51 protein-coding genes, 3 tRNA genes and 2 pseudogenes (1 of these 56 cut by a window edge) are annotated in these 55407 nt (G+C 72.1%); 37 read left to right on the top strand and 19 right to left on the bottom strand.

The genetic code is table 11. The features are described from left to right. The coding region (locus tag ACIRG9_RS24280) for an ExeM/NucH family extracellular endonuclease (RefSeq protein WP_402860060.1) at nucleotides 1-2532 on the bottom strand (2532 nt) is incomplete at its 3' end. A gap of 815 nt (nucleotides 2533-3347) precedes the next feature. On the opposite strand from ACIRG9_RS24280, the gene ACIRG9_RS24275 reads away from it, so the two are divergent. Beyond that, a complete protein-coding gene (locus ACIRG9_RS24275) occupies nucleotides 3348-3821 on the top strand; it encodes a hypothetical protein (protein WP_402860057.1) in 474 nt (157 codons plus the stop codon). A 109-nt stretch (nucleotides 3822-3930) separates the two neighbouring features. Here the strand turns inward: ACIRG9_RS24275 and ACIRG9_RS24270 are convergent. Both ACIRG9_RS24270 and ACIRG9_RS24265 read right to left on the bottom strand, forming a co-directional pair. Next, nucleotides 3931-4003: transfer RNA gene (locus tag ACIRG9_RS24270), tRNA-Arg, on the bottom strand. Between the two features lie 36 nt (nucleotides 4004-4039). Next, nucleotides 4040-4130, bottom strand: a tRNA-Ser gene (locus ACIRG9_RS24265). Nucleotides 4131-4263: 133 nt separating this feature from the next. On the opposite strand from ACIRG9_RS24265, the gene ACIRG9_RS24260 reads away from it, so the two are divergent. Then, nucleotides 4264-5871 carry a hypothetical protein gene (locus tag ACIRG9_RS24260; protein WP_402860054.1) on the top strand — a complete coding sequence of 536 codons (1608 nt, stop codon included), beginning with the start codon at nucleotides 4264-4266 and terminating at the stop codon, nucleotides 5869-5871. Nucleotides 5872-5952: 81 nt separating this feature from the next. On the opposite strand, the gene ACIRG9_RS24255 is transcribed toward ACIRG9_RS24260, so the two are convergent. Then, nucleotides 5953-6726, bottom strand: coding sequence for a CPBP family intramembrane glutamic endopeptidase (locus ACIRG9_RS24255; RefSeq protein WP_402860051.1), 774 nt, complete (start codon nucleotides 6724-6726; stop codon nucleotides 5953-5955). Between the two features lie 147 nt (nucleotides 6727-6873). Between ACIRG9_RS24255 and ACIRG9_RS24250 the strand changes: the two genes are divergently transcribed. Next, entirely contained in the window at nucleotides 6874-7995 is a 1122-nt protein-coding gene (locus ACIRG9_RS24250) for a globin domain-containing protein (protein ID WP_402860048.1), read from the top strand. Between the two features lie 118 nt (nucleotides 7996-8113). On the opposite strand, the gene ACIRG9_RS24245 is transcribed toward ACIRG9_RS24250, so the two are convergent. Beyond that, a complete protein-coding gene (locus tag ACIRG9_RS24245) occupies nucleotides 8114-9643 on the bottom strand; it encodes a peptide deformylase (RefSeq protein WP_402860045.1) in 1530 nt (509 codons plus the stop codon). Nucleotides 9644-9973: 330 nt separating this feature from the next. Between ACIRG9_RS24245 and ACIRG9_RS24240 the strand changes: the two genes are divergently transcribed. Next, a complete protein-coding gene (locus ACIRG9_RS24240; protein ID WP_402860114.1) occupies nucleotides 9974-10756 on the top strand; it encodes a hypothetical protein in 783 nt (260 codons plus the stop codon). 54 nt (nucleotides 10757-10810) lie between these two features. On the opposite strand, the gene ACIRG9_RS24235 is transcribed toward ACIRG9_RS24240, so the two are convergent. Next, nucleotides 10811-12622, bottom strand: a complete 1812-nt coding sequence (locus ACIRG9_RS24235) for a hypothetical protein (protein ID WP_402860042.1) — start codon at nucleotides 12620-12622, stop codon at nucleotides 10811-10813. A gap of 209 nt (nucleotides 12623-12831) precedes the next feature. On the opposite strand from ACIRG9_RS24235, the gene ACIRG9_RS24230 reads away from it, so the two are divergent. Next, complete coding sequence (locus ACIRG9_RS24230; RefSeq protein WP_402860039.1) at nucleotides 12832-13542, top strand: class I SAM-dependent methyltransferase; 711 nt, start codon at nucleotides 12832-12834, stop codon at nucleotides 13540-13542. 64 nt (nucleotides 13543-13606) lie between these two features. Here ACIRG9_RS24230 and ACIRG9_RS24225 read toward each other — a convergent pair whose 3' ends face one another. Further along, nucleotides 13607-14140 (bottom strand): YbhB/YbcL family Raf kinase inhibitor-like protein, encoded by a 534-nt coding sequence (locus tag ACIRG9_RS24225; RefSeq protein ID WP_402860036.1) that lies wholly within the window; start codon nucleotides 14138-14140, stop codon nucleotides 13607-13609. A gap of 92 nt (nucleotides 14141-14232) precedes the next feature. On the opposite strand from ACIRG9_RS24225, the gene ACIRG9_RS24220 reads away from it, so the two are divergent. Beyond that, nucleotides 14233-14355 (top strand): hypothetical protein, encoded by a 123-nt coding sequence (locus ACIRG9_RS24220; protein ID WP_402860033.1) that lies wholly within the window; start codon nucleotides 14233-14235, stop codon nucleotides 14353-14355. 93 nt (nucleotides 14356-14448) lie between these two features. Here ACIRG9_RS24220 and ACIRG9_RS24215 read toward each other — a convergent pair. Next, a tRNA-Ser gene (locus tag ACIRG9_RS24215) sits at nucleotides 14449-14535 on the bottom strand. A gap of 95 nt (nucleotides 14536-14630) precedes the next feature. Between ACIRG9_RS24215 and ACIRG9_RS24210 the strand changes: the two genes are divergently transcribed. Together ACIRG9_RS24210 and ACIRG9_RS24205 are read left to right on the top strand one after the other, a co-directional pair. After that, nucleotides 14631-15170, top strand: a complete 540-nt coding sequence (locus tag ACIRG9_RS24210; protein WP_402860030.1) for an AAA family ATPase — start codon at nucleotides 14631-14633, stop codon at nucleotides 15168-15170. Between the two features lie 9 nt (nucleotides 15171-15179). Then, nucleotides 15180-16154 carry an NAD(P)H-quinone oxidoreductase gene (locus ACIRG9_RS24205; RefSeq protein WP_402860028.1) on the top strand — a complete coding sequence of 325 codons (975 nt, stop codon included), beginning with the start codon at nucleotides 15180-15182 and terminating at the stop codon, nucleotides 16152-16154. 4 nt (nucleotides 16155-16158) lie between these two features. On the opposite strand, the gene soxR is transcribed toward ACIRG9_RS24205, so the two are convergent. After that, nucleotides 16159-16620 (bottom strand): redox-sensitive transcriptional activator SoxR, encoded by a 462-nt coding sequence (gene soxR / locus ACIRG9_RS24200; protein ID WP_402860025.1) that lies wholly within the window; start codon nucleotides 16618-16620, stop codon nucleotides 16159-16161. 46 nt (nucleotides 16621-16666) lie between these two features. Here soxR and ACIRG9_RS24195 point away from each other — a divergent pair, with 46 nt between their 5' ends. Beyond that, complete coding sequence (locus tag ACIRG9_RS24195; protein ID WP_402860023.1) at nucleotides 16667-17359, top strand: transketolase; 693 nt, start codon at nucleotides 16667-16669, stop codon at nucleotides 17357-17359. Nucleotides 17360-17361: 2 nt separating this feature from the next. Beyond that, complete coding sequence (locus ACIRG9_RS24190; RefSeq protein ID WP_402860020.1) at nucleotides 17362-18255, top strand: transketolase family protein; 894 nt, start codon at nucleotides 17362-17364, stop codon at nucleotides 18253-18255. Between the two features lie 63 nt (nucleotides 18256-18318). On the opposite strand, the gene ACIRG9_RS24185 is transcribed toward ACIRG9_RS24190, so the two are convergent. Continuing rightward, nucleotides 18319-19026 carry a glycosyltransferase family 2 protein gene (locus ACIRG9_RS24185; RefSeq protein ID WP_402860017.1) on the bottom strand — a complete coding sequence of 236 codons (708 nt, stop codon included), beginning with the start codon at nucleotides 19024-19026 and terminating at the stop codon, nucleotides 18319-18321. A 218-nt stretch (nucleotides 19027-19244) separates the two neighbouring features. On the opposite strand from ACIRG9_RS24185, the gene ACIRG9_RS24180 reads away from it, so the two are divergent. Continuing rightward, the gene (locus ACIRG9_RS24180; RefSeq protein ID WP_402860014.1) at nucleotides 19245-20837 is read left to right on the top strand and encodes a ricin-type beta-trefoil lectin domain protein; all 1593 of its coding nucleotides are present in this window, start codon (nucleotides 19245-19247) and stop codon (nucleotides 20835-20837) included. Between the two features lie 48 nt (nucleotides 20838-20885). Here ACIRG9_RS24180 and ACIRG9_RS24175 read toward each other — a convergent pair whose 3' ends face one another. From ACIRG9_RS24175 to ACIRG9_RS24165, 3 genes are all read right to left on the bottom strand, one after another. Then, nucleotides 20886-21326 carry an ASCH domain-containing protein gene (locus ACIRG9_RS24175; RefSeq protein ID WP_402860011.1) on the bottom strand — a complete coding sequence of 147 codons (441 nt, stop codon included), beginning with the start codon at nucleotides 21324-21326 and terminating at the stop codon, nucleotides 20886-20888. A gap of 79 nt (nucleotides 21327-21405) precedes the next feature. Continuing rightward, on the bottom strand, nucleotides 21406-21918 hold the full coding sequence (locus tag ACIRG9_RS24170) for a hypothetical protein (protein WP_402860111.1): 513 nt from the start codon (nucleotides 21916-21918) through the stop codon (nucleotides 21406-21408). Nucleotides 21919-22036: 118 nt separating this feature from the next. Next, nucleotides 22037-23209 carry a thiolase family protein gene (locus ACIRG9_RS24165; RefSeq protein ID WP_402860008.1) on the bottom strand — a complete coding sequence of 391 codons (1173 nt, stop codon included), beginning with the start codon at nucleotides 23207-23209 and terminating at the stop codon, nucleotides 22037-22039. 161 nt (nucleotides 23210-23370) lie between these two features. Here ACIRG9_RS24165 and ACIRG9_RS24160 point away from each other — a divergent pair, with 161 nt between their 5' ends. Further along, nucleotides 23371-23805, top strand: coding sequence for a PH domain-containing protein (locus ACIRG9_RS24160; protein WP_402860005.1), 435 nt, complete (start codon nucleotides 23371-23373; stop codon nucleotides 23803-23805). 39 nt (nucleotides 23806-23844) lie between these two features. On the opposite strand, the gene ACIRG9_RS24155 is transcribed toward ACIRG9_RS24160, so the two are convergent. Together ACIRG9_RS24155 and ACIRG9_RS24150 are read right to left on the bottom strand one after the other, a co-directional pair. Then, on the bottom strand, nucleotides 23845-24789 hold the full coding sequence (locus ACIRG9_RS24155; RefSeq protein WP_402860002.1) for a rhomboid family intramembrane serine protease: 945 nt from the start codon (nucleotides 24787-24789) through the stop codon (nucleotides 23845-23847). An 89-nt stretch (nucleotides 24790-24878) separates the two neighbouring features. Continuing rightward, nucleotides 24879-25409 (bottom strand): peptidylprolyl isomerase, encoded by a 531-nt coding sequence (locus ACIRG9_RS24150; RefSeq protein WP_402859999.1) that lies wholly within the window; start codon nucleotides 25407-25409, stop codon nucleotides 24879-24881. 118 nt (nucleotides 25410-25527) lie between these two features. Between ACIRG9_RS24150 and ACIRG9_RS24145 the strand changes: the two genes are divergently transcribed. After that, nucleotides 25528-26292 carry a hypothetical protein gene (locus ACIRG9_RS24145; RefSeq protein WP_402859996.1) on the top strand — a complete coding sequence of 255 codons (765 nt, stop codon included), beginning with the start codon at nucleotides 25528-25530 and terminating at the stop codon, nucleotides 26290-26292. Nucleotides 26293-26396: 104 nt separating this feature from the next. On the opposite strand, the gene corA is transcribed toward ACIRG9_RS24145, so the two are convergent. Beyond that, nucleotides 26397-27545, bottom strand: a complete 1149-nt coding sequence (gene corA, locus ACIRG9_RS24140; RefSeq protein ID WP_402859993.1) for a magnesium/cobalt transporter CorA — start codon at nucleotides 27543-27545, stop codon at nucleotides 26397-26399. A gap of 450 nt (nucleotides 27546-27995) precedes the next feature. After that, nucleotides 27996-29090, bottom strand: a complete 1095-nt coding sequence (locus ACIRG9_RS24135; protein WP_402859990.1) for a PLP-dependent aminotransferase family protein — start codon at nucleotides 29088-29090, stop codon at nucleotides 27996-27998. A gap of 229 nt (nucleotides 29091-29319) precedes the next feature. Here ACIRG9_RS24135 and ACIRG9_RS24130 point away from each other — a divergent pair, with 229 nt between their 5' ends. The 6 genes from ACIRG9_RS24130 (at nucleotide 29320) to ACIRG9_RS24105 (ending at nucleotide 34064) form a co-directional block, all read left to right on the top strand. Beyond that, nucleotides 29320-30180 carry a 3'(2'),5'-bisphosphate nucleotidase CysQ gene (locus ACIRG9_RS24130; protein ID WP_402859987.1) on the top strand — a complete coding sequence of 287 codons (861 nt, stop codon included), beginning with the start codon at nucleotides 29320-29322 and terminating at the stop codon, nucleotides 30178-30180. A 58-nt stretch (nucleotides 30181-30238) separates the two neighbouring features. Next, a complete protein-coding gene (locus ACIRG9_RS24125; RefSeq protein WP_402859984.1) occupies nucleotides 30239-30688 on the top strand; it encodes an NUDIX hydrolase in 450 nt (149 codons plus the stop codon). Further along, a complete protein-coding gene (locus ACIRG9_RS24120) occupies nucleotides 30685-31497 on the top strand; it encodes a hypothetical protein (protein ID WP_402859981.1) in 813 nt (270 codons plus the stop codon). The genes ACIRG9_RS24125 and ACIRG9_RS24120 overlap by 4 nt, the downstream gene beginning before the upstream one ends. Before the next feature lie 80 nt (nucleotides 31498-31577). Beyond that, on the top strand, nucleotides 31578-32309 hold the full coding sequence (locus ACIRG9_RS24115; protein ID WP_402859978.1) for a sugar phosphate nucleotidyltransferase: 732 nt from the start codon (nucleotides 31578-31580) through the stop codon (nucleotides 32307-32309). Beyond that, nucleotides 32297-33364: an iron-containing alcohol dehydrogenase family protein gene (locus ACIRG9_RS24110; RefSeq protein ID WP_402859974.1), complete on the top strand. Its 1068-nt coding sequence runs from the start codon at nucleotides 32297-32299 to the stop codon at nucleotides 33362-33364. The genes ACIRG9_RS24115 and ACIRG9_RS24110 overlap by 13 nt, the downstream gene beginning before the upstream one ends. Further along, a complete protein-coding gene (locus tag ACIRG9_RS24105) occupies nucleotides 33339-34064 on the top strand; it encodes a CDP-alcohol phosphatidyltransferase family protein (RefSeq protein WP_402859971.1) in 726 nt (241 codons plus the stop codon). Before ACIRG9_RS24110 ends, ACIRG9_RS24105 begins: the two co-directional genes overlap by 26 nt. Before the next feature lie 68 nt (nucleotides 34065-34132). On the opposite strand, the gene ACIRG9_RS24100 is transcribed toward ACIRG9_RS24105, so the two are convergent. Continuing rightward, complete coding sequence (locus ACIRG9_RS24100) at nucleotides 34133-35419, bottom strand: glycosyltransferase family 4 protein (protein WP_402859968.1); 1287 nt, start codon at nucleotides 35417-35419, stop codon at nucleotides 34133-34135. A gap of 24 nt (nucleotides 35420-35443) precedes the next feature. On the opposite strand from ACIRG9_RS24100, the gene ACIRG9_RS24095 reads away from it, so the two are divergent. From ACIRG9_RS24095 to ACIRG9_RS24055, 9 genes are all read left to right on the top strand, one after another. After that, nucleotides 35444-36304, top strand: a complete 861-nt coding sequence (locus ACIRG9_RS24095; RefSeq protein ID WP_402859965.1) for an Fpg/Nei family DNA glycosylase — start codon at nucleotides 35444-35446, stop codon at nucleotides 36302-36304. A gap of 325 nt (nucleotides 36305-36629) precedes the next feature. Beyond that, nucleotides 36630-38138 (top strand): sugar transferase, encoded by a 1509-nt coding sequence (locus ACIRG9_RS24090; RefSeq protein ID WP_402860107.1) that lies wholly within the window; start codon nucleotides 36630-36632, stop codon nucleotides 38136-38138. Between the two features lie 39 nt (nucleotides 38139-38177). Further along, on the top strand, nucleotides 38178-39395 hold the full coding sequence (locus ACIRG9_RS24085; protein WP_402859962.1) for a sensor histidine kinase: 1218 nt from the start codon (nucleotides 38178-38180) through the stop codon (nucleotides 39393-39395). A gap of 34 nt (nucleotides 39396-39429) precedes the next feature. Next, nucleotides 39430-40191, top strand: a complete 762-nt coding sequence (locus ACIRG9_RS24080) for a LytR/AlgR family response regulator transcription factor (protein ID WP_402859959.1) — start codon at nucleotides 39430-39432, stop codon at nucleotides 40189-40191. Between the two features lie 345 nt (nucleotides 40192-40536). Beyond that, complete coding sequence (locus ACIRG9_RS24075) at nucleotides 40537-41214, top strand: response regulator transcription factor (RefSeq protein ID WP_402859956.1); 678 nt, start codon at nucleotides 40537-40539, stop codon at nucleotides 41212-41214. Next, nucleotides 41211-42284 carry an ATP-binding protein gene (locus ACIRG9_RS24070; RefSeq protein WP_402859953.1) on the top strand — a complete coding sequence of 358 codons (1074 nt, stop codon included), beginning with the start codon at nucleotides 41211-41213 and terminating at the stop codon, nucleotides 42282-42284. Before ACIRG9_RS24075 ends, ACIRG9_RS24070 begins: the two co-directional genes overlap by 4 nt. Then, nucleotides 42281-44026 (top strand): DUF4153 domain-containing protein, encoded by a 1746-nt coding sequence (locus ACIRG9_RS24065; protein ID WP_402859950.1) that lies wholly within the window; start codon nucleotides 42281-42283, stop codon nucleotides 44024-44026. The genes ACIRG9_RS24070 and ACIRG9_RS24065 overlap by 4 nt, the downstream gene beginning before the upstream one ends. Before the next feature lie 31 nt (nucleotides 44027-44057). Beyond that, the gene (locus tag ACIRG9_RS24060; RefSeq protein WP_402859947.1) at nucleotides 44058-44504 is read left to right on the top strand and encodes a hypothetical protein; all 447 of its coding nucleotides are present in this window, start codon (nucleotides 44058-44060) and stop codon (nucleotides 44502-44504) included. Nucleotide 44505: 1 nt separating this feature from the next. After that, the gene (locus tag ACIRG9_RS24055; protein ID WP_402859944.1) at nucleotides 44506-46146 is read left to right on the top strand and encodes a cation acetate symporter; all 1641 of its coding nucleotides are present in this window, start codon (nucleotides 44506-44508) and stop codon (nucleotides 46144-46146) included. 211 nt (nucleotides 46147-46357) lie between these two features. Here the strand turns inward: ACIRG9_RS24055 and ACIRG9_RS24050 are convergent. After that, nucleotides 46358-46555 (bottom strand): annotated as a pseudogene (locus ACIRG9_RS24050) (sigma factor); the annotation flags it as partial. Nucleotides 46556-46735: 180 nt separating this feature from the next. Between ACIRG9_RS24050 and ACIRG9_RS24045 the strand changes: the two are divergent. From ACIRG9_RS24045 to ACIRG9_RS24005, 9 genes and pseudogenes are all read left to right on the top strand, one after another. Then, the gene (locus tag ACIRG9_RS24045) at nucleotides 46736-47500 is read left to right on the top strand and encodes an ABC transporter ATP-binding protein (protein WP_402859941.1); all 765 of its coding nucleotides are present in this window, start codon (nucleotides 46736-46738) and stop codon (nucleotides 47498-47500) included. Continuing rightward, complete coding sequence (locus ACIRG9_RS24040) at nucleotides 47485-49182, top strand: ABC transporter permease (protein ID WP_402859938.1); 1698 nt, start codon at nucleotides 47485-47487, stop codon at nucleotides 49180-49182. Before ACIRG9_RS24045 ends, ACIRG9_RS24040 begins: the two co-directional genes overlap by 16 nt. Nucleotides 49183-49299: 117 nt before the next feature. Continuing rightward, entirely contained in the window at nucleotides 49300-49857 is a 558-nt protein-coding gene (locus tag ACIRG9_RS24035) for a TetR/AcrR family transcriptional regulator (RefSeq protein ID WP_402859935.1), read from the top strand. A gap of 14 nt (nucleotides 49858-49871) precedes the next feature. Beyond that, the gene (locus ACIRG9_RS24030; RefSeq protein WP_402859932.1) at nucleotides 49872-50516 is read left to right on the top strand and encodes a hypothetical protein; all 645 of its coding nucleotides are present in this window, start codon (nucleotides 49872-49874) and stop codon (nucleotides 50514-50516) included. Between the two features lie 227 nt (nucleotides 50517-50743). Then, nucleotides 50744-51283, top strand: a pseudogene (locus ACIRG9_RS24025) (flavin reductase family protein); the annotation flags it as partial. Between the two features lie 160 nt (nucleotides 51284-51443). Further along, nucleotides 51444-51794, top strand: a complete 351-nt coding sequence (locus ACIRG9_RS24020; protein WP_402859929.1) for a DUF485 domain-containing protein — start codon at nucleotides 51444-51446, stop codon at nucleotides 51792-51794. Next, nucleotides 51791-53464 (top strand): cation acetate symporter, encoded by a 1674-nt coding sequence (locus ACIRG9_RS24015; RefSeq protein ID WP_402859926.1) that lies wholly within the window; start codon nucleotides 51791-51793, stop codon nucleotides 53462-53464. The genes ACIRG9_RS24020 and ACIRG9_RS24015 overlap by 4 nt, the downstream gene beginning before the upstream one ends. A 69-nt stretch (nucleotides 53465-53533) precedes the next feature. Beyond that, a complete protein-coding gene (locus ACIRG9_RS24010) occupies nucleotides 53534-54514 on the top strand; it encodes a UDP-glucuronic acid decarboxylase family protein (RefSeq protein ID WP_402859923.1) in 981 nt (326 codons plus the stop codon). 74 nt (nucleotides 54515-54588) lie between these two features. Then, nucleotides 54589-55407: the 5' portion of an LCP family protein gene (locus ACIRG9_RS24005; RefSeq protein WP_402859920.1), read on the top strand. Its footprint extends 423 nt past the window's final position; 819 of the gene's 1242 nt are visible here — the first part of the coding sequence; the start codon lies at nucleotides 54589-54591; the stop codon falls past the right edge of the window.

The raw sequence follows: 55407 nt of genomic DNA, 5'->3' as shown, positions 1-55407 counted from the left end.
CGCCGAGACGAACGTCGACGCGCCGATGTTGTCACCGGCGGAGATGAACGCCGTGTTCGGGTTCTGCGCCCGCAACTGACCGACCAGACCAGCCAACTGAGCAGCGCCACCGGCCGGCTGACCACCCACGGTCGCCGGAGACTCCAACCGACCATGGAAGTCGTTGATACCCAGCAGCTGCAGGTTGACGGGCTTTGCACCGGTGCTGACGCCGACGACGATCGGGTTGTGGTCGCTGGCCCGGTAGGGGTTCGCCTCGTAGAAGGCACCGAGGCCGTCGTACTGGAAGGCGAACGACTCGACCGCGTTGATCTGCCACACGTCGACCCCGGTGACCTTCGACGCCATCGACGGGGAGGCGAGAGCGTGGTCGAGCGAGCCGGACTCGCCACCGAAGACGTAGGTGGCCTTACCGGTGTTGTTCAGGTCCTGGTACTGCTTGTCGTAGAGGACCTGCATCGGGTCCTCCTGGCTGTACGCGTTGATGTCGCCGAGTACCAGCACGTTGTCGGTGCCGCTGTCGACCTTCAACCGGTCGAGGAACGCGGTCAGCGACTTGGCCTGCTTGACCCGGTCCGCGTTCCAACTGCCCTGACCGGTGTCGGCGTTGTCGCCGGTCCCGGTGCCGCTCTTGGACTTGAGGTGGTTGACCACCGCGATGAAGGTGAGCTGTCCGGCGGTGAACGCCTGCGCGATCGGCTCGCGGGCGTTCGACCACACGGTCTCGTCGTTGATCGAGCGCGACGCACCCTTGGGCTGGACCTTCGCCGGCTTGAAGATGATCGCCGTGGTGATGAAGTCCTGCTGGGTCGGGCCGGGCAGCTCGGCCGGGCTACGCACGTAGTCCCAGGTCCCGGCGCCGTCCTTGGCGTTGAGCGCGGTCACCAGGCGCTTCAGCGCCTGCTGCGGGTCGCTCGCGTTGAACCGGACCGAGTTCTCGATCTCTTCGAGCGCCACCACGTCGGCGTCCAGGGCGCTGATCGCGGAAACGATCTTCGCCTCCTGCTTGGCCAGCCCGGCCTCGTTCGCCGCACCGCGAGCGTTGCCGCCGAAGTGCACGAAGTAGTTGAGGACGTTGAAGGTCGCGACCCGGATGTCGCCGCCGACGTTCACCGGGGCGGCGGTACGGGGGTTGGTGGCCTTGAAGGTCGTCCGAGCGGCAGTCGGGGTGTCCGCGCTGACCGGGGTGGTCGGCTGGAAACGCCACTCGTCGAAGCTGTACGACAGCACGACCGGACCGAACGCCTCGACCGAGTCGCCCACCCGCAGCGGGTTCTCCTTCGAGATGTACGGCGGCAGCAGACCAGCGGTCGACAGGTTCGTGGTCTGGCCGTCATCGAGGACGATCCGCCGAGCCTTGTTGTCGGCGATCACCTGCTTCGCGGCGTCCGTACCTGGACGGGCCACATCAGTCGCCGTGAAGGCCACCTTGTCACCGGCGGCGAGCACGACCTCGCCGTACCGGTTGGTGTTGTACACCTCGGAGACGGTGTACTGGCCGACCGGCGCCACCAGCATCGACTCGACCGACTCGCGGGCATCCTCGGACAGCGGCAGGCTCACCGGAACCGGGGCCGGCAGGGCCACATCGCGCTCACAGATCTGCACGTCGGCCTTGGCGGCGGTGTTCAACTCCGTGAGACTGTAGTACTCACTCACCGTGCCGGTGACCCGCACCCGGTCGCCGATCGCGACCGGCTGGTGGTTCGCCGTGTTCGTGCCCATGTAGACGAAGATGCCGTCCGACGCGACACCCGCGGCGACCGGACGGTCGCCACCGCTGCCGGCGGTCTGCACGAAGACGCCGTTGTAGCCACCGGTGCGGTGGTTGGCGGTCACGATGCCCTCGACGGTGACCCGGCTGTCCGCCAGCGGCGTGGCGCTGCCGGTGCCCTGGACCTCCGCGATGGTGTGGTCAACGGTGACCGTGCAGCCGATCTCCGGGTCCGGCTCCGGCTCCGGATCGGGATCGGGCTCCGGAGCGGTGTTGATGGCGCCGAAGCTGTTCGGCGCCGGGGGGTTCCAGGTGCCGTCGATCTTCTGCAGCGAGTGACCGACGGGGGTGGCGGCAGTCTCCTGGACCCCGATGTCGGTGCCGGACATCCCGTTGGCCGGCCCGCCGACCGCGGTGAAAGTGCCCTCGTAGGTGAGGAACTCCGCAACCGTGCCGGTCGGAGAAACCAGCGCGACACCGTCCGGGGACCCGTTCTGGATGCCGTCGGTCGGGTAGTTCGCGACCATCACACCGGCCGCCGGCACCGTGCCGCTCAACGTCCGAGTGTTGTACGCCGCACCGTTCGCGCCGTTGTAGAGAACGATCTGCCAGCCGCTCAGGTCGAAACCGACCGGCGCCTCGATCTCGATCGCCTCACCGGTGTCGGTGCCGACGTTGTCGTAGTGGATCTCACTGATAAAGGGAACCGATGCCGCCGATTCGGCCAGCGCGGGCACCCCGCTGGTCAAGAGGAGGGCACCGCTTGCGAGGAAGACGCCGAACACGCTTTGTGTTCGCTTGCGCCCGTTCCAGTCCATCAGATTAGCCTCCTGTGGGGGAGTCGAGCGGCTGGAGACTAGAGGATCTTTCTGACCAGGCAAGAGCCGCCAGGTGTACAGCACGAGATCGACCGCCTCCTGCTTCCTGGAATAGATCCAGAACGTCGACCGGTGTCGACAAGCGCATCGGCCGTATGGCCATGGGCGACAGACCCACCGGAGGAACGCACACCACTACCAGCGGATAAATCGCCGGTCGAGTCAGGTCCGGATCGGGCGATTCCGGCATCCCGCGAACAACGTTGCGGCCAGCTGATTCTTTGGTGAACTTGATTGATGCGACAGTCCACACCGCAGTCGTGGACGCCGCCGAGATCGGGACGAAGCCAGAACGGACCGCCTGCCGGATCTGATGGATCTGTTAACTTCCGCCGCCCTGCCAACCGACGCCCAATCTGGACGGTCGATCGCCGCGCGCGGGCAGCCCCAGCCCTCCGAGCTCGGGGCCGCCCGCCGCTCCCCCTGTCCATCCCCAGGAAGGAAGAGCGCCACCGATCGTGCTCGATTCCGAGGACTCAATCCAGATAGGTGTGTCAACGGGAGCGTGACATGGATGTGGCGAGTCCGTGACGTAACGAGCGTGGCCCCCGAGCGATGCCTCTAGCCCGATTGCCCTGGTCGTCGTTTGGCCAGGAGAGCCGATGCCTGAGCGCCCCGCTCCACGCCGGTCGCGGTCCCCACCGCAGCCGTCGGGCTCCAGCCAGCGTATTGGCGCGTCGTGCTGGGTCAGGCTGGGTCAGGGACTGCCAGCTGCGCGGCTACTGGACTGGCTACCTGGGCCTACGATCCTGCGCATGAACGCGTCGCGGGTTCGCCTGCTTACCTGCATGGTCATCCCGCTCCTGACGGCCTGCGGTCCTGCGCCCTCCGAGGCCATGCCAATGACTTACACCTGCTGTGAGGCCCTGGACGTCGACAAGCCGTACCAGCCTGGCCAGACCTTGACCGTCGATTGGACCGTCGAGTCCCCGGAGGAGCCGGCCGGAACCCCACCGCAGGTCGAGTTGGCCGCACTCCTGACAGGCCCGTTCGCCACCGTAGGTGACCTCAAAGCCGCGACAGAAGGCGGCGCCCCAACCGTTCCGGGGCTGGTCACCTTCGCGGCCGCACCGTTCCGACCATCCGGCATGCCCGACGAACGACCCGTCAGCACCATCGTGATCGGTCCCGACGCCAAGCCGGGTTACTACAACCTGGTCACCTCCGTGGTCGGCGACGGCAACACGACGAGCGGGGCCAGCATCATCCGGGTAGTGCCCATGCCCTGAGCGTCCGGGCTCGCGTCCTGGTCAGCCCGTCACCCAGCCCGCACCGCAGGGATGCGAAAAAGCCCCCGACCTCGCCATTCCGGCTGGTCGGGGGCTTTTCCCTGTCTTGTGCGCCCGAAGGGACTCGAACCCCTAACCTTCTGATCCGTAGTCAGATGCTCTATCCGTTGAGCTACGGGCGCTCGGTGCTCGGCCAGTCTACACACCTGGCTTTCGCGCGGAGACTCCGGGATTCGAACCCGGGAGGGGCTTTAAAACCCCAACCGCATTAGCAGTGCGGCGCCATAGACCAGACTAGGCGAAGTCTCCCCGGTGGCCCGGAGACCACCGCGCCCGAGGATACAGGTCTTCCCCCACCCGGAGCAAAGCGACTACCGGGAAGAGGTCGACGACCGCGTTTCCCCCGTGTGCGGCGTCCCGCTCGGGGCTAGGCTTCGTCGATATGCAGGAGCAGCCGCCGAGCGATCCACCCCATCGCGAGCCCGCCGCCGATGCCCGGCGGAGCCGCTCCACGAAGCCGACCTTCACTCCGCCACCGACCCCCGAACCGCGCACCCCGCTGGCGGGCCGCGCCGACGCTGACAGTGAGACCCCGACCCGGCCCCGGCGGGCCGGGGCCGCCCCCAGCGTGCTCTTCCAGCCGCCCGACCCGGCGACGGTAGCGCCCCGCCCGGCCGTGATTGGTGAGCGGCAGGCCGTATCCGCCGCCGGACCCGAGCTGCCACCGGATGCGCCACCCGCCGGCATTGAACCGCCGCCGGGCCCGTCCGCCGCCGCGCCCCGCCCCCGCCCGCCCGCGGCGGCCATCCAGCCGGCGGAGGCCGTCCCGACTCCCGGGAAGGTCGATGCGCCCGGGGCCGCCACGCCGGACAGCGCCGCCTCTGCCAGGCCGGACGGCCCGCCCCGCCAACCGAGGGCCCACGCGGCCGACGCCGTACAGGCGGAGGAGACCACCCCGGAGCCGGCTGGCCGCGCCATGGCCATCAAAAAGGCGGCCCCAGCGAAGAAGGCCACGCCGGCGACGGAGAATGCGGCGCCGGCGAGGAACGCCACCGCCACGAAATCGGCAACTACGCCGAAATCGGCAACCGCGCCGAAATCGGCAACCGCATCGAAGACCACCCAGGCCAAGAAGGCTGCTCCGGCGAAGAAGGCCGCTCCGGCCAAGACCACCACAGCGACAGAGCCCGCTGCGGCCAAGAAGACCACCTCGGCGAAGAAGGCCACGTCGGCCAGGAAGACCACCGCGGCGACACGGACCGCCCTGACGGACCCGAACCCCACCGCCGCGACTCCCGAGCCTGCGACGCTGCCGGCCGCCACCATGGCGACGGCCGGCCCGCTCGCGCCCGCCGGCCAGGAACGGGAGTCGGGGCGTACCCCTGGGAAGGGCTGGCGGGCGGCGGCCGCGCGCCTGCTCGACCACCCGGGGTACGCGCCGGAGCTGCTGGCCCTCGCCGCCGTGGACGCGCTCGGGCCGAGTGCCCGGGACTGGGTCGAACGAACCCGGGGCGAGTACCCCAAGGCGGATGCCGACGGGCTGGCCCGGCTGGTGACCCGGCGGTTCGTCCGGCTGACCGGTGCGGGTGGGGCGTTCGCGGCGGGTGCCGGCCTCCTCGCGCCGGTGACGGAGCTGGCGGCGATGTTGTGGACGCAGGCCAGCCTGGTGCTGCACCTGGCGGCAATCTACGGCCGGGATCCCGCTCATCCGGACCGGGCGGCGGAGCTGCTGGTGCTGACCCAGGCGCATCCGGACACCGTGACAGCCCGCGCGGCGCTGGACGCGGTCGGCTCGGCGGGCGCGCCGGTGGACGGGCTGTGGGCCCGGGCGGCCGAGGCGGCCTGGCGGTTGGCGATGCCGTTGACCGCGCAGGCCGGTGGCTGGCTGGGGCTGCGGGTGGTGTCGCGGCTGCTGCCGGGCGCGGCGGTGCTCGCCGCCGCGGCAGCCGACTCGGCGGCCACGGAACGGCTGGCCGCCCGGGCCGTCGCCCGCTACCGGCCGGCGCGGGTCCGCCCGACGGGCGACGGACGCCGGACCCCGCCCGCATGATCCACATCGGGTACGGCAGGTCACGCTGTCCCTGAGCGGCGACAGCACGACCTGCCGCAACTCGGGTGGGTCAGTTGCCGGTCAGAGCCAGCCGAACCACGACTTCGGCAGCAGCGCGTAGCCGACGAAGGCGACCACGTCGAGCAGGGTGTGCGCGACGATCAGCGGAGCCACCCGCCGGGTGCGCAGGAAGACGAGGCTGAACACCACACCCATCACCGCGTTGCCGACGAAGGCGCCGAAGCCCTGATAGAGGTGGTAGGAGCCGCGGAGCACGGCGCTGGCGGCGATCACCGCGCCGAGCCGCCAGCCGAGCTGCCGCAGCCGGGTGACCAGGTAGCCGACCACGATCACCTCCTCCAGCACGGCGTTCTGGACGGCGGCCAGGATCAGCACCGGTACCGCCCACCAGAGGTCCGGAAGGGCGGCCGGGACCAGGGTGGCGTTGGCGCCGAGCTGCGCCGCCGCCCAGACCAGCGCCAGCCCGGGCAGCCCGATCAGCGCCGCCAGGCCCGCACCCCGGGCCAGGTCCGACCCGGGCCGAGTCAGGTCCACCCCGAGGGTCCGCGCCGGGTGGCCGGGGTCGCGCGCAAGCAGGTGCACGGCGAGCAGCACCGGCACCAGCGCGAAGAAGATGCCGAGGAGCTGGTACGCCAGGTCGAGGTACGGCCGGGCCGACGCGGAGGTGTTCAGCGCGGCGGTCTGCTTCGCGAGTCCGCCCGTGGCGGTCAGCTTGGCGACCAGCGAGACCAGCGCGTACGCCGCCGACTGGCCGAGGGAGAGGCCGAGCACCAGCAGCGTCTCGGTGCCCAGGGTCCGGCGGGACACCGGCCGGGTGAGCTCGTCAACCGTCACCGGACCACTGTGCCGTACGCGGCGGCCGGCCGGCACCACTCCGGTGGCCCAGGCGAGCCGGTCGCACATTCTGTGCGATTCGCCAGCACGCTCTGTGGCGATTCTGGATGGGCACCGATCCGCCGTCAGGAAAGGAGCGTGCCCCCTGTGGAGAACTTCGCGCGGTTGCTGAAGGAGAGCTGGGCCCTGGTCGAAGTGCACCGGGAGCGGCTGAGCAGTCACTTCTACGCCCGGCTGTTCGTCCTCGACCCGGAGCTGCGCAAGCTCTTCCCGGTGCAGATGAGCGGGCAGGGCGACCGGATCCTGGAGGCGATCGTCACCGCCACCCAGACGGTGGGCGATCCGGAGAGCTTCGACGAGTACCTCAGTGGGCTGGGCCGGGACCACCGGAAGTACCACGTCGACGCCGCCCACTACGAGACGATGGGCGTCGCCCTGTTGGACGCGCTGCGCAGCATCGCCGGGGACGGCTGGAACCTGGAGTACGACCAGGCGTGGCGGGAGGCGTACGCGAGCATCTGCGCGCGGATGCTCGCGGGGGCGGCGGCCGACGGGAATCCGCCGTACTGGCACGCGGAGGTGCTCACCCACGAGCGGTACGGCCCGGACACCGCCGTGCTGACCGTGCGTGCGCTCCAGCACCCGCTGCCCTGGCAGGCCGGCCAGTACGTCAGCATCGAGGCCCCCCGCCACCACCCGCGGGTGTGGCGGACGTACTCGGTGGCGAACGCCCCGAACGACGACAACGTGCTGGAGTTCCACGTGCGTACGCCGGCCGGGGCGGCGGGCTGGGTGTCCGGGGCGCTGGTCCGCCGCACGAAGCCGGGGGACCTGCTGCGCGTCGCCGCGCCGATGGGCTCGATGACGCTGGACCGTTCCTCGACCCGGGACGTCCTCTGCGTGGCCGGCGGGGTCGGGCTGGCCCCGATCAAGGCACTGGTGGAGGAGCTGGCCCAGATCAACCGGACCCGCTGGGTGCACCTCTTCTACGGGGTCCGCCGGCCCGAGGAGCTGTACGGCCTGCCGGGCCTGGAGGAGCTGGTGGCCGCGCACCCGTGGCTGTCGGTGACCCCGGCGTGCAGCGAGGACCCGGCCTTCGACGGCGAAGTGGGCGACATCTCCGAGGTGGTCACCCGGTACGGCCCGTGGACGACCCACGACTGCTACGTCTCCGGCTCGGCGCCGATGGTCCGGGCCACCCTGCGCGTGCTGGCCGCCGACAACGTCCCGCCGGATCACATCAGGTACGACACCTTCGGCAACCTGTAGACCTTCCTCTCCCGAGCCGGGTCGCGTGCCCCGCCCACTGGGGCACGTGACCCGGCATTCCGGACGCCGGTGCGCGGGCCGGGCCGGCAACCGGCCCGCGCACCGGAACCCCGGCGGCTCAGTAGCGCCACGGGTTGCCGATCTCCCGGTATTCCTCGACCGGCACGAGCGGCACGGCGGGGGCCATCCGGTCGACGTAGAGCCGCCCTTCCAGGTGGTCGATCTCGTGGGCGACCAGCCTGGCCATCGCGTACTCGAAGGACGTGATGATCCGGCTGCCGTCCCACTGGGCGTGTTCCACGTCGATGCGCAGCGGCCGGGGCACCAGCCCGCGGTGGTCGAAGAAGGAGAGGCAGCCCTCGTACTGCTCGTCCGTCTCGGGCGCGGTGTCGACCACCCGGGGGTTGAGCAGCACGACCGGTTCGGCCGACCGGTCGGCGGGGCGGACCAGGGCGGCGGCCCAGCCGAGCCCTAGCTGCGGGGCGGCGATGCCGACGCCCTTGCTGAACGGGTGCAGCTCGTCGAGGCGGGCCAGGATGGCGGAGAGCCGGTCGACGACGTCCCGGGCGACGGGTTCGTCGTGGGGCAGGTCGAACTGGCGGGCGGGCTGCCGGAGCAGGTCGTCGCCGCGTTGCACGATGCCGATGGCGCGCATCCGGTCGCTGGCCCGTACCCGGCCGCGCGAGCCGGGACCGTCGGGCTCGGCATCCGGGGGCTGGGTGCGGAACCGCCACTGCATCCGGTAGCGGGCGTTCAGCGGCGGATCGTCGGTGGCCCAGTCGAAGATCGAACGGTCGCCCTGGTCGCGCCGTTGGATCGGGGTACGCAGCGGGCCCTCCTCGGCCGAGAGGGAGGTCTCCAGCCCCCACACCTTCGGGTCGAGGTCGGCGGGCAGGTCGAGCCGGACGGCCAGGTGCCGGGTGGGCAGGCGTACGGCGCGCTGGAACCAGGGGCCCCACTTGTCCTGTCCGACCCGGTACGCGTACTCGATGGTGACCCGGTCACCCGGGTAGAGCGGGAAGCGGCTCTCGTCGTTCTCGAAGAGCAGCCAGATCTCCTTGAACGCGTCCCGGTCGTGCTTGGCCCGCCAGTGCATCGGCTCTCGTGCGGCCCCGTCGTCCCGGTACGCCGCCAGCCTCAGTTCGGCGAAGGTGAGCGGGTGTTCCCGGTGGTGCCGGTTGGACCGGCCCGGGTCGGTGGGGTAGCGGTCGACGGCGACCCGGACCAGGTAGCGGGTGACCGGTTCGGTGCCGGCGTTGTAGAGCTCGCGCCGGATCGCGCAGTGGTAGCCCTCGCCGGTGTGGGTGAGGGTGGCGGTCTCCTGCTCGACCACCAGGCCGGTGCCGGGCGGCAGCCACTGGCTGGGGACGGGTGCTTCCCGGTGCGTCCCGCCGGGGCGGCTGTGCCGCAGCTCGTCGTACTCCCGGAAACGGTGCCAGATCGCGCCGCCGGCCTCCAGGACGGCCTCGGCCCGGCGGGCGAAGTCCTCGGTGGGGCGGTGCCGACGTCCCTCGACGTGGCTGACGTACGACGGGTCGAAGCCCATCAGGGTGGCCAGTTGCTTCTTGGACAGCCCGCGGCTGGTCCGGTGCCGGGCCAGTTCGGCGGCGAAGGAGTCGGCGGCGCGCTCGACGGGTGAGGTCGTCATCGGCTTCCTCGTACGCGGGAAGTTCATTTTCACGCTGAGTGGCCGAATGCGTACGGATACTGCCTCATACTCGACACTCGCCTTGACAATTCAGCGGCGCTCGTCGATGCTTGCGCGGCCCGCCGTCGGACCGGCCGGCGTTTTCCGCCCACCCCGGCGGGTAGACCGCAGCACGCGCCGCAGGCCGGCGGAGTGACCGGGACCTCCCCCTCCACCCCTCGACGCGACTTCCCCCGAACCGGCAGCTGTGGTTAGGCTAGCCTTAGTTCGGACCGACGAGACGCGCCGGCCGGTACCCGACCAGACAGGGGCGGATCAGTGACAGCGGTGATGCCGAGGCGGGACGTCGCCACGCCACTCGCCCCGGTGACCGCGACCCTGCGCGCCATGTTCGGCACCGACGACCTGCCCGGACTCGCGCCCGGCCTGCTGGTCGCCGGCGACGACACCCGCTGGACCCCGGCCACCCGGCTGGTCGACGGCACCCTGCTGCCCGAATTCCTGCACGCCGCGGCCCGGCGCTGGGGCGGTACCCCGCACGCCTGCGCCGCGCTGGCCTGGAAGTCGTACAGCTACTGGACCGCGCTGCCGGCGGTGCTCGGCTGGGCCTCGGCCCGGCGGGTGCCACTCCTCGACCCGGCCGACGTGCTGATCCACTTCGAGGACCGCGACCAGTTGCTCACCCTGGGCCTGCGCGGCTCGACCACGGTCGCGGTGTTGCCCGGTGACCCGCTGGCGCTGACCGGCGGCCCGGGCGTACGGGTGGTGGCCGGCGAGGCCGCGCTGCTCGACGCGCTGCGCGCCACGCTGCTCGACGCCCATTTCGCCCCGCTGATCGCCGCCATCCAGGCCGAGGTCCGCGTCGGCACGCGTACGCTGCTGGGCTCGGTGGCCTCCGGCATCGCGCACGGCATCCTGCGCGCCTCGGACGGGCTGCCCGGCTCCTCGACGGAGAGCATCGGCACGCTGCTCGACGCGCTCGACCTCGGCGACCTGGTGGAGCTGGTGCCCGGCCCGACCGGTGAGCCGACCGTGCGACGGCGTACCTGCTGCCTGGCCTTCACCCTGCCGCGGCCGAAGGTCTGCCAGGGCTGCTGCGTGCGCCCGTCCTGACCCGCTCGCCGGCGACCCGCCTGTCCCGACCCGCAGGCGACGGCCCGGCGCCGGTCAGTCGACCAGTGGGCGGACGTCCCAGAGCCACACCCCGCCGGTGGACACCGGCTCGATCCCGGTCAGCGCGGTCATGCCCAGGCGCAGGGCGTCGGCCTGCCGCAGCCGGGGATCGAGGATCACCGCCCCGGCCCGCCAGTAGCGCAGGTCGCTCACCGCGGCCACCCGGTCCTGCGGCTTGATCGGCGGCACTCCGTCGGTACGCCGGATGGTGATGAAGAAGCTGCTGGTGGGGCGGGGCGGAGCGGTGAACAGCGCCACCCGGCCGGCGCCGGGCCGGGTGTCCGGGTAGAGGAAGTAGCCGCGGGCCAGCGGCATGCCCAACCGGGTCTCGGCGGCCCAGCGCAGCGGATCGGCGTAGTCGGTGTCCGGCAGCGGCAGGGTCACGATGCTGTGCCCACCGGCGACGTACGGCCGCCAGGCGCCCGAGGTGACGAACCCGGGTGTCTGGTCGAGGCGTACCGAGGGCAGCGGCGTGGGCAGCAGCGGCAGGAGCGCCATGGTCAGCACGGTGGCGGTGGCGAACCGGATCTGCCGGCGGGCGGCGGGATGGCGCCGGGCCAGCCTGCGGGTGTGCTCCACGCCGAGCGCGAGCAGCACGCCGACGATCGGGGTGAGCGCGAGCGACCAACGGGTGGGCACCACCGAGTGCAGCAGCGGCAGCTTCTCCAGCGCGGCCCACGGTCCCGGAACGCTGGTGTCCCGTCCGTCGAACCGGATCTCCCGGCCGAGGGAGAACACCGCGAAGACGACGCCGGCCGCGGCCAGGCCGAGGACGACGGCGTTGCGGCGCAGCCACCACACCAGCGCGACGACCAGAACGGCGAGCGGCCAGCCGAAGAAGGCGTTCTCCTCGGTGGGGTTCTTGACGAGGTGGGCGCTGGTGCGGGCGTCGCCGGCGAGCGATTCCCGGGACCAGGCCACGTACGAGGCGAGGTCGGTGCGGTAGCCCCGGATCAGCCGGGACAGTCCCTGGTAGGCGCCGGGCCCGAAGAGCTGCACGTACAGCGGGTACGCCAGCAGCGCCGCGGCCACGACGGCGGCCACCCCGAGCCCGGCGCCGAAGGGCCGGGCCGCCCGGCGCAGCTCCGGCCGCCCGATGGCGAGGGCCAGGATCACCACGCCGAGCCCGATCGCCGCCATCAGCAGGATCTCCAGGTTGAGGAACGCCTGCCAGACGACCACCAGCCCGAGCAGTACGCCGTTGCGCACCCAACGCCCCGGCTGAGTCAGGCGCAGCGTCCGCCAGATGATCAGTGGCACCACGAACTGGCTGACGATGTTCGGGTGCGCGTTGGCGTGCGAGACCATCGCCGGGGCGAAGGCGCAGAAGCCGGCCCCGAGCCAGGCCGGTCCCCGACTGTGGATCAGCACCCGGGACAGCAGGAAATACCAGGCCACGCCGGTGGCAATCATTCCGGCGGTGAGGAATACAAGAAATGCGGCACGTGGGCCGAACAGCACGGTGATCGGCGTCATCGGCAGAGAGATGGATAATACCGATGTATTTGCCATCAAATTAACGCCGTCGGGCACATTCATCCGGTCCGAGGCGAACGGATAGGCGAATTCGGTCACCACCCGCGCACCGTGCGCCATCATCCACTCGAACTGCGCCTGATCGGTGCGGTTGTCCCGTACGCCGTGCCCGGGGTGCAACCAGAACCGAGCGGTCACCCAGAACGCGAGCAGCACGAAACTGAGCACGGCGGCCGCGTCGACCCACCTTCCCCGCGCCGGCCGTGCACCCTCGACGGGCCGGGTCTCGGCGCCACCGCCACGAGCGGCGTCCGATTCAGGAGTAGTCATGACAATTCAGAGCGTAGTCAGGGTATGGCTGGGACGTGACATGTTTCTGGGGACTGGCGTACTATGTGCCGAGTTCGCCGAACGCCCATCACGCGCCCACCCCGGCTGCAATTCGGTCACCCCCGGTGCCCCGATTTCGACGGCATCCATGTGGATGGTTGACTCTGTCGGTCCAGGGACGGGTCAGTCATATCGTGAGGAATCGACGCATGCCACAAATCACTGGGGATCAGCGCGTCCAGTCGGAGGTGCTCGAAGGCCTGGCGACGGCAGTCAACCACCGCACCTGGTTCGTCGAACTGGCGGTGCCCTACCTCGGTGACAACCCGATCGAGATCGGCAGCGGCCTGGGGGACTACGCGCTGGCCTGGTCCGAGCGCCTGCCCCGGATCACCGCCACCGAGGCGGATCCGGACCGGTTGGTCCAGCTCAAGGAGCGACTTGCCGAGCGCCCCGCCATCGAGGTGCGGCAGATGATGCTGCCGCACTCCGAGCGCGGCGACTACAGCGCGGCCGTGTCGTACAACGTGCTGGAGCACATCGAGGACCATGTGGGCGCGCTGCGCAGCATGCGTGACCTGGTCCGGCCCGGCGGGGCGGTGGTCATCATCGTGCCGGCGTTCCAGTTCGCGATGAGCCCGGCGGACATCGCCACCGGGCACGTCCGGCGCTACACGAAGCGGAGCCTCGCCGCCGCGATGACCGGGGCCGGCCTCACCGTGGAGAAGATCCACTACGCCAACGCGCTGGGTCTGATCGGCTACTTCATGGCCACCAAGGTCTTCCGGCTGATGCCGAAGGAGGGCCCCATGGTCAAGATCTACGACACCCTGGTCCTGCCCGCCACCAAGGCGGCCGAGCAGCTGCTGCGCCCGCCGTTCGGCCAGTCCGTCTTCGCGGTCGCCCGCGTTCCCTCCTGAGCTGTAAGGAAGGGCCCCTTGTTGTCGCCTGGCGCGGTAACAAGGGGCCCTTCCTTACAGCAGGTCAGCCCTGCACCTGGTACGTCGGGCGGATGACCGCCCGGGCCAGGGTGTGGAACGCCAGGTTGAAACCGACGTAGGCCGGGCTGGCACCCGGACCGACGTCGAGGCGCTCCACGTCCAGCGCGTGCACGGCGAAGACATAGCGGTGCGGACGGTCGCCGGCCGGCGGCGCGGCACCGCCGTAGCCGGTGTCGCTGTAGTCGTTGCGAATGCTGAAGGCGTCGCCGAGGTCGGCTTCCTTCACCCCGCGAGGCAGCTCGGTCACCGGTGCGGGCAGGTTCACCAGCACCCAGTGCCAGAAGCCGCTGCCGGTCGGGGCGTCCGGGTCGAAGCAGGTCACCACGAAGCTCCTGGTCTCCTCCGGGAAGCCCGACCAGGACAGCTGCGGGGAGACGTTCTCGCCGCCGGCGCTGCCGTGCGCGTGCGGCGCGTCCATCGGCTCACCGTTGCGTACGTCGTCGCTGGTCAGCGTGAACGACGGCACCGTCGGCAGCAGCTCGTACGGGTCCGGGGCGATCGGTCGTTCCAGGGTCATCGAGAGGATCCTTCCGGGTGCGCGCGAATTTCCTGCGCCCCTTCATACCCCGCGGAAGCCCGCCACGCCCGTGGACGCGGCGAGGACGAATCGTGGCGGAACGTGTACCGGCCTGGCGGGCGGTGATGGGGACGGTCGAGGCAGTGCACGGCGAGGCAACTCGGGTCTGCCGCATCGACTCGGCCCCGCTGTGCAGGACCTACCTCCGCTGCTGACCCGAGGCAACCCGTCCGTCGTACTTGTGCCACCACCCATGGACACGCCCACTGACCGGCGTTCGCGCCGGTCGGTTTTTGCTGATCAGGGGGCGGAGGGTGTGGGATTCGAACCCACGAAGACATCGCTGCCTTACCGGTTTTCAAGACCAGCGCCATCGGCCACTAGGCGAACCCTCCCGGACGCGTCCCAGCGGGTACGCGACCGTGCCTAGTGTGCCACGGACCCGACAATGGGCGAGCCACCGTCCCACCCTCGCTGACAGGATGTCGGCGTGTGGGACACCCCGTCGGTGGTGCTGATCACCGGAATCATGGCGGCCGGCAAGTCCACTGTGGCCGAGCTGCTGGCCCGGCGACTGCCCCGGTCGGCGCACCTGCGCGGTGACGTGTTCCGGCGGATGATCGCCAGCGGGCGGGCCGCGATGACCGCGGAGCTCTCCGAGGAGGCCCGGCGGCAGCTCCGGCTCCGCTACGACCTGGCGGCCACGGTGGCCGACCGGTACGCCGCCGAGGGCTTCACCGTCGTGCTGCAGGACATCGTGATCGGCGCCGACCTGCCGGCCATGGTCGAGCGGATCCGGCACCGGCCGCTCGCGGTGGTGGTGCTCGCGCCCCGCGCCGAGGTGGTCGCCGCCCGCGAGCGGGACCGGCCCAAGCAGGGGTACGGGGACTGGCCGGTGGCCGACTTCGATGCCGAGTTCCGCGCCGGGACACCCCGGATCGGGCTCTGGCTGGACACCTCGGCACACACGCCCGAGGAGACGGTGGACGAGATCCTGAGCCGGGCGTGGACGGCGGGGCGGATCGGGTAAGACTGGGCCATGCGCGCGATCACGATCCCGGAACCCGGCGGACCCGAGGCCCTCGTCTGGGCGGAGGTGCCCGATCCTGAGCCCGGCCCCGACGAGGTGCTGATCGACGTGCGGGCCAGCGCGGTGAACCGGGCGGACCTGCTGCAACGGCAGGGGCACTATCCGCCGCCGCCGGGTGCGCCGGCGTACCCGGGGTTGGAGTGCTCCGGGGTGGTCGCCGCGGTCGGCGCCGAGGTGACCAGCTGGGCGGTCGGTCAGGAGGTCTGCGCGCTGCTGGCCGGCGGCGGGTACGCGGAGCGGGTGGCGGTGCCGGCCGGTCAGGTGCTGCCGGTGCCGGCCGGGGTGGCCGTGGTCGACGCGGCGGCGCTGCCGGAGGTGGCCTGCACGGTCTGGTCGAACGTGGTCCGGCTCGCCGGGCTGGCGAAGGGCGACACGCTGCTGGTGCACGGCGGGGGCAGCGGGATCGGCACGTTCGCCATCCAGCTCGGCGCGGCCCTCGACGCGACCGTCGTGGTGACCGCCCGGGCGGCGAAGCACGCACGGCTGCGCGAGCTGGGTGCCGCGCACACCATCGACTACCGGGAGCAGGACTTCGTCGAGGAGGTCCACCGGATCACCGGCGGCCGGGGCGCGGACGTCGTCCTGGACATCATGGGTGCCGCGTACCTGTCCCGGAACGTGGCGGCGCTGGCCACCGGTGGGCGGCTCGTGGTCATCGGCATGCAGGGCGGCCGGAAGGGTGAGCTGGACCTGGGCGCGCTGCTGGCGAAGCGGGCCAGCGTGCACGCCACGGCACTGCGCTCCCGACCGCCGCATGAGAAGGCGGAGATCGTCCGGGGCGTACGCGAGCAGGTGTGGCCGCTGGTCGAGGCGGGGAGGATCCAGCCGGTCGTGGACCGCCGGGTGCCGATGGCCGAGGCGGCCGAGGCACACCGCCTGGTGGAGACGAACCAGCACGTGGGCAAGGTGCTGCTGGTCCGGTGACCGGTCAGGCCGGCGCCGGGGCGTCGTCGGCGCGGGGGAGCACCAGCCGGGCACCGGGGCCCTCGGCCGAAAGCGAGTCGCCCGGGTTGTAGAGGTTGCAGCGCTGCAACGACAGGCAGCCGCAGCCGATGCAGCCGTCCAGGTCGTCGCGGAGCTTGCCGAGCAGCCGGATCTTCTCGTCCAGCCGGTGCCGCCAGGCACGGGAGAGCGCCGCCCAGTCCTCCGGGGTGGGCGTACGCGCGGACGGCAGCGAGTCCAGCGCCTCCCGGATCTCCTCCAGGGAGACACCGACCTGTTGGGAGATCCGGACGAACGCCACCCGGCGCAGCTCGGTGCGGGCGTACCGGCGCTGGTTGCCGCCGGTCCGGTGGGACCGGATCAGGCCGAGCCGCTCGTAGTAGCGCAGCGCGGAGGGGGCCACCCCGCTGCGCGCGGAGAGCTGCCCGATGGTCAGTGCCTCATGCATCACAGAGCCTTGAGTTGAAGTGCGCTTCAACTACCAGGCTAGCCGTATGACGACGACGACCGCCACCGACCCCGCCGTGCTGCGGGCGCTGCTTGACCGGGTACGCGCCGGGCGCGAGTTCGGCGCGAACGTGTACTCGACGCTGGACGTGCTCCAGGTGCTCTACGACCGGGTGCTCCGGATCACCCCGGCGACCGTGGACGACCCCGATCGGGACCGCTTCCTGCTCTCCAAGGGGCACGCCGTCGCCGGCTACTACGCCCTGCTCGCCGCCAGGGGCTTCGTCCCGGTGGAGTGGCTGGACGACCAGGGCGGTCCGGCGAGCCGCCTCGGCGACCACCCGGACCGCCTGCTGGTGCCCGGGGTGGAGATCGGCTCCGGGTCGCTCGGCCACGGCCTGGGTCTGGGCGTGGGCACCGCGCTCGGGCTGCGGGCCCAGGGCCGGTCCGACCCCAGGGTGTACGTGCTGCTCGGCGACGCCGAGCTGGACGAGGGCTCCAACCACGAGGCGATCGCGTACGCCGGGTCGACCGGACTGGCCAAGCTGACCGCGATCGTGCTGGACAACCGATCCGCCAGCCACGGCTGGCCGGGTGGCGTGGCCAGCCGGTTCACGGTCAACGGGTGGACCGCGGCGACCGTCGACGGCCGGGACCACGAGGCCCTGCACACCGCCCTCACCGGGCACGACAACCACCGGCCGCACGCCGTCGTCGCGGTCGTCACGGACGGAGAGTGAGCATGCGCGAGACCTTCGTGGCCGAGGCCGCCGCCTTCCTGGACGACCCCCGGACCACCATCGTCCTGGCCGACATCTCCGCCGCGGCGTTCGCCCCGGCCGCCGAGCGCCACCCGGGCCGGGTCATCAACGTCGGCATCCGGGAGCAGCTCATGGTGGGCGTGGCGGGTGGGCTCGCGCTGACCGGGCAGCGCCCGATCGTGCACAGTTACGCGCCGTTCCTCGTCGAGCGGGCGTACGAGCAGATCAAGCTGGACCTCGACCATCAGGGGGTCGGGGCGGTGCTGGTCAGCGTCGGCGCGTCGTACGACCGGGCGGCGGCGGGACGCACCCATCTCGGTCCGGCGGACGTGGCACTGATCGACACCCTGCTCGACTGGACGGTGCACGTGCCCGGCCACCGGGACGAACTGCCCGGGCTGCTGCGGAACGTGGTGTGCGGGCAGGGCTCGGCGTACGTGCGGTTGTCGGCGCGGAGCAACGCGCGGGCGTACCCGGACGCGGCTGACCTGCGGGTGGTACGCGACGCCGGGCCGGGGGCACCGCTGCTGGTGGCGGTCGGCCCGGTGTTGGACCAGGCGCTCGCGGCGGTCGCCGACCGGCCGGTCACCGTGGCGTACACGCATCGGCCGCGGCCGTTCGACGCGGCCGGCCTGCGGGCCGTCGCGGGGACCGAGGTGATCCTGGTCGAGCCGTATCTGGCGGGCACCTCTGCCCGGGTGGTCGGCGCGGCGCTGGCCGACCGGCCGCACCGGTTGCTCGCCCTCGGAGTAGGCCGGTCGGAGTTGCGCCGCTACGGCACGCCCGAGGACCACGACCGCTGGCACGGCCTGGACGCGGCCGGCCTGCGCCGCTCGATCGACGCGTTCCTCACCCCGGCCCCGGCCGCCGCCTGAGGCACGGAATGGCGGCATCCCACCCACGGGACGCCGCCATTTCCTGGTCGGGGCGGTCCGGCGTCAGTTCGCGGCGACGCCGGCCCGGCGGCGCCGGGCGCGCTCGCGGGCGAGGATCCAGATGGCCTCGACGCCGTCCTTCCAGGTGATCTTCTTGCCCTCTTCGCGGCCCCGGGCCCGGTAGCTGATCGGCACCTCGTAGGGGCGGATCCGCTGGCGGAGCAGCTTGCCGGTGACCTCGGCCTCCATGCCGAAGCCACGGGACCGGACCTGGAGCGACCGGTACAGCTCCAACGGCATCAGCTTGAAGCAGGTCTCCAGGTCGCCGATGTACGAGTTGAACAGCACGTTGGCCGTCATCGTGACGCCCTTGTTGCCCATCACGTACCAGAAGCTGTAGGCGCTGTGGCTGCCGAAGGTCCGGTTGCCGTAGACCACGGTCGCCCGCCCGTCGAGCACCGGTTCGAGCAGCCGCGGGATGTCCTGCGGGTCGTACTCGAGGTCGGCGTCGAGGATGACCATGTACTTGCCCTCGGCGTTGTCCACGGCGGTCTTGATCGCCGCGCCCTTGCCGGCGTTGCGCGGATGAGTGATCACCCGCAGCCGCGCGTCGTCCATCCGGCCGAGCACCTCGCTGGTGCCGTCCCGGCTGCCGTCGTCCACCACGACGAGCTCGATCTCGCACGGATAGTCCACCGCCAATGCCTCCTTGAGGGCATCCGCGATGCGTTCCTCCTCGTTGTAGACGGGCATGAGGATCGAGAGCTTCACGGGTTCTCCACGGTGGCTACGGCAAACTCGGTCCTAGCGTAACCCGCATCTTGCCCGGTCAGCCCCGGGATTCGGGTTATCCAACCTGTCCGATGTGCCGGAAGAGTTCCGTTCCGCAACGGCCGCAAGGCTTTCGAGACATATTCACACACCGCCTCCGCCCGGTTACCCTCGGGTAGTTCAATCGACGTTCGGCGATTGGATGGAAGGAGTGCGTCATGCTTGGCACCCCCACCAGGCGGACGACCCGGCGGCGGGCCGTGGCCGTCCTGTCCGCCGCCGCTCTCGCCCTACCGATGCTGGTCGGACCGGCCACCCCCGCGGCCGCCGCCGACCGGCCCGCCGTCCAGCCGCTCCCCGCGGCCCTCGAAACCGTCCGCGCCGCCGAAGCCACCGCCCTCTACGGCTCCCCCGACCTCCGGCCGCTGGAGCAGCGGCGGACCGCCCTGGTCACCATGGGCGACAGCGAGATCTCCGGCGAGGGAGTCGGCAACTATGTGCCCGGCACCCACCAGGACGGCAACTGGTGCGACCGCTCCTACGACCAGGCGGTCTTCCGTACCGGCATCCTGGCCGACGAGAAATACAACCTCGCCTGTTCGGGCGCCACCCCGTGGAACCTGGTCGCCGGCGGCCCCACCCAGCACAACGAGCTGAACCAGGGCGACTACCTGGCGATCAAGGCGCGCAACACACACGTCAAGCTGATCTGGGTGGTCGTCGGCGCAAACGGCGACGGCACCATCCAGTTCGGGCCCGTCGCCACCGACTGCGCGATCCGCCGGGTCTTCTTCCAGGGCGCCTGCTGGCCGACGTACACCGACCAGTGGACGATCCGCACCGACGGCAGCCGCGCCGCCGTCGAGGAGGCGCTCAACTCCATCCGGCAGACCATGACCGCCGCCGGCTACCTGCGCTCCGACTACGAGCTGGTGCTGATGTCGTACCCGAGCCCGGGCAGCCCCGACGTGGAGGACAACCCGAACTTCCCCGGCTGGTACTCCGGTGGCTGCCTGCTCTACCTGGCCGACGCGGCGTTCGCCCGGAACAAGGCCGTGCCGCGCTTCGAATCCGCGCTGCGCGCCGCAGCCGCCAACACCGGCACCCGCTACCTGGACGCCAGCCGGCTCTTCCACGGCCACGAGGTGTGCACCGACAACACCTCGGTCCGCGGTCTCTACCTCGAGATCGGCATCTGGGACGAGAACGCCGCCCGGCAGTCGTTCCACCCCAACTACCGGGGGCACGGCATGTTCGCCCAGTGCATGACCCAGTTCTGGAACGCGGGCCAGGCGCAGGCGACCTGCGTCGACCCGGCCAGCACCGGGCAGGGTGTGCTGGTCGACGGGCTGCTGGAGTTCAAGCAGCTACGCAACGTCGCCACCGGCAACTGCGTGGACGGCAAGGGGTACGACTCGCGCAACAACACGGTCCAGCAGTCGTACGGCTGCCACGGCGGACGCAACCAGGGCTTCTGGTACGACCCGGCACGGCAGTCGCTGCACTCCGAACTGTCCCACGACCGCTGCCTGGACGTGACGGGCGGCTCGCTGACCGCCAACACCACGGTCAACAGCTACGACTGCAACGGCGGGGCCAACCAGAAGTTCGTCTTCGCCGGCAACCAGCTCAAGCCGGCTGGCGCGACCAACCTCTGCGTCGCCTTCGACAGCCCGTTGCTGGGCACCCCGCGGCTGCGGCTGGCCACCTGCTCCACCAGCACCCGCCAGCAGTGGTCCTTCGAGTTCCGGTCGTACGCCAACCCGGTCGGCTACGGCCACTCCGACTTCATCGGCTCACGGGTCTACTGAGCAGCTCGCCGGGGCCGGCATCCACCGAGCCGGCCCCGGCGACCCGCCTCACCGCGTTACGGGCCGCGCCGGGTCGTCGGACTCGACCACCCGGAAGCGCTCGGCGACGACCAGGGTGTCATCGTCCATGACCGGGGTGTGACCCAGGAACTCACTCACCCCATCGCTCCGGAAGAACTCTTCGTGAGCTGTCCGCCACTCCGCCACGTCGGAATAGCCGCGCCCCTCGGCTCGCGCGAAGTCGTCGTCGATCTCCGCCATCGGAACGACGCGTACCTCGACGAGCTCGATCGTGACCGCCGGGTGACCCGCCGAATCAAGCACCGAGAACCGCTGACCGACCGCCGGTACCGCCTCTCCGGCATGCTCGAAGATCTCCAGGAGGCCGGTGAGCGCGGTCTTCTGACCACTCAGGATCGCCGCCACACCACGGTCACGCTCCGGACCGGGAAAGGCCAGTTCAAGAGTCGGCAGGTCGCCATGTCCCATCGGGCGAGGGTACGAACCCTGCGTTGCTCAAGGGTCACCACCCCGCTCGCTGCCGGCACGCACGGCAGGCGTCCAGGCCCTAACGCACCGGCGCGGGGCGGAACGCGAACGGCCGGGCACCGAGCGGCGACTCACCGATGGTGGCGACCAGCCGCTCCGCGGGCGTCCGGAGTCGGGTCCGGAAGGCGTGGTTGAGCAGGGTGTCGACCTGCCACACCTGCTTCGGGTGGTGGGTACGGATGAGGAACCGCTCGCGCACCCCGTCGATCGCGGTGGCCGCCAGCTCGACGCTCTGCGACCGGGGGTCGGGGCTCCAGGTGACGTTGCTCAGTTCGCGCAGTTCGGTGTTGAGGTGCAGGCGCAGCCGGTGCAGCACCCGGCTCTGCCGGGTGACCACCAGCCGGCGGTGGGTGAGGAGCATCAGGTAGTCGCCGCCGATCGGGTGTTCGGGGCGGCTGCAGCGGGTGACCAGGATCGTGGCGTCGCCGGTACCGACGCACCGGCGGAAGATCGGCATGTGTCGACTGACGGTCTGGGTCGCCAGGCCGGTCTCGGCGGCGGCCGGAAGGAACGTTCGCGAGAACACGTCCATGCAAGATGCAACGAGCATGTGCGCCGGGTGATATGGGTCACTCCCGATTTCTGGAACTTCCACCCCGGCAAGTCGCACCCGCTGTCCGACGTCGCGGGTGGGCGAGAGACCGACCGCCTCAGAGCAGCTCGAGGATGGTGGCGTTGGCCATGCCACCGCCCTCGCACATGGTCTGCAGGCCGTAACGGATCCCGTTGTCCCGCATGTGCTGGAGCATGGTGGTCATGATCCGGGCACCGGACCCGCCGAGCGGATGGCCCAGTGCGATCGCCCCGCCGCGCGGGTTGAGCCGCTCCGGGTCCGCCTCGGTCTCCGCCAGCCAGGCCAGCGGCACCGGGGCGAACGCCTCGTTCACCTCGTACACGCCGATCTCCTCGATGCCCAGCCCCGCGCGGCGCAGCGCCTTCGCGGTGGCCGGGATGGGGGCGGTGAGCATGGTGACCGGGTCGTCGGCGGCGACCACGGCGGTGTGTACGCGGGCCAGCGGGCGCAGGCCGTGCCGGCTGGCCCACTCGCTGGTGGTGACGGCGAGCGCCGCCGCGCCGTCGGAGATCTGTGACGCGGACCCGGCGGTGACCACACCGTCGGCCTTGAACGGGGTGGCCAGCTCGCCGAGCTTGGCCAGCGTGGTGTCCCGCCGGATGCCCTCGTCGGCGGTGAACTTGCCGCCGTCGGCCAGCGGCACCGGGGCCAACTCGGGGTCGAACGCGCCCGCGTCCTGCGCGGCGGCGGCCTTCTCGTGGCTGGCCAGCGCGAACTCGTCGAGCTGGGCCCGGGAGAAGCGCCACCGCTGGGCGATCAGCTCGGCGCCGACGCCCTGGTTGAAGGGGAGCGGGTTGTCCTCGGCGACGCCCTCGACGCCCCGGTAGCGTTCCAGGATCGCCCCGCTGAACGGCATCCCGCCGGCCACGCTGGAGCCCATCGGCACCCGAGTCATCGACTCCACGCCACCGGCGACCACGAGGTCGGCCTGGCCGGACACGACGGTGGCGGCCGCGAAGTGCAGCGCCTGCTGGCTCGACCCGCACTGCCGGTCGAGGGTGGTGCCGGGGACCGACTCGGGCCAGCCGGCGGCGAGCACGGCGTTGCGCGCGACGTTCCAGGACTGCTCGCCGACCTGGGACACGCAGCCCCACACCACGTCGTCGACCTGGCCGGGGTCGATCCCGGTCCGCTCGGCGAGGGCCCGCAGCACGTGCGCCGAAAGGTCGACCGGGTGCACACCGGCGAGGCTGCCCTTGCGCCGACCGACCGGAGTGCGTACCGCACCGACGATGACCGCGTCACTCATGTCTACTCCCCGGTAACCTGGCTTGCCCCGATCCTACGTGCTGAGCCGGCCGGCCGTCCTCCCCCGTTCCCGGCCGTCCTGCCGGGCGTCCGGGCGGCTCGGGCTGGGGCGCGACGCGTGCGGGGCCGTCCCATCGCCGGCACGGCTGGCATGCTGGGGCGGTGAATCCACAGTCGCCCCCGGCCCGGCACTGGCGAGTGCCGGGCGCCCTGCCGGCGGCCAAGCTGCTCGGAGTGGTCGTCCTGGTCGCCCTGGGCCTGCTCTTCTCCGACGGCGACCGGGTCCGGCTCGCGCTCGCCGGGCTGGCCGCCGCCGGGCTCGCCGGCTGGGCCCTGCGTGACCTGGCCGCGCCCGTCCGGCTGGCGGTCGACGCGGAGGGGATCGCCGTGCGCCAGGGCTTCGCCGGCTGGCGGCGGCTGCCCTGGCCGGCCGTGGAGGCGGTCCGGGTGGAACGACGTACCCGGCGCGGGCTCACCGCCGAGACACTGGAGATCGACGCGGGCGACTCGCTGCACCTGTTCGGCCGGTACGACCTGGACGCGCCGCTGGACGAGGTCGCCGACGCGCTGCACGCCGCCCGTTCCGCCGCCGGCTGACGGTCGCGACACCGGGGCCGGCGACCCGTCCGCGCCGGCTCAGCCGAGCAACATCCCGGTCCGGACCAGGACCAGCCCGAGCAGCGCCACCAGCAGGATCGCCCCGCCCGCCGCCTGGAACACGGTCCGCCGCGCCCGCGGGGCGTACGCCAGGACCAGGGACATCAGCGCGCCGATGAAGAGGCCGCCCAGGTGCCCGGCGACAGAGATGCTCGGCACGGTGAAGGTGAAGATCAGGTTGATCACCAGGATCGGCACGATGGCCGAGGTGTCCCGGCCCAGCCGGCGCATGATCACGAAGATCGCGGCGAAGAGGCCGAAGATGGCGGTCGACGCGCCCGCCGTGGCCTGGTTGACCGGGCTGAACAGGTAGGCCGCGACGTTGCCGCCCAGCCCGGCGATCAGATAGAGCGCGAGGAAGCGCAGCGGGCCGAGCACCGACTCCAGCGCCCGGCCGAGCACCCAGAGCCCCCACATGTTGAGCAGCAGGTGCAGCAGGCCGTAGTGCAGGAACATCGCGGTGAACAGGCGGTACCACTCCCCGTCGGCGACCCCGCCGACGGTGCCGTCCGAGAAGCGGGCCAGGCCGAGCACGGCCCCCCAGTTGGTCAGCGGCGTGGCGCCGCCGAACAGGCCGCCGAGACCGGAGCCGGCGGCGGCCGAGGCCCCGTTCCGGGCCGAGGCGATGGAGATGACCATGACCAGCACGTTCAGCGCGATCAGGGTCTTCGTGACGTAGCCCTCGCGGCCGGCGGCACCGCCACCGAAGGCGGTACGCGCCGGCCGCACGCTACGGCGTCCTTCGCTGACGCACTCCGGGCACTGGTGCCCGACCGAGGCGTTTCGCATGCACTCAGGGCAGATCGGCCGGTCACAACGGGTGCACCGGACGTACGTCTCCCGGTCGGGGTGCCGGTAGCAGACCGGAGTGGTCGGCACCGGCCCGCCGGTGGCGTCACCTGTCTGCCCGGAGCGCTCAGTCATGCGAGCAAAGGTACCCGCCGCTCGCTCGCGCCGCCGTTACACTGCGCTCCACGGCGGCGCGAGCCGCGCTGCTTAGCCGGATGGTTGGCTCAGGCCGGCTTCTGCTCGATCTCGACGCGCTCGATGACGACGTCCTGCAGCGGCCGGTCGCTCGGGCCGGTGGGGGTGTTCGCGATCGAGTCGACCACCTTCGCGGACTGCTCGTCGGCCACCTGACCGAAGATCGTGTGCCGGTTGTTCAGGTGCGGGGTCGGCCCGACCGTGATGAAGAACTGCGAGCCGTTGGTGCCCGGCCCGGCGTTCGCCATGGCCAGCAGGTACGGGCGGTCGAAGCGCAGCTCCGGGTGGAACTCGTCGGCGAACTTGTAGCCCGGCCCACCGCGACCGGTGCCGGTCGGGTCACCCATCTGGACCATGAAGCCGCTGATCACGCGGTGCGAGATGGTGCCGTCGTAGTACGGCCCGCTGCCCGGCTGGCCGGTGCGCGGGTCGATGTACTCCCGGGTGCCCTCGGCCAGCTCGACGAAGTTGCGGACGGTCTTGGGCGCGTGGTTCGGGAAGAGCTCGAGCCGGATCGGGCCGGCGTTGGTGTGCAAGGTGGCGTAGACAGCCTCGGCCACGGGTACTCCTCACTTGTCGGTCAGTTCCATGCGGATCCTCCCATGTGCCCGATCTGGCCATGCGGAGGCATCCAAAGGTGGAGGATGACGAAGGAACAACTCGCCAGGAGGTGGGACCGTGTTTGGAATCGGGCGCCGTAGAACCCAGGGACAGCTCGCGAGGGTAGAGCTGAACCAGGGCATCGGTCACCTGAGGCAGGCCGCGGCGTACGCGGCGAAGGGTGCCGGCGCCACGGTCGGCCCGCGGGTTCAGGCAGCCCGGGGCGCGGCCGTACCCGCCGCGATCATGGTCCGGGACCGGGCGTCGAACGGCCTCGCCGCGACGGTCGCGGCGCTCGCGCCGCTGGTCATGGCCATGCGCGATGCCCAGGCCGAGGCCGCGGGCAAGCCGGCGGGCGCCCGGAAGGCCGCCGCGAAACAGGCCGCGGCGAGCCGGAAGGCGAAGGCCAGGAACCTCAAGGCCGCCAGGAAGAAGCGGAAGCGGAACTCGGCGGGCCGGATGGTCGGTCTGCTGGCCGCCGGCACCGTCGCCGGGCTGGCCGGCGCGATGGCCATGCGCCGCCGCCGCGAGCAGCAGGAGTGGGCCGAGTACGACCCGACCGGCCGGCTGGCGCCGATGCACGAGGACGTCGACACCATCGTGGTGGAGACCCCGGACCCGAGCGCGAAGGTGACCCAGGCCACCGGTGCCGGCAGCTCGGCGGTGGCCGGGGGCGACAGCGCCGCCACCGCCACGTCCGGCAGCCAGCCGGTGATCAAGCCGACCGACCAGGTGCCCTCCGTCGCCGAGGGTGCCCGGGACACCACCGGCCGTCCGGCGGTCGATGTCACCAAGGCGCTGAACAACGGGAAGAACACCGCCAAGACCAGCGGTCGCCGCTGAGGCCACCGGGCCCGGAAAGCGCCGGCGCGTGGGAGTGTCCCCACGGCCGGCGCTCCCGTTTCCGGGTACGCCGGCGCTCCCGTTTCCCGGTACGGAGCCGGGAGCTACAGCCAACCGTTGCGGCGGAACCACCGGTACAGGGCCAGCGAGATGGCGAGCATGACCGCCAGTACGACCGGATAGCCGTAGGTCATCTTCACCTCGGGCATGTTCTCGAAGTTCATGCCGTAGATGCCGGCGATCGCGGTCCACACCGCGCCGATCGCGGCCCACGCGGCGATCTTGCGCATGTCGTTGTTCTGGTCGACGGTGACCTGCGCCAACCGCGCCTGGAGGATCGAGTTGAGCAGATCGTCGTACGAGTTGACCTGCTCGACGGTCCGGCTCAGGTGGTCCTGCACGTCCCGGAAGTAGCGCCGCACCTCCTGCGGCACCTCCCGGTTGACCTGCGAGGTGAGGGTGAGCAGTGGCCGTTGAAGGGGCGTCACCGCCCGCTTGAACTCGACCAGTTCCCGCTTCATCTGATAGATCCGCTGGATCCGCCCGCTGCCCTGCCGGTCGAAGACGTCTGCCTCCAGCACGTCGAGGTCGTCCTCCAGCCGGTCGGCGACCTCCAGGTAGAGGTCCACCACCCGGTCGGTGATCGCGTACGCGACCGCCCACGGGCCGTGCCCCAGCAGCTCCCGCTTCGCTTCCAGGTCGGCCCGGACCGGCGAGAGCCGGCAGGCGTCCCCGTGCCGGACGCTGATCAGGAAGTTCGGCCCGATGAAGAGCATCACCTGACCGGTCTCCACCACCTCGGAGTTCTCGGTCAGCTCGGTGTGCTCGCAGTAGCGGGCGGTCCGGAGCGCCAGGAAGGCCACGTCCCCGAAGCGCTCCAGCTTGGGCCGCTGCTCGGCCTTGACCGCGTCCTCGACGGCCAGCTCGTGCAGGCCGAAGGTCGCGGCGATCTCGGTCATCTCGTCCAACTCCGGCTCGTGCAGGCCGAGCCAGACGAAGGCGTTCCGCCGCCGGCCGGCCGCCGCCAGGGCGTCGGCGTACTGCCAGTCGCCGGGCTGGCGCTCACCGTCGACGTACAGGCCGCAGTCGACGACCCCGCTCCGGCCGGGGCCGGTCGGCGCGGGTGTACCCGGGGAGCCGTCGGCATTGAGGATGCGGGACATGGCGCGTACCGGAGCCGCCCAGGCCCGTGGTCTGAGCCCCCGGCTGTCGTTCTGCCCGGCGATGCGATCGCGTGCCACCCGGTCCGTCATCTCGCCCCCTCCCCACGATGCTGCGGCTTGCAGGTTACGCCGATCGGGACGAATCGCAGCGCGAGCGAGTCGTGGGCCAGGGCGGCACGACTGCGACCGGCGCCATCCGAGGCGGGCAAGGGCGGCACGACTGCGACCGGCGGGACCCGACGCGGACAACGGCGGCACCGCTGCGACGGGCGCCACCCGCAGGGACCGCGTCCGGGGTGGCGCCGGGCGGGCCGGCCGCGTCAGGGGGGTGAGGGGCGACACGGCCCACCCGGCACCCATTGGGGGCGGGAGTTGTGCTGTGCGCGCCGGCGGTCCCCGGTGGGGCGGCGGAGGCTCCCCGGGCGGCGGACCTGACACCGGGGAGGCGAACGGCGCTCGCAGCATTGTGAGCCGCCGGCCGGCCCAGCGGGAGAGCTGAGCCGGCCGGTATCGCACTACTGTCGGATTTCCGACAGTAATTCAGCCTCGAACGGCCGCCATCGCCTGGGCGAGCCGCTGGACGCCCTCGTCGATCCGGTCCGCGGTCACCGCGGAGAACGCCAGCCGGAGCGCGTGCCGGCCGCCCTCCAACAGGAAGTCGCTGCCCTTGACCACCGCGACGCCACGCTCCGCGGCGGCCGGGGCGAGCCGGTCCACCTCGACGTCCTCCGGCAGCTCCACCCAGAGGAAGTAGCCGCCGTCCGGCTCGACGAACCGGGCCTCGGGGATGTGCCGGCGCAGCGACTCGGCGAGCACCGCCGCCCGCTCGCCCAGGGCGGTACGCACGGTGCGGATCGACCGCTCGATGTCCCCGGAGACGCAGAACTGGTGCACGATCGCCTCGGAGACCATGCCGGGCGAGATGTAGAGACTGGTCGCCTTCTTGGCGATCGCGGCGATCAGCTCGGCCGGGCCGATCAGGTAGCCGACCCGGACGCCCGGGCAGACCGTCTTGGTGAAGCTGGAGGCGTGCACCACCACGCCCCGGGTGTCCATCGACAGCATCGACGGCAGCGGCTCGCCCCGGAACCGGATGTCCGCGTACGGGTCGTCCTCGAAGATGGTGAAGTCGTACTCGGCGGCGAGGTCGAGCAGCTCCCGCCGCTTCTCCAGGGAGAGGGTCACGCCGGCCGGGTTCTGGTAGTTCGGGATGACGTGCGCCAGCCGCGGCCGGACCCCGGACTCCAGCAGCTTGCGCAGCTCGGCGGTGTCCAGACCGTCCGGCTGGACCGTCACGCCGTGGATCTCACCGCCCATCTGCTGGAGGTTGAGCAGGGTTCGGTCGTACGTCGGGCGCTCGACCACCACCGCGTCGCCTCGGCGCACCAGGTGGTCGAAGAGGAAGGCGTCCGCCTGGAGGGAACCGTTGGTGATCAGCACCTGGTCGGCCTCGACACCGTGCTTCTCCGCGATCCACCTCCGCAGGGGCGGGTAACCGACGGAGGTGCCGTACGCCGTGATCCCGGCGGGATCGGCATCGAAGGCGCGGACGGCGGCGGCCTTGAGCCCCTCGACATCGACAATGTCCAGCGAGGGAGCGCCACGGGCGAAGGAGATCAGCTGCTCGGCGGTCATGCGCACGAGCCTAGGGCCTGCTCCGGCCGGTCCGACCAACATACCCGCGAAGTTCAACATGCGGGCGGTCGATCCGTCCGGCCGGGCCCACGGAGGGCCACGGAGATCCACCAAGGATCCGCCTTTCGCCCGTGGGCTGTCCGCCTTCCGACGGATGCTGGCGCCGCAAACACCGGCCACCGAAGGATTGGGGGTCGTGGGGGAACCCAGCAGACAGGTGGTGAGGCACGTGGCCCAGGACCGGACCGGGCGCCCCGACGACCAGGCCTTCGCGGAGTGGCTGGCCGGACGGGCGGGCGCGGCACTGACCGCGCTGCGGGACCAGCAGGGCTTCGCCGACCCGGCCACGCTCAAGGACGCCGGCGACCTCCGGTCGCACGACCTGTTGACGACCGCGCTGGCCCGCTGGTGGCCGGGGGACGCGGTCCTCTCCGAGGAGCAGGTCGACGCGCGGCGGGCCTGGTCGGGCGGGGAGCGCGCGGCCCGACTCGACGCGGAACGGGTCTGGATCATCGATCCGCTCGACGGCACCCGGGAGTTCTCCGAGGCCGGCCGGACGGACTGGGCGGTGCACGTGGCGCTCTGGCGACGTTCGGCCGGGCCGGACGGCGGGCTGGTCGCGGGCGCGGTCGGCATGCCGGCTCGTACCACACTGGACGGTGGCCAGCTCGTCCTCGGCACCGGCTGCCCGACCCCGCCGGCCGCGGAGGGACCGATCCGGATCGCGGTGAGCCGCAGCCGCCCGCCGGCCTTCGTCGACGAACTGGTCCGGCTGCTCGACGCCCAAGCGGTGCCGATGGGTTCCGCCGGGGTGAAGGTGTGCGCGGTGGTGACCGGCGAGGTCGACGCGTACGTCCACGCGGGCGGCCAGTACGAGTGGGACAGTGCCGCCCCGGTCGCGGTCGCCCTGGGCGCCGGCATGCACGCCTCCCGGATCGACGGCTCGCCGTTGCGCTACAACCGGGCCGACCCGCGCCTGCCCGACCTGCTGGTCTGCCGCCCGGACCTGGCCGACCGGCTGCTCGACGCGATCGCCCGGACCGGGGTCGAGCTGCCCGCACCGGCGGCCACCGGCCAGGCGTTCGGCTGAGCGTCGCGGTGCCCACCGCCCGGTGCCGCAAGCCGCTCCGGCTCGCTACTGTCGTGGCGTGCCCACCGAGCCCCTCCGCTGCGCCGGCGCGCTGATCGTGGACGACGACGGCCGCCTCTTCTTCCAGCGCCGGTCCCCCGAGCGGCGTCTCTTCCCGAACTGCTGGGACGTCGTCGGCGGCCACCTCGAACCGGGCGAGACGGTGGAGGACGCGCTGCGCCGTGAGGTCACCGAGGAGACCGGCTGGACCCTCTCGCACGTGCTCGGCCAGGTCGGCGAATACCGGTACACCGGCGACGACGGGCTGGCCCGAGTGGAGACCGACTTCCTAGTCCGGGTCGACGGCGACCTCGCCCGGCCTCGGCTCGAAGCGGGCAAGCACACCGAGTTCCGCTGGCTCGGCGAGGACGACCTGGCGCTGCTGGACGAGCACCGTGACGTCAACGACGGGCTGATCCGGCGGATCGCCGAGGAGGCCTTCGCCGCCCTGCACTCGATCGGTCGGTGAGCGACCCGGCCGTTCCGGGTCGCGGCGCGGCCCCCGACGCGACGAGCCGGAACGTCGAGCAGGTCGAGCTGCCGCCGCACCGGTTCGCCGGGCTGCTCGCCCCGGCCGTCGACCGGACCTTCGCCGCCGGCATGCTCGCCGGCCGGGACGGCGGCGCCGAGCTGAGTTCCCAGTACGGCGGCGCCGCGGCCAGCGGTTTCCTGGTGGAGTTCCGCACCCGGCTCGCCACCCCGGGCGGGACGGTGAGCGGTCCCGGCTTCGCCGCGTTGACCCGCTACCGGGACCCGGCCACCTGTCGACGCAGCCTGGACAAGCAGGTCGCGTACGGGATGCTCCAGCGCGTGTCGGACGGCGGCTGCTGCGCCACCGACCGCGGGCTCGCCTTCCTCGGCGATCTCTGGCAGGTGCACGCCAAGGCGACCGGGGAGCTGTGGGCCGGGCACGACGACCGGGTGACCCGGCTGGTGACGGCCCTCGGTCGGGTGCTGGCGTACGCCCTGGTGCTGGCCGAGTCGGACGAGCCCGGCGGGTTCGCCGCGATGGCCCCGCCGCACGAACCGGAGGACAGCCCACCCGGAGTGCTGCTGCTCAACCGGCTGGGCACGCTGCGTCACCACCGGGCGGACGCGCACGCGGCGGCGTGGACCGCCGCGGGGCACACCGCGACCAGCGTCGCCGCGCTGCCGCCCGGCCCGGAACGGCTGGCCATCGAGCAGGAGACCGACCGGCGGGCCGCCGGCCCGTACGCGGTGCTGAGCGCGGACGAGCGGCTGGTGATGCTGGCGGACCTCGCTGCCCTGCCGGGCTGAACGAAGGTTGGCGGCGGCCGGTCGGCGCGCGGCGCTATCCTCCCCGGGTGAACTCCAGTCGAACGAAGGATGATGGCCGAATGATCGGTATGGTGCTCGCCGCCGGCGCCGGGCGGCGGCTGCGCCCCTACACCGACGCCCTGCCCAAGGCCCTGATACCGGTCGACGGGGAGATCACCATCCTCGACATCGCGCTGCGCAACCTCGCCGAGGTCGGGCTGACCGAGATCGTCATCGTGGTCGGCTACGCCGCGGACGCGGTCCGGGAGCGCCAGGCGGCGCTGGAGCAGAAGTACGGCGTCACGATCATCCTGGTGCACAACGACCGGGCCGAGGAGTGGAACAACGCGTACTCGCTCTGGCTGGCCAGGGAGCACTTCTCCCGGGGCGTGCTGCTGGTCAACGGCGACACCGTGCACCCGGTGAGCGTGGAGAAGACCCTGCTGGCCGAGCGCGGCCCGGGCATCCTGCTGGCGATCGACAACATCAAGCCGCTGGCCGAGGAGGAGATGAAGACCACCTTCGACGCCGCCGGCCAGCTCACCCGGATCACCAAGCTGATGGATCCGGGCGAGGCGTACGGGGAGTACATCGGCGCGACGCTGATCGAGCCGCAGGTGGCCGACGCGCTCGCCGACGCGCTGGAGACAACCTGGCGGCGCGACCCGAACCTCTACTACGAGGACGGCTACCAGGAGTTCGCCGACCGGGGTGGCGAGGTGCGGGCGGCGCCGATCGGCGACCTCTCCTGGGTCGAGGTCGACAACCACGCCGACCTGGCCCGGGCGCGGGAGATCGCGTGCCGCTACTAGCCCGGAGCGTGCTGACCCCACTACACATCGACGTGCGGCGCGGTGCCGTGGCCGACCTCGGCACGATCCTCGCCGACGGGCGGATCTCGGCCGGCGGCGACGTGGCGGTGGTGGTCGGTCCCGGGCAGGGCACCAGAGTCGCCGAGCTGATCCGCCCCCTGCTGCGCTCGGCCGACATGTTCACCGTGGTCGGGGGCAGTCTCGACGCCGCCGACGACCTCGGCGCCAAGCTGCGCACCCGGTCGTACGACGCGGTGGTCGCCATCGGCGGCGGCAAGACCATCGACGTGGCGAAGTACGCCGCCACCCGGCGCGGCCTGCCCATGGTCACCGTGGCCACCAGCCTGGCCAACGACGGCATCGCCTCCCCGGTGGCCAGCCTCGTCAACGAGGGGATCAAGGGCTCGTACGGGGTGCACATCCCGATCGCGGTGATCGTGGACCTGGACTTCGTGGAGGCCGGCCCCGAGCGGCACAACCGGGCGGGCATCGGCGACGTGCTGAGCAACATCAGCGCGCTGGCCGACTGGGAGCTGTCCCGGCAGGTCCGCGACGAGCCGTTCGACGGGCTGGCCGCCGCACTCTCCCGGGCGGGCGCCGAGGCGGTGCTCAACCACCCGGGCGACATCGGCGACGACGCCTTCGTCACGGTGCTGGCCGAGGCGCTGATCTCCAGTGGCCTGGCCATGGCGATCGACGGCACCAGCCGCCCGTGCAGCGGTGGCTGCCACGAGATCATGCACGCGATCGACGCGCTCTACCCGGAGACCGCCTCGCACGGCGAGTTGGCCGGGCTGGGCGCGCTCTTCTGCACCTTCCTCCGCGGCGACCGGCGGCGGTTCGCCGAGATGTCGGCCTGCCTGTCGCGGCACGGTCTGCCCCGGCTCCCGGCCGACGTCGGGCTGACCGACGAGCAGTTCGTCGAGGCGGTGGGGTTCGCACCCGCCACCCGGCCGGACCGCTACACCATCCTCGAACACCTCGCGATGTCGCCGGAGGAGACCCGCCGGCGACTGGGAGATTACGCCGATGAACTTTGCGATCACCGTGGCTGACGCGACCCGCCCGACGGTTGCCGACTTCCACGCCCGGAACCGCGGTGGCGGGCTCTTCAGCGAGTCGGTGAGCCAGTGGCTGGGTGCCGCGATCGCGGTCGCCGCGCATCGGCTGGGCCTGCGGCCGACCACGCTCACCCTGTCGAACCTGGTGCTGGGCCTGGCCACGTCGACGACCGTGGTGCTGCTCGCCGGCCCGGTCGCCCACGGCAGCGTCCCGGCCTGGGTCGTCGGGCTGCTCGCCCTGGTCGGCTGGCAGGTCGCGTACGCGCTGGACTGCGCGGACGGGCAGCTCGCCAGGGTCACCGGTCAGGGCAGCTCGGCCGGTGCCCGGGTCGACGTGCTCTGCGACGTGGCCGCCCAGATCGCACTGGTCACCGCCCTCGGGGCGACCACGCTGGCGCAGCGGCCCTCGACCCCGATCTGGCTGATCGCGGTCTTCGCCGGGACCTGGATGGTCAACCTGGTCACCTCGGTGATGCAGGCCGGTCCGAACGGGGCCAGCATGGTCGCCTCGACCTCGCTGCCCGTACGCCTGGTGAAGCTGGTCCGCGACTACGGTGCGGTGATCTTCCTGGCCGGCCTGGTGCTGGTCGTCGCCCCGGCGCTGACGGTCTGGCTGGTCGTCGCCTTCTCCATCGTCAACGGCGGCTTCCTGCTCGCCAGCATCCTCTTCTCCGCCCGCGCCTCCCTCCACTGACCCGTCCCGCCGAGCGCGGAGACCGTGCTCGATCCTGGAAACAGTGGTGTCACCGCGACGCGTGACCACTACTCCCCGGATCGAGCGCGATCCTGGGCAGCGGTGGGGGCGATGCCGGCATAGGTGTCGATGAGGCGCTTGGTGACCACGTCGGGGTGGAAGGTGCGCTCGTAACGGGCGCGGGCCGCCGGGGCGAGCGCCGCCGCACCGGCCCGGGCCACCGGCAGCGCGGCGGCCAGCGCGGCCGGCTCCGGGGCGACCACCCAGCCGGCCTCGCCCCGCTCGATGCCGGCCGGCACCGCCGGCCCCGCGGACCCGGCCGGCGCCGAAGCCACCTCGGCCGGGCCGGTCCCGGCGGGCTCCCGGGGAGTGTCCGCGCCGACCAGGTACGGGATGCCACCGAGCGCGGTGCCGAGCACCGGCCGGCCGCCGGCCAGCGCCTCGATGATCACGGTCGGCAGCACGTCGTGCCAGGTGGAGGTCGCCAGCACCACGGCGCTGTCGGCCAGGGCGGCGCTTACCCCGGCCCGGTCGAGCGGGCCGAGGAAGGTGACGTCGCCACGCTCGGCGGCGGCCGCCTCGGCCAGCGGTCGCAGCTCACCGTCGCCGGCGATCCGCAGCGGGCCGAGCGCGCCGTCCGGGTGCCGTCGCCACGCCTCCAGCAGCAGGTCCAGCCCCTTCTCCGGGCTGAGCCGGGCCAGGTATAGGAAGCCGTCGCCGGGCGGCGTCGGGGTGCCCGGGTCGGGGATGGCGTTGGGCTTCACCACGATCCGCTCGTCCGGGATGCCGTAGTCGCGGAGGTGGTCGGCGACCGCGGAGGTGAGCGCGATGAACCGGTCCACCGACCGCCAGGTCGGCCGGTGCACGGCGAGCGTGGTCGCCATCAGGGCGCTCTGCGCCCGGGAGCCCCGGTAGCAGCGGTGCACGATCGCCGGCACACCCAACGCCCGGCCCCGGCAGTCCTGGCAGATCACGCCGTCCCGGAAGTAGAGACCGGACGAGCAGACCTGCCGGTAGTTGTGCACCGTCTGCACCACCGGCACGCCGCGCCGGTGCGCGGTCCGCACCACCCAGGGCGACAGCAGGGGGTACGGGTTGTGCAGGTGCAGCACGTCCGGGCGGTGCTCGACGAGCAGCCGGTCCAGGTCGTGCTGGGCCTTCGGCGCCCAGATCGGCGAGATCGGCAGCAGCGCCTTGGCCGGCTTCGACATCGAGGGGATCTCGTCGGAGCTGCGGATGAACGGCAGCACCTCCACCCCGGCCGCGGTGAGCTGGGCGATCTCCGCGTCGACGATGGTGTTCTCGCCGGAGGGCTGAGCTTCCCGGTACCGGTTGTGTGCCACCACGATTCTCACGGGAAAGAAGGCTACCGTTGTGAGGTGCCCGAACTACCGGAGGTGGAAGCGCTCGCCGGCTACCTGCGCGAGCGGGCGGTGGGCCGATGCGTCGAGCGCGTCGAGGTCGCCGCGATCAGCGCCCTGAAGACGTACGACCCGCCGCCGAGTGCGGTGTCGGGCCGGGCGGTGGTCGGCGCGGGCCGGCACGGAAAGTTCCTGGACGTCCGGTTCGAGGGCGGGCTGCATCTGGTGGTCCACCTGGCTCGGGCGGGCTGGCTGCACTACCGGGAGGCGTTCCCGTCGACCGCCCCGCTGCGCCCCGGCAAGGGCCCGGTCGCGCTGCGGGCACGCCTCGACGACGGCTCCGGGTTCGACCTGACCGAGGCCGGCACCCAGAAGAAACTGGCGGCCTACCTGGTCACCGACCCGGCACAGGTGCCCGGGGTGGCGAAGCTCGGCCCGGATGCGCTCGACGCCGACCTGGCCATCTTCGCCGAGCGGATGCGCAGCCGGCGGGGGCAGGTCAAGGGGGTGCTGACCGACCAGGCGGTGCTGGCCGGGGTCGGCAACGCGTACTCGGACGAGATCCTGCACGCGGCGAAGCTGTCCCCGTTCGCGATCACCGACCGGCTCACCGACGACCAGCTCGCCGCGCTGCACGGGGCGACCCGGGCGGTGCTCGGCGACGCGGTCCGCCGTTCGATGGGGCAGCGGGCCGCCGAGCTGAAGGGCGAGAAGCGCTCCGGCCTCAAGGTGCACGCGCGGACCGGGCTGCCCTGTCCGGTCTGTGGCGACACCGTCCGGGAGGTCTCGTTCGCTGACTCCAGCCTCCAGTACTGCCCCACCTGCCAGACGGGTGGACGGCCGCTGGCTGACCGTCGGTTGTCTCGCCTCGTACGGTGAGTAACAACACCAGACGACTACGGAGCGGAATCGAACCGGGATCGTCAAACGTCCCGCTCGGCCCCCTACCCGAGCCGCGATCCATCGGTATAGTGGCCCGGTCCCCGGCTTCACAACCGATGCGGAAGCCGGCCAGATCCTCGCGAGACCAACGGACCCGCTTCCGTCCCGGCAGCCCGTCCCGGCCCGGCTTGCGTGGGAGACTGGGACGGTGGGCGACCCGGGTCCTCACGGTGAGTGAGGGCGCGTGTCAAGCGGGAGGACATGGGTTGAGGTGACGACAAGCCTCCAGCGCCCGGTAACCAACAAAGGCCGGAGCAAGAGCGTGCGGCACGTCGACAGCTTCGAGATCCAGCCGCCGACTCCGCCGTCACACAACGGCGTACCCCGGTCGGCGTGGGCCCGCGCCCGCCGCCGGGTGTCCCGCTGGCACCGTCCCTACATCGCGATCCTGCTGCTGATCGACTTCGGCGCGGCGGCGCTGGCCAGCTTCCTGGCCATCCAGATCTTCGACCAGGCGACCTCGGGCTTCCGGGGCGCGCCCCAGTCGTGGTTCCACACGGTCGCGTTCGTGCTGCTGCCGCTCGGCTGGTTGATCGTCCTGTGGGGCAACCGGGCGTACGACCGCCGCTATCTCGGCCTCGGGCCGGACGAGTTCAAACGGGTGATCCGGGCCGGCGTGGCGGTCGCCGCCACCGTCTCCTTCATCGCCTTCGCGACGAAGACCTACTCGCTCTCCCGGTGGACGGTCGGCTTCGCCCTGCTCGGGGCGATGATGTTGATCCTGCTCGGCCGGATGGTGGCCCGGCTCGCGCTGCACGCGGTCCGGCGCCGGGCCGGGCAGGCCGGGCACCGGATGGTGCTGGTCGGCACCCTGCCGGAGTGCCTGGAGGTCTACACCGCCGTCACCCGCAACCCCGGTGCCGGCCTGGTGCCGGTCGCCATCCATCTCACCGACGGGTACGCCGCCGCGCGCGGCATGGAGACCCCGGTGCCGGTCCACGCCGGCCGGGACGTGCTCGCCCTGGTCCGCGAGGTGGGCGGCGACACCATCGCGGTGTGCGGTTCGGCCAGCGCCGAGCCGGGCGAACTCCGCCGGCTGGCCTGGCAACTGGAGGGCTCCGGCGTCGACCTGGTGGTCGCGCCCCAGCTCACCGACATCGCCGGTCCCCGGGTGCACATCCGCCCGATCGAGGGCCTGCCGCTGCTGCACGTCGAGGAGCCGACGCTGTCGGGCCCGGCGCTGCTGGTCAAGAACCTGATGGACCGGGTGGCCGCCGGGCTGGGCCTGGTGCTGCTGATCCCGCTGTTCCTCGCGATCGCGGTCGCCATCCGGATCTCCGACCCCGGGCCGGTCTTCTTCCGGCAGCCCCGGGTCGGCCACGAGGGGCGGACCTTCCGGGTCTGGAAGTTCCGCACCATGTACGTCGACGCCGAGGAGCGGCTGGCCGGCCTGGTCGACCAGAACGAGACCGACGGCATGCTGTTCAAGATCAAAGAGGATCCCCGGGTGTTCCCGGTGGGCCGCTTCCTGCGCGCCTCCTCGCTGGACGAGCTGCCCCAGCTGATCAACGTGCTCTGGGGTGAGATGTCGCTGGTCGGGCCGCGTCCGCTGCCCGCCGACGACGGTGACTTCCTTGGCGACGTACGCCGCCGGCTGCTGGTCCGGCCGGGCATCACCGGGCTCTGGCAGGTCTCCGGCCGCTCCGACCTCTCCTGGGACGAGGCGGTCCGGCTCGACCTCTACTACGTCGACAACTGGTCCCTCACCTACGACCTGAGCATCCTGTGGCGGACCGTCGGAGTGGTGCTGGTCCGCAAGGGTGCCTACTGACCCTTGGCGGGTGGCCCGGCAGCCGCGAGGATCTGAGCCGTGGGTGGCAACCTGTCCGCTTTCTTCGGCGTCGTATCGCTGGTCACCGCGCTCGCCGCGGCCCTCTGGGCGGTGCTGCGGCTACGTGCCCGGCGGGGCATCGCCACGGCCACCCAGCGGGCCACGTACGAGGTGCTGCACACCGCGGGGCTGGCCGCCGAGCCGCTACGGGCCGGGCTGGACCCGGCGGGCGCGGCGAAGGCCGTACGCCATCTCCGGGCGCTGGTCGGCGCGGCCGGCCTGGCCCTGGCCGACCGGGAGACCCTGCTCGCCCTCGACGGGCGCGGCGCGCACCACGGTGACCAGCTCCTCGCGGCGGCCCGGCGGGCGGTCGGCACCGGCCGGTCGACCGTGCTGCGCGAGTCGGAGCTGCGCTGCGACCTGGTGGACTGCCCGGTCCGGGGCGCGGTGGTGGCGCCGCTGAGCGCGGACGGCCGGTTGGTCGGGGCGCTGGTGGCGATAGCCGACGGGCAGCCGGCACCGGGGCTCGTGCAGGCGACCCTGGAGACCGCCCACTGGGCGGGCGACCAGCTCGCCCTGGCCGAGCTGGACTCGTCCCGGGAACGCCTGGCCCGGGCCGAGGTACGCGCCCTGCGCGCCCAGATCAGCCCACACTTCATCTACAACGCGCTGACCGCGATCGGCTCGTTCGTCCGGACCGACCCGGAGCGGGCCCGGGAGCTGATCCTGGAGTTCGCCGAGTTCACCCGCTACTCGTTCCGGGCGCACGGCGAGTTCACCACGCTCGCCGAGGAGCTGCGCTCGATCGACCGGTACCTGACCATCGAGCGCGCCCGGTTCGGCGAGCGGCTCCAGGTGCGCCTGCAGATCGCCCCGGAGGTGCTGCCGGTGACCCTGCCGTTCCTCTGCCTCCAGCCGTTGGTCGAGAACGCGGTCCGGCACGGGTTGTCCCGCAAGCCGGGCACCGGCATGGTGAGCATCGAGGCCCGGGACGCGGGCGCGGAATGCCACATCACGGTGGAGGACGACGGAGTGGGGATGGATCCGACGACGCTGGCCGACGGCATCGCCGAGCTGGCCGGCAGCGACCCGACCGACGACCCGGGCCAGCACGTCGGCCTCTCCAACGTCGACGAGCGGCTCCGGTCGGCCTTCGGGGACAAGTTCGGCCTCGTCGTCGAGACCGGCCTGGGCTCCGGTACGAAGGTGAGCATGCGGGTGCCGAAGTTCCACCCCGGCGTACGGGCCAACTCGTGACCCAGGGCGGCGAGCGGCCGACGGGGTCGGCGTGGTGAACGCCTCCGGTTTCCTCAGGGTGCTGGCGGTGGACGACGAGCCGCCGGCGCTGGACGAGCTGGCGTACCACCTGCGGGCCGACCCTCGGGTGGCCCGGCTGCACACGGCGGCCGACGCGACCGAGGCGCTGCGGGTACTCCGCGACGGCGACGTGGACGTGGTCTTCCTGGACATCCGGATGCCCGGCCTGGACGGCATGGAACTGGCCCGGGTGCTGCGGCGGTTCGCCCGGCCACCGGCGATCGTCTTCGTCACCGCGTACGACGACGGCGCGGTGGACGCCTTCGACCTGGGCGCGACCGACTACGTGCGCAAGCCGGTACGCGCCGAGCGGCTGGCCGAGTCGCTGCGCCGGGTGATCGGCTCCCGGGTGCTGCCCTCGCACCCGGCGGCGCTGGCCCGGGCCGAGGAGGATCCGACGATCCCGATCGAGCTGGCCGGCACGACCCGGATGCTGCCCCGCTCGGCGGTGCGCTGGGTGGAGGCGCAGGGCGACTACGCGCGGCTGCACACCGCGGACGCGTCGCACCTGGTCCGGGTTTCGCTGGCCACCCTCGCCGAACGGTGGGGGGACGCGGGGTTCGTGCGGATCCACCGGTCGTACCTGGTGCAGTTGCGGCTGATCGCCGAGCTGCGGCTGGTCAACTCCGGCTATGTGGTGGTGATCGACGGCACGGAGCTGCCGGTGAGCCGCCGGCACACCCGGGAGCTGAAGGACAAGCTGGTCCGGGCGGCGAAACAGGACTGGAACCGCTGATCCGAGGGAACGGTCAGAAGATGTCGGCCACCGGGAGCGCAAGGGTGAAGGGCATCTCGGTGCGGTACACGTCGGTCACGCCGGCCTGGCCCGCCTCGCGGTAGCCGGTGCCGGTGTTCTCCAGCACGGTCAGGGTCTGCTTGCGCGGCTCGACCAGCCACCGGGCCGAGCGGGGTTGGTCACCGTCACACCTCCTCTCTACCGGACAACCCTGGCATCCCCACCGGTTGTCCACAACGACCCCGCCGCCATCCACCGGGTTATCCACAGGAGTGAAGCGTTCTCCACAAGTTGTTCACAAGGCGAGCCACTGATCTCCACGGCTGCTTCCTAGAGTCGGACGCCATGAGGGAACGCCGGGTCCTGGTAGTCGAGGACGAACGGACCATCGCCGAGTCGGTTGCCGCCCGCCTGCGCGCGGAGGGATTCACCGTGGACATCGCCGGGGACGGCCCCGGCGCCGTCGAGAGGTTCCGGGGCGGCCAGTACGACCTCGTCGTCCTCGACGTGATGCTGCCCGGTTTCGACGGGCTGGAGGTGTGCCGGCGGATCCAGGCCGACCGACCGGTGCCGGTGCTGATGCTCACCGCCCGCGATGACGAGACGGACCTGCTGGTCGGGCTGGCCGTCGGCGCCGACGACTACCTGACCAAGCCGTTCTCGATGCGGGAGTTGGCGGCCCGGGTGCACGTGCTGCTGCGCCGGATGGAACGCGCGACGGCCACCGCGACGGCGACCCTGCGGCTGGGCGACATCGAGATCAGCCCGGACGAGCGGCGGGTGGTCAAGGACGGCGCCGAGGTGCACCTGACCCCCACCGAGTTCGACCTGCTGATGCACCTCGCCGGCCGGCCGCGAACGGTGCTGCCCCGGGAGCGGCTCCTCGCCGACGTCTGGGGCTGGGCCGACGGCTCCGGCACCCGTACCGTCGACAGCCACGTCAAGGCCCTGCGCCGCAAGCTCGGCGCGGACCTGATCCGGACGGTGCACGGCGTCGGGTACGCGCTGGAGGTCCCGGCGTGATCACCCGACTGCTGGACTGGCTGGGCCGCGTGCTGCCCCGCCCGCTGGACCCGGTCCGCTCGATCAAGATGAAGCTCGGCGTGCTGCTGATCGCCTCCTGGGCGGTCGGCGTCGGCTACTTCTGGTGGGGCATCGGCTGGCTGCCGCCGGGCACCGCGATCACCGCGATCACCATCGCCCTGCTGATCGCGCAGGTGCTGGCCCACGGCATGACCTCACCGCTGCGGGAGATGACCGCGGCGGCCGGGGCGATGGCCCGGGGCGACTACACCCGCCGGGTCCGGGCCACCTCCCGGGACGAGGTGGGCGAGCTGGCCCACGCGTTCAACAAGATGGCCGCCGACCTGGCCGCCGCCGACCAGCGCCGGCGCGAGCTGATCGCGAACGTCTCGCACGAGCTGCGTACGCCGATCACTGCGTTGCAGAGCGTGCTGGAGAACCTGGTCGACGGAGTGACCACCCCGGAACCGGCGGCGCTGCGGGCCGCGCTCACCCAGACCGAACGCCTCGGGCACCTGGTCACGGACCTGCTCGACCTGTCCCGGCTGGACGCCGGCGTGGTCCCGCTACGCCGGGTCCGGGTCGACGTCGCCGACTTCCTCGACGAGGCGGTGGAACACGCCACCGCGAACGCGGCCGGCACGGGTCGGGACGTCCGGTTCCGGCTCCGGGCGCTGCCCGCCCCGCTGACCGTGCACGCCGACCCGTGGCGGCTGCACCAGGTCTTCGCCAACCTGCTCGACAACGCCGCCCGGCACAGTCCAACCGGCGGAACGGTGCTGGTCGCCGCCGAGGAGCGGGCCGGACAGCTGCACGTCGAGGTGAGCGACGAGGGTGAGGGCATCCCGCCGGCCGAACGGTCCCGGGTGTTCGAACGGTTCACCAGGGGCGAGCGGACCGCCGGCGGTGGGACCGGGCTGGGCCTGGCCATCGCCCGCTGGGTGATCGAACTGCACGGCGGCACCATCCGCGTCACCGACCCGCCCGCCACCACGCCGGGCACCCGCCCTGGCTGCCGCATCGAGGTCACCCTTCCGCGTACCGAATCCGCCCGAGGAGAGGCCGCATGACCACCGCGCCCCCACCACGACCGCCCGCCGATCCCCGGCTGACGCTGCCCCGCCCGGCGGGCCCGCACCCGCACCTCGCCCCGCAGCCAGTCGCCCGGCCGGCGCCGCGGCCGTCCGCGTTTCAGCGGCGGTGGCCGGGGGCCACCGGAGCGGCCCGGCCGGTGGTGCTCGGCGCGCTTGCGGTGGCCGCCGGGGTGGCCGCCTCCGTGGTGCCGCTGGACCGGCCCGGGCTGGGCTGGCTGGTCGCCACCGTCGCCGGGGCCGCCGCCCTCGGCACGGCCGTCGTCCGCACATCCCGGCAGCCGCCGGCGGCCGGGCCGCAGGTCGCCGAAGGCCAGGCTCCGGCAGCGGCCGGGTCACCGCAGGTCCCCGAGCGCCAGGCTCCGGCAGCGGCCGGCACGGCCGGGTCGCCGCAGGTCGGCGTACCCGACAAGAGCAGCACCACCGCGGGGGCCGGCGCGGCCGCCCGTCCCGGCGCCACGGGGGCGTCGGGCCGGGCGGCCCAGCTGGCCTGGACGGTCGCCACCGTCGCCCTGGTCGGGGTCGGCACGGTACGCGCCGCCGGCTGGCTCTTCGTGCTCTGCCTGCTCGCCGCGGTCGGCACCGCCACGCTCGCCGTGGCGGGCGGGCGCACGCCGCTGGGCCTGTTGGCGGCCGGGATGCTGCCGCCGATCGCCACCCTGCGGGCGCTGCCCTGGGCGGCCCGGGGACTGCCCCGGCACCGGCCGGGCGGGCCGAGCGTGGGACGGATTCTCGTCAGCCTCGGCGTCACCGCCGTGCTGCTGCTCCTGTTCGGGCTGCTCTTCTCCTCGGCCGACGCGGTCTTCGCCGGACTGGTGGCCGACACGCTGCCCGACATCTCCATGGTGGGCGTGTTCGGCTGGGTCTTCCGCCTGCTGCTCGTCGGCGCGGCGCTGCTCGGCGGGGCGTACCTGCTGACGGCACCGCCCGACCTGGAACTGCGCGCCGGGCCGGCCCGGGTGGTCCGGCGGCTGGAGTGGGTGCTGCCGCTGGCCCTGCTCGACGCGCTCTTCGCCGCGTTCGTGCTGGTGCAGCTCACCGTGCTCTTCGGCGGCTCGGGCCACGTGCTGGGTACGGCCGGACTGACCTACGCCGAGTACGCCCGCGGCGGATTCTGGCAGCTGCTCGCGGTCTCCGCGCTGACCCTGCTGGTGATCGCCGGAGCGTTGCGCTGGGCACCCCGGCACACCAGAGCGGACCGGACGCTGATCCGCCTGCTGATCGGCGGGCTGACCGTGCTGAGCCTCGTGGTGGTGGCGTCGGCGCTCTACCGGATGCTGGTCTACACCGACGCCTACGGGGTGACCCGGCTGCGCCTGGTGGTGGCGACCGTGGAGCTCTGGCTGGGGCTGGTCTTCGTGCTGGTCGGGGTGGCCGCCGTCCGGCTGCGCGGAACCTGGCTGCCCCGGCTGGTGCTGGGTGCCGGAGTGGTCGCCCTGCTCGGTCTCGCCGTGGTCAACCCGGACCGGCTGATCGCCGATCGGAACGTCGACCGCTGGCAGCGGATCGACCGGCTGGACGTGGAGTACCTGTCCCGGCTGTCGGCGGACGCCGTACCGGCGCTGAACCGGCTGCCGGAGCCGATGCGCTCCTGCGCGGTGCGGGAGATCGCCGGACAGCTTGAGGCGGACGGCTGGCGGGCCGCCAACGTGGGCCGGGCGCAGGCGCGCGCGGTGCTCGGCGCGGACCGGGTCGGGGCCGCGACGGTCCCGTGCCCTTGACAATCGCGTTGATCGGGCGAGACTGCCGAGGATGGCCGGAGCGGACGAGCGGGACCTTCCGGGGCGGACCGCCGAGTCCGCTCCGGTGCCGGCCCCACGCGCGGCGGGACCGCTCCGGCGTACCCGGATCGTGCTGGCCGAGGTGTCCCGCTCGGGAAGCCGGGCGGACCACACCCGGTCGGAGCTGACCCAGCAGACCCGGGTCGGCGACACGCTGGTCCGGGGGCTGGTCCGGGCCCAGCTCGCGCTGGCGCTGCGGATGAGCCTGCTGGTGCTGATCGGGCTGGGCGGCCTGCCCTGGCTCTTCGCCATCGCACCCTCGGTCGGGCGGGTCACCGTGCTCGGGATCAACCTGCCGTGGCTGCTGCTCGGCGTGGCCGCCTTCCCGTTCCTGATCGCGGTCGGCTGGGCGTACGTGCGGCTGGCGGAACGGAACGAGCAGGACTTCACCGACCTGGTCCACCGGCCGGAGCGCTGAGGTGAAGAACGAGTACGTCGTCCCGGCGATCGTCGTGGTCACCCTGGCCACGGTCGCGATCGGCTTCTACGGGCTGCGGCTGGCCCGGACCACCTCCGACTTCCTGGTCGCCTCCCGCACGGTCAGCCCCACCTGGAACGCCGCCGCGATCGGCGGGGAGTACCTGTCGGCGGCGAGCTTCCTGGGCGTGGCCGGCCTGATCCTCAAGTACGGCGTGGACGTGCTCTGGTACCCGGTCGGCTTCGCCGCCGGCTACCTGGCGCTGCTCCTCTTCGTGGCCGCCCCGCTGCGCCGGTCGGGGGCGTTCACCCTGCCCGACTTCTGCGAGGTCCGGCTCGGCTCACGGTGGCTGCGCAAACTGGCCACCGTCTTCGTGATCTTCATCGGCTGGCTCTACCTGGTGCCGCAGCTCCAGGGGGCGGGGCTGACCCTGTCGACGGTGACCGGCTCGGCGTACCCGGTGGGGGCGCTGCTGGTCGCCGTGGTGGTGACCGCGAACGTGGCGCTCGGCGGGATGCGGGCCATCACCTTCGTCCAGGCATTCCAATACTGGTTGAAGCTGACCGCGCTGGCCGTACCCGCGATCTTCCTGGCGATGCACTGGCAGGCCGACGCCCGACCGGCGGTCACCCCGCCCGACGGGCCGGCGTTCCGGGCCGCGACCACCGTGGTGGTCGAGCACCGCGCGACCCTCACCTTCCCCGACGGCGACGTCCAGGAGGTACGCCCCGGCGACAGCCTCGACTTCGCCGCCGGCGACCCGGTGCCGGAGGTCTCCGGCACGGCCATCCACGCGACGGACTGGCTGCTGCCGGACACCGCCGAGGACGACGACCGGGGGCTGTTCGGGACGTACTCGCTGATCCTGGCCACCTTCCTCGGCACCATGGGCCTGCCGCACGTGCTGGTGCGCTTCTACACCAACCCGGACGGCGCCGCCGCCCGCCGCACCACGCTGGTGGTGCTGGCCCTGGTCGGCCTCTTCTATCTGCTGCCCACCATCTACGGCGTGCTGGGCCGGATCTACACCCCGCAACTGCTGGTAACCGGCCAGACCGACGCGGTGGTGGTGCTGCTGCCCGGGGCGGTGCTCGGTGACGGCACGGCCGCGCGACTGCTCGCCGCGCTGGTCGCCGCCGGGGCGTTCGCCGCGTTCCTCTCCACCTCCTCCGGTCTGCTGACCAGCGTGGCCGGGGTGATCTCCACGGACGTGCTGGGCCGCGGCTCGGTACGCGGCTTCCGGCTGGCCACGGTGATCGCCGGCGGGGTGCCGGCGCTGCTCGCGCTGAACGTCTCCGGGCTGGACGTCTCCGAGGTGGTCGGGCTGGCCTTCGCGGTGGCCGCGTCGAGCTTCTGCCCGCTGCTGGTGCTGGGCATCTGGTGGCGCGGGCTGACCGACCTGGGGGCCGCCGCCGGGGTGCTGGTCGGCGGCGGCGCCGCGATCGGCGCGGTGCTGCTCACGGTGCTGGGCCCGCCGCTGACCGGGTGGCCGGCCACGTTGACCACCCAGCCGGCCGCGTGGACGGTGCCGCTGGCGTTCACCGTGATGGTGGCGGTCTCGATGGCGACCCGGCGCCGGCTGCCCCGCGACGTCGGCGCCACGATGCTCCGCCTGCACGCCCCCGAAGCGCTCCGCTTGTAGCGTCCCGGGCCGTCCTCAACAGGCGTCGGTGCCGGCGCAGAGCCGCGGTGCCACCAGCTTCGCGTAGTACCGAGCCTCGGCCGGTGTCGCCTGGTGATCGAGCCATAGCTGCGCCACCAGGTTGCCCTGGGCGCCCAGATCAGATGCTCGGTCTCCTGCTGGAGGGTCGAGAAGAGCGGGTCAGGCATTGCCGACCTCCTCGGGAAGGGTGGCGTCGAGCAGCGCGGCGAGCGCCTTGCGGCCGGTCGTCGTACCCGCTGAGCTGTGACCAGCGCTGCCAGGCCCGCACGTACGCCTCCTGGGCGGCGTCCTGTGCCTCGGCCAGGTCGCCACCGAGCGCGTAGAGCAGCGTGACGACGCGCTGTCTGGTGGTTCGGTAGAACTCCTCGAACCCGTCTTCCTCATCCACTGTCCCTCCCCGTGGCGGTCCTCCTGCGTCTCACACCCACCAACGTGGCAACCGGTTGCATCCGGACGGTCACCAGCGGTGTGAACCAGTCGACGGCCGTTAGACGTACGGCTGGGGGACGAGGGCGGATCCTCCTCGGGTGTGACCACGGGCTGGCGGGCGCGAGATACGGTCGGGCGCATGACCCATGAGCACCCTGCGTTGGCCCTCCGTGGCCTGGCCAAGCGATTCGACACCAAGATCGCGGTCGCCGGGGTCGACCTGGACGTGCCGACCGGGTCGTTCTACGGGCTGCTCGGCCCGAACGGGGCCGGCAAGACCACCACCCTCTCCATGGCCGTCGGCCTGCTGCGGCCCGACGCCGGCCAGGCCCGGGTGCTCGGGTACGACGTCTGGGCCGACCCGGTGCACGCCAAGAGCCTGCTCGGCGTGATGCCGGACGGGGTCCGGCTCTTCGACCGGCTCAGCGGGGCGGAGCTGCTGGCGTACCACGGTCTGCTGCGCGGCATGGACCCGGCGGTGGTCGACCAGCGCGCGGCGGAGCTGCTGGACGTGCTGGCGCTGGCCGACGCCGGCCGCACCCTGGTGGTCGACTACTCGGCGGGCATGAAGAAGAAGATCGGCCTGGCCTGCGCGCTGCTGCACGGCCCCCGGCTGCTGGTGCTCGACGAGCCGTTCGAGGCGGTCGACCCGGTCTCGGCGGCGCTGATCCGCGACATCCTGCACCGGTACGTCGTCGGCGGCGGCACGGTCGTCTTCTCCAGCCACGTCATGGAGGTGGTCGAGCGGATCTGCTCGCACGTGGCGATCCTCGCCGACGGGCGGATCAAGCGGGTCGGCACCCTTGAGGAGGTACGCGGCACCCGGTCCCTGGAGGAGGTCTTCGTCGAGGTCGTCGGCGGCCGGACCGCGACCGGTGAGGAGCTGTCGTGGCTGTCCCGGTGACCGCGCCCGACCGGCCGGCCCGCCGGGTCTCCGCCCGGCACTTCGTCCGGCTCAAGCTGCGCGTGCTGGGCAACAACTTCCGCGGCCAGGGGTGGCGGATCGCGCTCTTCGTGGTGGGCGTGGTGATCGGCCTCTGGGCCGCCATCGGCGGTTTCTTCGCCCTGGCCGCGCCCGGCCTGGCCGGCGAGCCCCAGTACGCGATCATGGTCGCCGCCTTCGGCGGGGGCCTGCTGGTGCTGGGCTGGCTGCTGCTGCCGCTGGTCTTCTTCGGCGTGGACGAGACCCTGGACCCGGCCCGGTTCGCGCTGCTCCCGCTCTCCCGCCGCACCCTGGTCACCGGCCTGTACGCCGCCGCCCTGGTCAGCGTCCCGGTGCTGGCGACGCTGATCGCGATCACCGGGCTGGTGGTCACCGCCGGCGCGCTGGGCGGCTGGTCGGCCGCGCTGGTCTCGGCCGTCGGCGTGGTCGCCGGGCTGCTGCTCTGCGTGGCCGCCGCCCGCGCGGTGACCAGCGCCTTCGCCACCATGCTCCGCTCCCGCCGGGTCCGCGACCTGGCCGCCGTCCTGCTCGCGCTGCTCGCCGCGCTGCTCGGGCCGTTGCAGATCGCGGTGCTCGCCGCTGTCCAGGGGGCCGACTGGGATCGGCTGGCCGGTGTCGCTCGCGTGGTCGGCTGGACCCCGTTCGGGGCACCGTGGACCGCCGGCATCGACGTGGCCGAGGGTCGGGCCTGGGCCGCCGGGCCCAAGCTGCTGATCACGGCGCTGGCCGTCGGCGCACTGCTGTACTGGTGGTCCCGCTCGCTGGAGTCGGCGATGGTGGGGGCGGCCAGCGCCGGCCCGACCCGGGACCGGCGTGGCACCGGCACGGTCGGCGGGGCGATCGCCCAACTCTTCCCTCGCGCGGTCGGCTGGACGCGGCGGGACCGGTTCGGCGCGCTGGTGGCCCGGGAGTGCCGCTACTGGTGGCGGGACGCCCGGCGGCGGGCCAACCTGATCACCATCGCGGTGGTCGGCATCTTCGTGCCGGTGATGGTCAACCTCGGTGGCGCAGGCTTCAACGCCGGCGCCGAGGAGGGCTTCTCCATCGGTGGTGACCCGTCGCCGGTGCTGGTCAGCTTCTCGATGCTCTTCGTCGGGGTGCTCGCCTCGCTCACCCTGGCGAACCAGTTCGGCTTCGACGGCAGCGCGTACGCGGCCAACGTGGTGGCCGGCGTGCCGGGGCGGCTGGAGCTGCGGGCCAGGATGACCGCGTTCGCGCTCTACGTGGTGCCGATGCTCGGCGTCGTCGCGATCGTCGTGTCCACCGTGCTGGGGCACCCCGAGTGGCTGGGTGCGATGGCTGGCACGCTGCTCGCCGCGTACGGCACCGGGCTGGCGATCAACGGGTTCATCTCGGTGCTCGGCGCGTACTCGCTGCCGGAAACGACCAACCCGTTCGCGATGAACACCGGTGCCGGGGTGGCGAAGAGCCTGTTCACCCTGCTGTCCATGGTCGCCTCGGCGGCTGCGGCAGTGCCGATGGTGATCGCTTCGGCACTGCTCGGGGATCTCTGGCTCTGGCTGGCCCTGCCGGTCGGCCTGGCGTACGGGTTGGGTGCCGCGCTGCTCGGCGCGTACCTGGCCGGGGACGTGCTGGACCGCCGCCAGCCGGAACTCCTCGCCGCCATCACCCCTCGCCGCTGAGCGAGGACCGGCCTCCGGCGGTCCGAACACGACCGCCGGGGGCCGGTTGACGCGGTTCAGCTAATGGCATTAGCCTGTTGGCTATGCACATGTTCTTGTTGCTGGCGGGTGGCCTCCATGGCTAGGCCACGCCTGTCCACCGCTCGCGTGGTGGAGCTGGCTCTGGCGGTGATCGACGAGCAGGGGCTCGACCAACTGACGCTGGCGGCGGTCGCGGCTCGCGCCGAGGTCGCCACGCCGTCGCTGTACAAGCACGTCGCCAGTCTCGCCGAGTTGCGGAGCCTGATCGGCGTACGGGTCATGGAGGACATGACCGAGCAGCTCACCCTCGCCGTCGTCGGCCGCAGTGGCGACGACGCCGTGGCGACCCTGATGCGCGCCAGTCGCGCCTACGTGGTGCGACACCCCGCCCGCTACGCGGCGATGCCGGCCGACCCGCTGCACGACCCGGCGACGCAGGCGGCGGGAAACCGGCTACTTCAGGTCTTTTTCGGCGCGCTCCGCGCCTACCACCTGGAGGCCTCCACGACAATCCACACCATTCGATGCCTTCGCGCCATCACGCACGGGTTCACGTCCCTTGAGGCCGCAGGCGGCTTCGGTCTGCCCGAGGGCCTGGACGACACCTACGAGCAGTTGATCCAGATGTTCATCGCCAGCCTCCCCCGGCCCTGAAAAGGAGCCCCCTCATGTCCATGACCCGTACCCGCGCCGGCGCTGTCGCCCTCGCCGCCGCCGGCCTGCTGTTCATCCTCTACCCGGCCACCCGCCCATGGGAGGACGAGACCACCATGGCCGGCGCGACGGCGGCGATGGGCTCGACCGCGTGGGTCGCCTCCCACCTGTTCGCGATGATCGGCTTCATCCTGCTGCCCCTGGGCCTGCTCACCCTCCCCGACGCGATGCGGGCCGGTCAGGGTGGCCCGCTCGCCCGCGCCGCCGCCGTGACCACCTGGATCGGCGCGGGCCTCACCCTGCCCTACTACGGCGCCGAGGACTTCGGCCTGCACGCCATCGCCACCCGCGTCGCCGACGGCCAGCCCATCGACCTGCTCGACCTGGCCGAGACCGTCCGCTTCCAACCAGTCGCGGCCACCACGTTCGGGCTCGGCCTGATCACGCTGGCCGTCGGTGCGGTGATGGCCGCCGTCGCGATCTGGCGATCGGGTGTCCTGCCGCGATACAGCGGCATCCCGCTGGCGGCGGGCTTCGTCCTCTTCCTCCCGCAGTTCTTCACGCCTCCGGCGGCCCGGATCACCCACGGCGTCCTCGTCGGGATCGGCTGCGCATGGGTGGCGCTCACCCTCTGGCGGACCGCACCCCGCACTTCTTGAGGACCACCGAACCGACAATCGTCTTTCCCCGACCAGGCCAGGCCGGGCCGGGCCGGGCCAGGCCGGGCCGGATGGTTTGACGCCGGCCCAGGCCTGGCACGCCAACGGGGGCCGTTGGTGATCGTGTTCGGGCGAGTCGCGGCGGGGAGGCGATGACTCCTTCGCGCGACATGTCCCTGAGACATAAATATGGCTCCGAGACATCACGTTCCTACGACCGGTCGGGCGGCACAATGTTTCACGTGAATCATGAGCCGGGCGCCGAGATCCACCACACCGACCCGTTCGCCGTGCCGACCGGCCAGCGGTCCCCGGTACGCCGGCTGCGTGGGCGGCTGGCCGCCCCGGTGACCCTGTGGACGGCTCCCGGGCCGGCCGGGCTGACCGTCTCGTCCACCCTGGTCGCGGAGGGAGAGCCGGACCGGCTGCTCGGGCTGGTCGATCCGGAGTCGGACCTGTGGGCGGCCGCCGAGGAGGCGGGGCGGTTCGCGGTCGCGCCGCTGGGCCCGCCGCACCGACAGCTCGCCGACCGGTTCGCCGGCCTCTTTCCGTCGCCCGGCGGGCTCTTCGCCATCGGCTCGTGGACCGACACGCCGTACGGGCCGGTGCCGTCGGACGCGGGCGGGTGGGCCGGCTGCCGGCTCGACGCTGCCCGGGAGTACGGCTGGGGCGTACTGGTCGAGGCCACCATCGAGGCGGTCGACCTGGCCGAGGAGACCGCTCCGCTGTTGCACTACCGGGGGCGCTACCGCGAGCTGAACGGCTGAGCACCGACCGCTCAACGGAGTGACCTAAGTCACTCGGCGCAGCCGGAGAACCGTTCGGCGCAGCCGCTGACCGTCGCCGATCCGAGCCTTCCCGGGCGGGGACCGCGCTCTCTACCGTGCGCGAAACTCCCCCACGCCTTGCGAAGGTGGTGATCCACAGATGTCCACGGACACACCCGCGTCCGCACCGACCGAATCCGCGGCGGAGCGGTACCTCGCCGTACAGCGGTCGGACGAGTTCGCCGGGTTGCGGCGCGCGTTGCGCGGCTTCGTCTTCCCGATGACCGTCGCGTTCTTCCTGTGGTACGCGCTCTACGTCATCCTCTCCGCGTACGCGCGGGGCTTCATGGGCACGAAGCTCTTCGGCAACATCAACGTCGCCCTGGTCTTCGGCCTGCTCCAGTTCGTCTCGACGTTCGTCATCGCCTGGCTCTACTCGCGGTTCGCCGACCGGCGGATCGATCCGGTCGCCGACCGGATCCGCGCCGAGCTCGAAGAAGGTGACCGATGAACATCGTCTTCGCGGCCGAGGCGGGCAGCCACACCGCCCGCAACCTCACCATCACCCTGTTTCTGATCTTCGTCGCGATCACGCTGGCCATCACCGTCTGGGCCAGCCGGCAGACCAAGACCGCCACCGACTTCTACGCCGGTGGCCGCTCCTTCTCCGGCTTCCAGAACGGCATGGCGATCGGTGGCGACTACATGTCAGCCGCGTCCTTCCTCGGGATCGCCGGCATCATCGCCCTGAACGGCTACGACGGCTTCCTCTACTCGATCGGATTCCTGGTCGCCTGGCTGGTCGCGCTGCTGCTCGTCGCCGAGCTGCTGCGCAACTCCGGCCGGTACACGATGGCCGACGTGCTGGCGTTCCGGATGCGCCAGCGTCCGGTCCGGACCGCGGCGGCGGTCTCCACCATCACCGTGTCGATCTTCTACCTGCTGGCCCAGATGGTCGGCGCGGGCGCGCTGGTCGCGCTGCTGCTCGGCATCAAGCCGGGCACCACCTTCCTCGGCATGGGCGCCGACACCGCGAAGGTCGCCACCATCATCCTGGTCGGCGCCCTGATGATCATCTACGTCACGGTCGGCGGGATGAAGGGCACCACGTACGTCCAGATCGTCAAGGCGTTCCTGCTGATGACCGGCGCGATCGTGATGACCCTGCTGGTGCTGGCGCACTACAAGTTCAACCTGTCGGCGCTGCTCGGCGACGCGGCACACGCCTCCGGTAAGGGAGCCGCCTTCCTCGAACCCGGACTCAAGTACGGGGTGGAGACACCCGGCGACGCGCTGAAGACCTTCTACAGCAAGATGGATCTGCTGTCGCTCGGCATGGCCCTGGTGCTCGGCACGGCCGGCCTGCCGCACATCCTGATCCGGTTCTACACCGTGCCGACCGCGCGGGCGGCCCGGAAGAGCGTGCTCTGGGCGATCGGCATCATCGGGCTGTTCTACCTGCTCACCCTGGCGCTGGGCTTCGGCGCGGCGGCGATGGTCGGCGGGACGGCCATCACCGAGCAGGACAAGGCCGGCAACACCGCGGCGCCACAGCTCGCCGAGGCGCTGGGCATCAAGTTCCTCGGCGGCGACCTGGGCGGCGCGACCCTGCTGGCGATCATCGCGGCGGTCGCCTTCGCCACCATCCTGGCGGTGGTCGCCGGGTTGACCCTGGCCTCGTCGTCCAGCCTGGCGCACGACTTCTACGCCAACGTGATCAAGGGCGGGCAGGCGTCGGAGCGGCAGGAGGTGAACGTCGCCCGGATCTCCGCCCTGGTGATCGGCGCGGTCTCGATCGTCCTGTCGATCTTCGCGCAGAACCTGAACGTGGCCTTCCTGGTGGCGCTGGCCTTCGCGGTGGCCGCCTCGGGCAACCTGCCGGCGATCCTGTTCAGCCTGTTCTGGAAGCGGTTCAACACCTCCGGCGCGGTCTGGGCGATCTACGGCGGCCTGATCGCCGCCGTGGCGCTGGTCTTCTTCTCCCCGGTCGTCTCCGGGGCGCCGACGGCCATGTTCCCGGACCACGACTGGCACTGGTTCCCGCTGTCGAACCCGGGCATCATCTCGATCCCGATCGGCTTCCTCTGCGGCTGGATCGGCACCCTGCTGTCCAAGGAGCACGACGAGGAGAAGTACGCCGAGCTGGAGGTGCGGGCGCTCACCGGCGCGGGCGCGCACTGACGGCACGACAGGACGGTGGGCCGGAGCCAACGGCGGCTCCGGCCCATCCGGCTTAGTAGGCTGGCCGGCATGAAGGTTGCTCCCCGTTTCGGCCCTGAACACCGCATCCTCGTCACCGGCGGCGCCGGCTTCGTGCCGTCGCACCTGGTCGACCGGCTCGTCGAGCGCGGTTGCACGGTCGTGGTGCTGGACAACTTCGTCACCGGGTCGAAGGACAACATCTCCCACTTGCTGGAGATGCCGACCTTCACGCTGATCGAGGCGGACGTCTCCGAGGGACTGCCGACCCACCACCCGGCCCTGGCGGAGCGGTTCGACGCGATCCTGCACATGGCCTCCCCGGCCAGCCCCACCGACTTCGAGAAGCTGCCGGTGGAGATCCTGCGGGTCGGCTCGGTCGCCACCCTGCACCTGCTGGAACGGGCCACCGCCGACGGCGCCCGGTTCCTGATGGCCTCCACCTCCGAGGCGTACGGGGACCCGAAGGAGCACCCGCAGCGCGAGACGTACTGGGGCAACGTCAACCCGATCGGCATCCGGAGCGTCTACGACGAGGCGAAGCGCTTCGCGGAGGCGGCCACCATGGCGTACCACCGCAGCCGGGGCACCGACACCGCGATCGTCCGGATCTTCAACACGTACGGCCCGCGGATGCGGCCGGACGACGGCCGCGCCATCCCGACCTTCATCTCCCAGGCGCTGCGCGGCGAGCCGATCACGGTGCACGGCACCGGCGACCAGACCCGTTCGATCTGCTACGTGGACGACCTGGTACGCGGCATCCTGCTGCTGCTCGATTCGACCGAGACCGGCCCGATCAACTGCGGCACCGAGCACGAGATGTCGATGCGGCAGCTGGCCGAGACGATCGTGTCCCTCACCGGCAGCACCTCCGAGGTGAGCTACATCACCCGGGCCGCCGACGATCCGGAGATGCGGCGCCCCGACCTCACGCTCGCCCGTGAGCTGCTGGGCTACGAGCCGACCGTGGTGCCCGAAGACGGCCTGCGACGCACGATTGAGTACTTCCGCGGGCGGCTAGGGTACTGAACCGGGCTGGAAGCTCGCTGACACCCGGTTCCACCTGGGGACGGAACTGGTCCCGTGCACCTAACCTCGGTTACATGTCAGCGACCTCGTCTGCCGGCTTGCCGCTCCCCCGTCTGAGTCGAAGCGCGGGCCGCGCCCAGGTCCCCGGCCCTGGCCAGGGCACCGCCGGGCGCGCCCGTGCCGCCGACGTCCGGCGCTTCCCGTCGTACGAGGAGCGGCCGCGCTACGGCGGACCGGCCGGCCCCGGCGGGCCCGGGAGACCCGGTGGGCCCGGCGGGCCGGGCGGCGGCCCGGGGCGGCGCGGTCCGCGCCCGCGCTGGGGGCGGATCGCCCTGGTGGCCGGCGCGGCGGTGGTGGTGCTCGCACTGCTCGCCGGCGTGGGGGCGTGGTTCTACGCCCGCAACCTCGACAACGACCTGCGCCGCACCGACCCCTTCTCGGGGATCACCGGCGGGCGACCGGCCAAGAAGGTCGATGGCGCGCTCAACATCCTGCTGGCCGGCACCGACTCCCGGGACCCGGACGCCCCGATGGACAAGGCCGGCGAGTGGCGCGCGGACACATTGATCCTGATGCACGTCCCGGCCGACCACAAATCGGCCTATCTGGTCTCCATCCCGCGTGACCTGTACGTGCCGATTCCGGAGAACGCCGGCGCGTCCTGCGACTCCGGTTCACGCAACAAGATCAACGCGGCCTTCGCGTGGGGCGGCCTGCCGCTCGCGGTGAAGACCGTGGAGTGCTTCACCGACGTCCGGATCGACCATGTCATGGCGATCGACTTCGGCGGGTTCAAGGAGGTCACCGACGCGCTCGGCGGGGTCGACCTCAAGGTCGACCGGACCATCACCTCGATCCACAAGCCGTACCGGACGTTCACGAAGGGTGTGAAC

This window comes from Micromonospora sp. NPDC093277, assembly GCF_044765245.1.
Lineage (GTDB): Bacteria > Actinomycetota > Actinomycetes > Mycobacteriales > Micromonosporaceae > Micromonospora.
Note: the sequence above shows the minus strand (reverse complement) of the source record. Positions and strands in the feature narration are given on the sequence as shown.

Coding starts and splice junctions, on each gene's coding strand:
- ACIRG9_RS24275 (WP_402860057.1), top strand. CDS start 3,348: ATGAACGCGTCGCGGGTTCGCCTGCTTACCTGCATGGTCATCCCGCTC.
- ACIRG9_RS24260 (WP_402860054.1), top strand. CDS start 4,264: ATGCAGGAGCAGCCGCCGAGCGATCCACCCCATCGCGAGCCCGCCGCC.
- ACIRG9_RS24245 (WP_402860045.1), bottom strand. CDS start 9,643: ATGACGACCTCACCCGTCGAGCGCGCCGCCGACTCCTTCGCCGCCGAA.
- ACIRG9_RS24240 (WP_402860114.1), top strand. CDS start 9,974: ATGCCGAGGCGGGACGTCGCCACGCCACTCGCCCCGGTGACCGCGACC.
- ACIRG9_RS24235 (WP_402860042.1), bottom strand. CDS start 12,622: ATGACTACTCCTGAATCGGACGCCGCTCGTGGCGGTGGCGCCGAGACC.
- ACIRG9_RS24230 (WP_402860039.1), top strand. CDS start 12,832: ATGCCACAAATCACTGGGGATCAGCGCGTCCAGTCGGAGGTGCTCGAA.
- ACIRG9_RS24225 (WP_402860036.1), bottom strand. CDS start 14,140: ATGACCCTGGAACGACCGATCGCCCCGGACCCGTACGAGCTGCTGCCG.
- ACIRG9_RS24205 (WP_402860028.1), top strand. CDS start 15,180: ATGCGCGCGATCACGATCCCGGAACCCGGCGGACCCGAGGCCCTCGTC.
- soxR (WP_402860025.1), bottom strand. CDS start 16,620: ATGCATGAGGCACTGACCATCGGGCAGCTCTCCGCGCGCAGCGGGGTG.
- ACIRG9_RS24195 (WP_402860023.1), top strand. CDS start 16,667: ATGACGACGACGACCGCCACCGACCCCGCCGTGCTGCGGGCGCTGCTT.
- ACIRG9_RS24190 (WP_402860020.1), top strand. CDS start 17,362: ATGCGCGAGACCTTCGTGGCCGAGGCCGCCGCCTTCCTGGACGACCCC.
- ACIRG9_RS24180 (WP_402860014.1), top strand. CDS start 19,245: ATGCTTGGCACCCCCACCAGGCGGACGACCCGGCGGCGGGCCGTGGCC.
- ACIRG9_RS24175 (WP_402860011.1), bottom strand. CDS start 21,326: ATGGGACATGGCGACCTGCCGACTCTTGAACTGGCCTTTCCCGGTCCG.
- ACIRG9_RS24170 (WP_402860111.1), bottom strand. CDS start 21,918: ATGGACGTGTTCTCGCGAACGTTCCTTCCGGCCGCCGCCGAGACCGGC.
- ACIRG9_RS24165 (WP_402860008.1), bottom strand. CDS start 23,209: ATGAGTGACGCGGTCATCGTCGGTGCGGTACGCACTCCGGTCGGTCGG.
- ACIRG9_RS24155 (WP_402860002.1), bottom strand. CDS start 24,789: ATGACTGAGCGCTCCGGGCAGACAGGTGACGCCACCGGCGGGCCGGTG.
- corA (WP_402859993.1), bottom strand. CDS start 27,545: ATGACGGACCGGGTGGCACGCGATCGCATCGCCGGGCAGAACGACAGC.
- ACIRG9_RS24135 (WP_402859990.1), bottom strand. CDS start 29,090: ATGACCGCCGAGCAGCTGATCTCCTTCGCCCGTGGCGCTCCCTCGCTG.
- ACIRG9_RS24115 (WP_402859978.1), top strand. CDS start 31,578: ATGATCGGTATGGTGCTCGCCGCCGGCGCCGGGCGGCGGCTGCGCCCC.
- ACIRG9_RS24105 (WP_402859971.1), top strand. CDS start 33,339: ATGAACTTTGCGATCACCGTGGCTGACGCGACCCGCCCGACGGTTGCC.
- ACIRG9_RS24075 (WP_402859956.1), top strand. CDS start 40,537: ATGAGGGAACGCCGGGTCCTGGTAGTCGAGGACGAACGGACCATCGCC.
- ACIRG9_RS24065 (WP_402859950.1), top strand. CDS start 42,281: ATGACCACCGCGCCCCCACCACGACCGCCCGCCGATCCCCGGCTGACG.
- ACIRG9_RS24060 (WP_402859947.1), top strand. CDS start 44,058: ATGGCCGGAGCGGACGAGCGGGACCTTCCGGGGCGGACCGCCGAGTCC.
- ACIRG9_RS24045 (WP_402859941.1), top strand. CDS start 46,736: ATGACCCATGAGCACCCTGCGTTGGCCCTCCGTGGCCTGGCCAAGCGA.
- ACIRG9_RS24035 (WP_402859935.1), top strand. CDS start 49,300: ATGGCTAGGCCACGCCTGTCCACCGCTCGCGTGGTGGAGCTGGCTCTG.
- ACIRG9_RS24030 (WP_402859932.1), top strand. CDS start 49,872: ATGTCCATGACCCGTACCCGCGCCGGCGCTGTCGCCCTCGCCGCCGCC.
- ACIRG9_RS24020 (WP_402859929.1), top strand. CDS start 51,444: ATGTCCACGGACACACCCGCGTCCGCACCGACCGAATCCGCGGCGGAG.
- ACIRG9_RS24015 (WP_402859926.1), top strand. CDS start 51,791: ATGAACATCGTCTTCGCGGCCGAGGCGGGCAGCCACACCGCCCGCAAC.
- ACIRG9_RS24010 (WP_402859923.1), top strand. CDS start 53,534: ATGAAGGTTGCTCCCCGTTTCGGCCCTGAACACCGCATCCTCGTCACC.